Genomic DNA, 55,920 nt, shown 5'->3' on the forward strand with positions numbered 1-55,920 from the left:
ATGGTCACCACGATGACCGCCGGCACCGTGGTGATCATGTGGCTCGGTGAGCTCGTCACCGACCGCGGCATCGGCAACGGCATGTCGATCCTGATGTTCGTCTCCATCGCGGCCGGCTTCCCCGGCTCGCTGTGGGCGATCAAGGTCTCCGGCACGATCGCCGACGGCTGGGTGGAGTTCCTCGCGGTCCTCGCGGTCGGCCTGGCGATGGTGGGCCTGGTGGTCTTCGTCGAGCAGGCGCAACGGCGCATCCCCGTGCAGTACGCGAAGCGCATGATCGGGCGCCGCTCCTACGGCGGCACCTCGACGTACATCCCGCTCAAGGTGAACCAGGCCGGTGTCATCCCGGTCATCTTCGCCTCGTCGCTGCTGTACATCCCGGCGCTGATCGTGCAGTTCTCGGGCTCGACCTCGGGCTGGGCGCAATGGATCAGCCGCAACTTCACCAAGGGCGACCACCCGGTGTACATGGCGGCCTACTTCCTGCTGATCGTCTTCTTCGCCTTCTTCTACGTCGCGATCTCGTTCAACCCCGAAGAAGTCGCCGATAATATGAAGAAGTATGGTGGGTTCATCCCGGGCATCCGCGCCGGCCGACCCACCGCCGAATACCTGAGTTACGTGCTGAACCGCATCACGTGGCCAGGCGCGCTGTACCTGGGCCTCATCGCTCTCGTGCCGACGGTCGCGATCGCGATCTTCAACGGCAGCAACGGCAACTTCCCGCTCGGCGGTACCAGCATCCTGATCATCGTGGGTGTCGGTCTGGAGACGGTGAAGCAGATCGAGAGCCAGCTACAGCAGCGTAACTACGAAGGGTTCCTCCGCTGATGCGTATCGTCCTGGTCGGGCCGCCCGGCGCGGGCAAGGGGACGCAGGCCGCGTACCTCGCCAAGAACCTGTCGATCCCGCACATCTCCACGGGCGACCTGTTCCGCGCCAACATCAGCCAGGGCACAGAGCTGGGCAAGCAGGCGAAGGCGTACATGGACGCGGGGGACCTGGTCCCCGACGAGGTCACCATCGGTATGGCGGAGGACCGGCTCAACCAGTCCGACGCCGCCGGGGGCTTCCTGCTCGACGGATTCCCGCGCAACGTCGGCCAGGCCCAGGCGCTGGACGCCTACCTGGCCTCGCACGGCATCGCGCTCGACGGGGTCCTCGACCTGGAGGTCCCCGAGGACGAGGTCGTCAAGCGGATCGCGGGCCGCCGGGTGTGCCGCAACGACAGCGCGCACGTCTTCCACGTCGAGTACAACCAGCCGCAGGCGGCCGGCGTGTGCGACGACTGCGGCGGTGAGCTGTACCAGCGTCCCGACGACGCCGAGGACAAGGTGCGCAACCGCCTCGACGTGTACCACCGCGAGACCGAGCCGATCATCGACTACTACAAGCAGCAGGGCCTGGTGCAGACGATCCCGGCCCTCGGCAAGGTGGCCGAGGTCACCCAGCGCGCGATGGACGCACTCAGGCGCGACGCCGCCTGACGCACGGCAGTACGACAGCACGGCATACGGCCGTGGTGCCCCCGGGGGCACCACGGCCGTATCGTTGAACGGGCACAGGGTGCCCCGTACCCGCAGACCGCAAGTGAGGAAGGCGTCAGCCGCATGGTGGAGATCAAGACCCCGGAGCAGATCGCCACGATGAGGCGGGCCGGTCTTGTCGTCGCGGCTATCCACGAGGCGACCCGTGCGGCGGCCGTGCCCGGTGCCACGACCAAGGACCTGGACGAGATCGCCGCCAAGGTCATCGCCGACCACGGCGCCAAGCCGAACTTCCTCGGCTACGGCGGCTTCCCCGGCAACATCTGCACCTCGGTCAACGACGTGGTCGTCCACGGCATCCCCGACCGCAAGACCGTGCTCAAGGACGGCGACATCATCGCCATCGACGCCGGCGCCATCGTGGAGGGCTGGCACGGCGACGCCGCCTTCACCTGCCTGGTCGGCACCGGCCACGCGCCCGAGCTGGCCGAGCTGAGCCGGGTCACCGAGGAGTCCATGTGGGCCGGCATCGCCGCCTTCCGCAAGGGCAACCGGCTGGAGGACATCTCCCGGGCCGTCGAGGGCTACATCCGCCGCCAGCCGCGCCCCGCCTCGGGCAAGTACGGCATCGTCGAGGAGTACGGCGGCCACGGCATCGGCACCGAGATGCACATGGACCCGCACCTGCTGAACTACGTCACCAAGAAGCGCGGCCGCGGCATCAAGCTCATCCCCGGGGTGTGCCTGGCGATCGAACCGATGGTCACCCTCGGCTCCCCGCACACCCACGTCATGGACGACGAGTGGACGGTCAAGTCCGACGACGGCTCCTGGTCCTCGCACTGGGAGCACACCATCGCGCTGACCGAGGACGGCCCGCTGGTGCTCACCGCCCCGGACGGCGGCCGCGCCAAGCTCGCCGAATTCGGCATCACGACCGCCCCCGACCCGGCAGCGTAACGATCATGAGGCGTGGGCATAACCAGTGGATTCGTCTTTCCGGGGGCCGTGTCGTAGACTGACACGTCGGCTCTCGCGTGTCTTCCGGCATGCCCAGAGTCGATCAAGGTAGCCGATCCCGAAAGCAGGACATGGCCAAAAAGCAAGGCGCCATCGAAATCGAGGGCACCGTGATCGAGTCTCTGCCGAACGCCATGTTCAAGGTGGAGCTGCAGAACGGTCACAAGGTCCTCGCGCACATCAGCGGCAAGATGCGGATGCACTACATCCGTATCCTTCCGGATGACCGGGTCGTCGTGGAGCTGTCTCCCTACGACCTGACGCGCGGACGGATCGTCTACCGATACAAGTAGATCTCAAGACCCGGAGAACCTGACATCCCATGAAGGTCAAGCCGAGCGTCAAGAAGATCTGCGACAAGTGCAAGGTGATCCGCCGCCACGGCCGGGTCATGGTCATCTGCGACAACCTGCGCCACAAGCAGCGCCAGGGCTGACGCACGACCTGCACCTTCTGCACCGCCGCAGAGATTCGCGCGACGCACACACGTACATACGCAGCGCCCGTCCCCTGAACGAAGGGGGCGACACCCCCGGCGGAGGCCGGGGACCCGTCCGGTACCTGACACGGCCGCCGGGAACCGGCACTGCGGAAGACCTCCGACATCACCAGGAGCCACACACATGGCACGCCTTTCAGGCGTTGACCTCCCGCGCGAAAAGCGCGTGGAGATCGCCCTCACCTATGTCTTCGGCATCGGGCGCTCGCGCGCCCAGGACATCCTGAAGAACACCGGTGTGAACCCCGACGTCCGCGTGCGCGACCTTCCCGAGGAAGACCTCGTCAAGATCGCCAAGTGGGTCGACGACAACTACACGACCGAGGGTGACCTCCGTCGTTCGGTGCAGGCCGACATCCGCCGCAAGGTCGAGATCGGCTGCTACCAGGGTCTGCGTCACCGTCGGGGCCTGCCCGTCCACGGGCAGCGCACGCACACCAACGCCCGCACCCGCAAGGGCCCGCGTCGCGCCATCGCCGGCAAGAAGAAGCCGGGCAAGAAGTAGTCCTCAGCAGGACCCACACCAGCGGTCTTCGCCAAAGGACCGACCACCTCCACCGGGAGAACGTGACACATGCCTCCTAAGGGCCGTCAGGGCGCAGCCAAGAAGGTGCGCCGCAAGGAAAAGAAGAACGTCGCTCACGGGCACGCCCACATCAAGAGCACGTTCAACAACACGATCGTCTCGATCACCGACCCCTCGGGCAACGTGATCTCCTGGGCCTCCGCCGGCCACGTCGGCTTCAAGGGCTCGCGCAAGTCCACCCCCTTCGCCGCGCAGATGGCCGCCGAGTCGGCCGCCCGTCGCGCGCAGGAGCACGGCATGCGCAAGGTCGACGTCTTCGTGAAGGGTCCCGGCTCCGGCCGCGAGACCGCGATCCGCTCCCTCCAGGCCACCGGCCTTGAGGTCGGGTCGATCCAGGACGTCACCCCGACCCCGCACAACGGCTGCCGCCCGCCGAAGCGCCGCCGCGTCTGACCAGCTGAAACAGGAGAAACGAGACAATGGCGCGTTATACCGGGGCCGACTGCAAGCGATGCCGTCGGGAGAAGCAGAAGCTCTTCCTCAAGGGAGCTAAGTGCGAGAGCGCGAAGTGCCCGATCGAGATCCGTCCTTACCCCCCGGGTGAGCACGGACGCGGGCGCACCAAGGACAGCGAGTACCTGCTTCAGCTGCGTGAGAAGCAGAAGTGCGCGCGTATCTACGGTGTCCTCGAGAAGCAGTTCGTGAACTACTACAAGGAAGCGAACCAGAAGACCGGCAAGACCGGTGAGAACCTTCTGCGCATCCTTGAGACCCGCCTCGACAACGTGGTGTACCGGGCCGGCTTCGCCAAGTCCCGCGACCACGCCCGTCAGCTGGTCCGTCACGGACACATCACCGTCAACGGCCGCAAGAACGACATCCCGTCGGCTCGCGTGTCCGTGAACGACATCGTCGAGGTCCGCGAGTCGTCCCGCACCCTGACCCCCTTCCAGGTGGCGCAGGGCGAGGCCGGCGACAAGACCGTGCCGGCGTGGCTCGAGGCCAACGCGGGCAAGCTGCGCATCCTCGTGCACAGCCTGCCCGAGCGCCAGGTGATCGACACCCAGGTGCAGGAGCAGCTGATCGTCGAGCTCTACTCCAAGTAGCAGCTCGCGGTTACGGGCGGTACGGCCGCCGTCACACGACGGTTTCGCCGTGCCGCCCGTACCCTCGTAGTACAGGGGGCGTCAAATAGCGGGCGCCCACGACAGAAGGACCCAAGAAAATGCTGATTGCTCAGCGTCCCTCGTTGACCGAAGAGGTCGTCGACGAATTCCGCTCCCGGTTCGTGATCGAGCCGCTGGAGCCGGGCTTCGGCTACACCCTCGGCAACTCCCTGCGCCGTACGCTCCTCTCCTCGATCCCGGGTGCCGCGGTCACCTCGATCCGGGTCGACGGTGTCCTGCACGAGTTCACCACCGTGCCGGGCGTCAAGGAGGACGTGACCGACGTCATCCTCAACATCAAGCAGCTGGTCGTCTCCTCGGAGCACGACGAGCCGGTCGTGATGTACCTGCGCAAGCAGGGTCCGGGTGTCGTCACCGCCGCCGACATCGCGCCGCCGGCCGGTGTCGAGGTGCACAACCCCGACCTGGTCCTGGCCACGCTCAACGCCAAGGGCAAGCTGGAGATGGAGCTGACCGTCGAGCGCGGTCGCGGCTACGTCTCCGCGGTGCAGAACAAGCAGCAGGGCCAGGAGATCGGCCGCATCCCGGTCGACTCCATCTACAGCCCGGTGCTCAAGGTCACCTACAAGGTCGAGGCGACCCGTGTCGAGCAGCGCACCGACTTCGACAAGCTGATCGTCGACGTCGAGACCAAGCAGGCCATGCGGCCGCGTGACGCCATGGCGTCGGCCGGCAAGACCCTGGTCGAGCTGTTCGGCCTGGCCCGCGAGCTGAACGTCGACGCCGAGGGCATCGACATGGGCCCGTCCCCGACGGACGCCGCCCTGGCCGCGGACCTGGCGCTGCCGATCGAGGAGCTGGAACTGACCGTCCGCTCCTACAACTGCCTCAAGCGCGAGGGCATCCACTCCGTGGGCGAACTCGTCGCACGCTCCGAGGCGGACCTGCTCGACATCCGCAACTTCGGTGCGAAGTCGATCGACGAGGTCAAGGCGAAGCTGGCCGGCATGGGCCTGGCCCTCAAGGACAGCCCGCCCGGATTCGACCCGACCGCCGCCGCCGACGCCTTCGGCGCCGACGACGACGTCGACGCCGGTTTCGTCGAGACCGAGCAGTACTGATCGCTTCCGGCGGTTCGCCGGTCGCTGCGGTTCCCCCGCGCCGAGGGGTGCCCCTCAGGGGCGCGGGGAACTGCGCGACCAGCCCACCACCTGGGCGCGGGTCGTCACCGGCCCGAAGGGGCTGTTGCTGTCGCATCCGGACCACCGGCCGGTGGCTGGTTGCGCGCGCAGTTCCCCGCGCCCCTCTATGGCGCCCTCTGGGCGCCACTGCAAGCCTCCCGAGGCGCAGCCTCGGGACCCCACGAGCTGGCAGCCGCCAGTTCGCACTGACATCGGTACCTGACACGGCCGGTGCAGCGTAGAAGGAGAACCACCATGCCTCAGCCCGCCAAGGGTGCCCGTCTGGGCGGCAGCGCCGCGCACGAGAAGCTGCTCCTCGCGAACCTCGCGAAGGCGCTTTTCGAGCACGGCCGCATCACCACCACCGAGGCCAAGGCGCGCCGGCTGCGCCCGGTCGCGGAGCGCCTGATCACCAAGGCGAAGAAGGGCGACATCCACAACCGTCGCCAGGTGCTGCAGACCATCACGGACAAGAGCGTCGTCCACACGCTCTTCACCGAGATCGGCCCGCGGTACGAGAACCGCCCGGGTGGCTACACCCGCATCACCAAGGTCGGTCCCCGTCGCGGCGACAACGCGCCGATGGCGGTCATCGAGCTGGTCGAGGCCCTGACCGTGCAGCAGTCCGCTGTCGGTGAGGCCGAGGCCGCCACGAAGCGTTCCGCGAAGGACGCTGCGGGTGACGAGGCCCTGGCCGACATCAAGAAGGACGAGGCCGCCGAGGCTGCCGCGGCCGACGAGTCGGACGAGGCCAAGGACGCCTGAGGCGTTCGACAGGTTCTGCGGGCGGACCCGTACCCCCTGGGGGTACGGGTCCGTTCCGTTCCCCACGGTGAGGAGCTACGCGTGAGCGACGATGCGGCACCCGGTTTCGTACGGGTCCGGCTGGACCTGGCCTACGACGGGGCCGACTTCTCCGGCTGGGCCAAGCAGCGCACCAGGCGCACGGTGCAGGGCGAGCTGGAGTCGGCGATCGCCACGGTGCTGCGGCTGCCGGAGCCGGTCGAGCTGACCGTCGCAGGCCGCACCGACGCCGGCGTCCACGCGCGCGGTCAGGTCGCCCACGTCGACCTCCCGGAGGACGTGTGGGCCGTCGAGCGCGACAAGCTGCGCAGGCGGCTGGCGGGGCGGCTGCCCTGGGACGTCAGGGTCTTCGGCGTCCGCGAGGCGCCCTCCGGCTTCAACGCGCGCTTCTCCGCGATCTGGCGGCGGTACGCCTACCGGGTCGGCGACCACCCCGGCGGGGTCGACCCGCTGCTGCGCGGGCACGTGCTCTGGCACGACCGGCCCGTCGACGTCGACGCCATGAACGCCGCCGCCGAGTTGCTGCTCGGGGAGCACGACTTCGCCGCGTACTGCAAGAAGCGGGAGGGCGCGACGACCATCCGCACGCTGCTGGACGTGCGCTGGGAGCGGCAGGGCGACGGCGTGGCCGTCGCCACGGTGCGGGCCGACGCCTTCTGCCACAACATGGTGCGGGCGCTGGTCGGCGCGATGATCCTGGTCGGTGACGGGCACCGCCCGGTGGCCTTCCCCGCGGAAGTCCTGGCCGGACGGGTTCGGCACTCCGCGGTGAACGTCGTCCGCCCGCACGGCCTCACGCTGGAGGAGGTCGGCTACCCCGCGGACGCGCTCCTCGCGGCCCGTAGCCGCGAAGCCCGCAACCTCCGCACTTTGCCTGGCGGCGCCTGCTGAGAGGGTGCCCCTTGCGCTGGGGGTTCGCCTTTCCCCCGGCGGTGGGCTGCGCGCGCAGTTCCGCCCCCAGAGCCGCCGGAAAAACTCTCGCCCTCCGCGCAGAGGGCAAGCCCCTGCCAGGGGCGAACCTCGTGCGTTGGAGGACGCAGGCCAAAGGGGCGCGGGGAACTGCGCGCGCAGCCACGACGCACCGGAAGGTGCGCGCCCTCGGCGAGGGGCAATCACCAGGGGGCGCTGGGGGTACCCCCAGGCGAAGCTCTGGGGGCGGAACTGCGCGACAAGCCACGATGCAGCCGCAGGCAAGGGACGCACCGCATGGGGCGATCACCCGGGGGACGCGGGGGCACCCCGCGGGGTCACTGCTGGCGGGACGGGTCCGCCGCGGCCGCGTCCTTGCCGCGTTGGACGATGCGGCTGAAGGCGAAGTCGGACGCGTCGTTGGCCGCCTGCTTGCCCACCGTGTCGTTGGCCGCGAGCGTCTTGCCGTTCTTGAAGCCGGAGATCGCGAAGTAGGCGTACCGGCCGACCGCGTTCGAGGTCATCTGGCAGCGCACGGCGTGGCAGAAGTCGGCGACGCCGCCGCCGTTGAGCGGGGCCAGGTACTGGGAGACGCCCGCGACCTTCTTCGCGCGGGTGTTGTCGGGGAAGACGGCGACGCCGACGGTCACCGCGAGCCCGCCCTGCGTGTACGTCGCGCGGATCAGCTTCTGGCATCCGTTGGCGGCGAGGGCCGTCGCGACGGCCTTCCGCGCGTTCTTCGCGCAGGACGCCGTGACGTCGCTCCCGGTCTTGACGTAGGTGCGGCCCTCCCAGACGAACTGCTTGCCGGGGAAGAGGGACTGCGGGGTGAGCGGCGCCTTGTCCTTGGCGGCGGTGTTCAGGTAGTCCAGCGGGTTGGCCGGCGGGGGCGGGGCGACCGAGGAGAAGGTCGGCAGGGGCGGCAGCGTCGGCTGGTTCTTGCTGGCGGTGGCCGAGGAGGACGGTCCCGCGACCGGCTTGTCGTCGCTCTTGCCTGACATGACGACGGCGGTGGCGACACCGCCGGCTATCACCGCGACGGCGACGATCCCGCCGGTGAGCATCAGCACGCGGCGCCGCCGCGCTCCGCTGACCTCCTGCTGCTCGGCGAGCGCGCCCCAGTCCGGTGTCGACGCCTCCGGCTCCGGCGTCTGCGTGCGGGGAGCGGGCCGCGGGGCGCTGCCGCCCGCGAACGGCACGTGCCCGCCGGCTTGCTGCTGGGCGGGCTGCGGCGGCTGCTGCCGGGGCGCCTGCTGCCGGGGCTGCTGGGCGTGCTGGGGGCCGGGCCGGCCCCCGTGCTGCTGCTGGGCCGGGGGCTGCGGCTGCTGCGGGTACGGCGGCTGCTGGGCGGGCTGCGGTGCCTGCTGCTGGGGGCCGGGCTGGGCCGCGTGGGGCTGCGGCGGCTGCTGCTGGGCCGGGGGCTGCTGCTGGGGCGCGTACGCCTGCTGCTGGGCCGCGTGGGGCTGCGGCTGGGGCTGCTGCTGGGCCGGGGGCTGCTGCTGCTGCGGGTAGGGCGGCTGCTGGGCGGGCTGCGGTGCCTGCTGCTGGGGGCCGGGCTGGGCCGCGTGGGGCTGCTGCTGGGACCAGTTCTGGGCCGGGATGATCTGGGTCGCCGGGTCCTGCGCGGGCTGGTCCAGGGCCGGCTGCTGCGGCTCCTGGGGCGACCAGGGCTGACCCGGCTGCGGCTGGGGGGCCGCCTGCGCGGCCGCGTCGGCCTGGGCGGACCAGGCCGGGCCGGGCTCGGGTGCCTGCGGGGGCGGTGACGGCCGGCGGAACTGCCGGCGCGGGTCCGCGTCCCGCTCGGACTGCGGGCGGGAGGGGATGACGCGTCCCTCCAGCACTTCGCGCTCGCCGGCGGCGTCGGCGTTCCTGCGCGGTTCCTGCGGCGGCTGCTGCCCGGGGCCATCAGTCATGTCGCGCATCATATTGCCGGTCCGGCCAAGGGCCTACCGCGGGCCGTTGCGGGTGCGGCCCGCAAGGCCGTTCGGGCAAAAACGGGTTGGGCACGGTCGGACGGCACGGGAGAATTCAGGCCATGGGACATGTGGAAGCAGCGCACCTGGAGTACTACCTGCCGGACGGGCGGGCGCTGCTAGGCGACGTCTCGTTCCGTGTCGGCGACGGCGCGGCCGTGGCGCTGGTCGGGCCGAACGGCGCCGGCAAGACCACGCTGATGCGGCTGATCGCCGGCGAGATCACCCCGCACGGCGGCGGCGTCACCGTCAGCGGCGGCCTCGGCGTGATGCGGCAGTTCATCGGCAGCGTCCGGGACGACAGGACCGTACGCGACCTGCTGGTCTCGGTGGCGCACCCGCGGATCAGGGCGGCCGCCGAGGCGGTGGACGCGGCCGAGCTGGCGATCATGGCGCAGGACGACGAGCCGGCGCAGATGGCGTACGCGCACGCGCTCGGCGACTGGGCCGAGGCGCGCGGCTACGAGGCCGAGACGCTGTGGGACATGTGCACGATGGCCGCGCTGGGCGTCCCGTACGAGCGGGCGCAGTGGCGCGAGGTCAAGACGCTGTCCGGCGGCGAGCAGAAGCGGTTGGTGCTCGAAGCGCTGCTGCGCGGCCCCGACGAGGTGCTGCTGCTCGACGAGCCGGACAACTACCTGGACGTCCCCGGCAAGCGCTGGCTGGAGGAGCAGATCGCCGCCACCAGGAAGACCGTGCTGTTCGTCAGCCACGACCGCGAGCTGCTGTCGCGCACCGCGGAGAAGATCGTCAGCGTCGAGACCGGCCCGGCGGGGGCGACCGCCTGGGTCCACGGCGGCGGCTTCGACACCTTCCACGCGGCCCGCAAGGAGCGCTTCGCCCGCTTCGAGGAGCTGCGCCGCCGCTGGGAGGAGGAGCACGCCAAGCTCAAGGCGATGGTGCTGCGGCTGCGGCAGCAGGCGGCGAACAGCCCCGACATGGCGTCGCGCTACCACGCGGCCCAGACCCGGCTGAAGCGCTTCGAGGACGCGGGCAGCCCGCAGGAGCCGCCGCGCGAGCAGGACATCAAGATGCGGCTCAAGGGCGGCAGGACCGGCATGCGGGCGGTGACCTGCGAGAAGCTGGAGCTGACCGGCCTGATGAAGCCCTTCGACCTGGAGGTCTTCTACGGCGAGCGGGTCGCGGTGCTCGGCTCCAACGGCTCGGGCAAGTCGCACTTCCTGCGGCTGCTGGCGGGCGACGAAAGCGTGGCGCACACCGGCACGTACCGGCTGGGCGCCCGCGTCGTACCCGGGCACTTCGCGCAGACCCACGCGCACCCGGAGCTGCGCGGCCGCCCGCTGGTGGACATCCTGTGGACCGAGCACTCACGGGACCGCGGCCGCGCGATGTCGGTGCTGCGGCGCTACGAGCTGGAGCGGCAGGGCGACCAGCCCTTCGACAAGCTGTCCGGCGGGCAGCAGGCCCGCTTCCAGATCCTGCTGATGGAGCTGGAGGGCACCACCGCGCTGCTGCTGGACGAGCCGACGGACAACCTGGACCTGGAGAGCGCGGAGGCGCTGCAGGAGGGCCTGGAGTCGTACGAGGGCACGGTGCTCGCGGTGACCCACGACCGCTGGTTCGCCCGCACCTTCGACCGCTATCTCGTCTTCGGCGCGGACGGCACCGTGCGGGAGTCGCCCACCCCGGTGTGGGACGAGGCGCGAGTGGCCCGCGACCGGTAGCGCGACCGGTAGCACAGCGCCCCGCGGGAGGCGTTTTGACCCGGCCGGGGGCGCCCGGGTATTCTCATGGTTCGTTATGCGTATTGGCTTGCTCTATCTCACGTGAGGGGCCCTTACGCCGGTCCACCGGGCCGATGACCAGCGGCAGGCAGACGGGTTGCGTCCCCGTGTGCCTCCAAGGCTGTCGTGATCGTCCGGGTGGCCTTGTCAGGACCCTTCCCCACCGCCCTCGCGGCGGGTCAGGGGAAACCACTACTGAGAAGAAGCGAAGGCTACGACCGTGCGTACGTTCAGCCCCAAGCCCGGCGATGTCCAGCGCCAGTGGCACGTCATCGACGCGCAGGACGTTGTCCTGGGCCGTCTGGCCACTCAGGCCGCCACCCTCCTGCGGGGCAAGCACAAGCCCATCTACGCGCCCCACGTGGACACCGGCGACTTCGTCATCATCATCAACGCCGACAAGGTCCACCTCTCGGGTAACAAGCGCACCCAGAAGATGGCCTACCGCCACTCCGGTTACCCGGGCGGTCTGCGTTCCGTGCGCTACGACGAGCTGCTGGAGAAGAGCCCCGAGAAGGCCGTCGAGAAGGCCGTCAAGGGCATGCTCCCCAAGAACACCCTGGGCCGTCAGATGCTCTCCAAGCTGAAGGTCTACTCGGGCGACCAGCACCCGCACGCTGCGCAGCAGCCGGTGCCGTTCGAGATCACCCAGGTCGCGCAGTAGTTCCGGCCACCAGCTACCAGAAAGAACCTGAGGAGAATCGTGGCTGAGACCACTGCCGAGACCGTCATCGAGGGCGACGAGTCCTACGAGGAGATCACCACCTTCGAGTCCGATGCCGTCGAGGGGGAGTACACCTCCGAGTCGCTCGCCTCGCGCTTCGGCGACCCGCAGCCGGCTGCCGGCACCGGCCGCCGCAAGCAGTCCATCGCCCGCGTCCGGATCGTCCCGGGCAGCGGCAAGTGGAAGATCAACGGCCGCACCCTTGAGGGCTACTTCCCGAACAAGGTGCACCAGCAGGAAGTCAACGAGCCCTTCAAGGTGCTCGAACTCGACAACCGCTACGACGTCATCGCCCGCATCAGCGGCGGCGGCATCTCGGGCCAGGCCGGTGCGCTGCGCCTCGGTGTCGCCCGTGCGCTCAACGAGGCGGACGTGGACAACAACCGCGGCCCGCTGAAGAAGGCCGGCTTCCTGACCCGTGACGACCGCGCGGTCGAGCGGAAGAAGGCCGGTCTGAAGAAGGCCCGCAAGGCGCCGCAGTTCAGCAAGCGCTAATCGCGACCGGCACACCGCTGCCCTCGCTTTTGCCGTTGCACAACGCCCCGGAGGCACACCATTGCCTCCGGGGCGTTCGCATGTGGCGCCGTGGTCGTATATCTGTGGTGATACGACTGGTACAACCAATGACAGGGCGCCAAGCGTCAAGCACCAAGCAGGTGCGCTCCGGCCCCCGTGCACGCGCACGCGGCGCCGGGGGCGCCCCCGGGCGAAGCCCCGGGGGCGGCCGGCGCCTGCGTATCTGAGTACGGCCGGGGACGGCCGGGAGACGGCAGAGCCGCCGTATCGCATCGGAGGACACACAGTGGGACGACTCTTCGGTACCGACGGGGTGCGTGGCATCGCCAACGCGGACCTCACCGCCGAGCTGGCGCTCGGCCTGTCGGTCGCGGCGGCGCACGTGCTCGCGGAGGCGGGCACCTTCGCAGGGCACCGGCCGGTCGCGGTGGTGGGGCGCGATCCGCGCGCCTCGGGCGAGTTCCTTGAGGCCGCCGTCGTGGCAGGCCTCGCGAGCGCGGGCGTGGACGTCCTGCGGGTCGGTGTGCTGCCCACCCCGGCGGTGGCGTATCTCACCGGCGCGCTGGGCGCCGACCTCGGCGTGATGCTGTCCGCGAGCCACAACGCGATGCCGGACAACGGCGTCAAGTTCCTGGCCCGCGGCGGCCACAAGCTCGACGACGACCTTGAGGACCGGATCGAGAAGGTCTACGAGGAGCACCGCACCGGCGCCCCCTGGGTGCGCCCCACCGGCGCGGGCGTCGGCCGGGTCAAGGACTACGACGAGGGCTTCGACCAGTACGTCGCCCACCTGATCGGCGTGCTGCCCAACCGCCTCGACGGGCTCAAGGTCGTCCTGGACGAGGCGCACGGCGCCGCGTCCCGCGTGTCGCCCGAGGCCTTCTCGCGCGCCGGAGCCGAGGTCGTCACCATCGGCGCCCGCCCCGACGGCCTGAACATCAACGACGGCTGCGGCTCGACCCACCTGGAGCTGCTCAAGGCCGCCGTCATAGAGCACGGCGCCGACTTCGGCATCGCGCACGACGGCGACGCCGACCGCTGCCTGGCCGTGGACGCGGCGGGCGAGGAGGTCGACGGCGACCAGATCCTGGCGATCCTCGCGCTGTCGCTGCGCGAGCGCGGCGAGCTGCGCGGCGACACCGTCGTCGGCACGGTCATGTCCAACCTGGGCTTCAAGCTGGCCATGGAGCGCGAGGGCATCACCCTGGTGCAGACCGCGGTCGGCGACCGCTACGTGCTGGAGTCGATGAAGGAGCACGGCTACGCGCTCGGCGGCGAGCAGTCGGGCCACGTCATCGTGCTCGACCACGCCACCACCGGCGACGGCACCCTGACCGGGCTGCTGCTCGCCGCCCGCGTCTCGTCGACCGGCCGCACGCTGGCCGACCTGGCCGCCGTCATGCAGCGGCTGCCGCAGGTGCTGGTCAACGTGCCCGACGTCGACAAGAGCCGGGCCGCGACCGCGCCCGAGCTGGTCGCGGCCGTCGCGGAGGCCGAGGCGGAGCTGGGCGCGACCGGGCGGGTGCTGCTGCGCCCCTCCGGCACCGAGCCGCTGGTCCGCGTCATGGTGGAGGCCGCCGACATCGACCACGCCAGGGCGGTGGCGGGCCGCCTCGCCGACGTGGTGAAGTCCACGCTGGGCTGAACCGCCCGTAGGCCCTTGCGCCCTTGCGCCTTCACGCCGCCGGCACCCTGCGGCGCTGCACCGCCCACAGCCACTTCTGGGCGAGCAGCGTCAGGGTGCCGGCGCAGACGATTCCGCCAAGGTTGATCAGCAGCTGGAGGCTGGAGCCCCAGGCCTCGTGCCAGCTGGAGTACGCGATGGCCAGCGCGGCGTTCGCGGCGGCCGGCACCGTCGTCACCGAGATCGCCACGCCGACCAGCGCGCCGGACTTCGACGAGGTCAGCGACAGCATCCCGGCGATGCCGGCGAGGAAGGCCACCACGAAGGAGTCCCAGGTCGGCTGCCAGATGAACTGCGTCGCCGGATGGGGCGCGTCGAAGCGCGCCTGCGTGAACAGCCCCAGACCGCTCATCACGAAGGCGAAGCCGCCGGTGAGCAGCATCGCCGCGGGGAAGCCCACCGCCAGCGCGATCGCCGAACGCGCCACCAGCCGGCCGCTGCGGCGCACCAGGCCCGTGCAGACGCCCGCCAGCGGCCCGAACTCCGGGCCGACGACCATCGCGCCGACGATCAGGATCGAGCTGTCCAGCATCACCCCGTAGGACGCCAGCATCGTGGCCACCGTCAGGAACGACAGGTAGGTGATGGTGAAGGTGGACTCCTCGTGGGTCGCCTCGACGAGCGACTCCCACACCACCGCGTCCGCGCTCTCGCCCGGGGCCTCGCGCTCGGCCCTGGCGGCACTCCGCGACAGCGTCACGTCGATGTTCTCGACCGTGATCGCCCCGGTCTTCTCGATGCCCAGCGCCCGCAGCGCCGCCAGCAGCGGGTCGGCGGCCTCCCGGGCCACGTCACACGTCAGCAGGTCGCCCAGCGGGTCGTAGGCGGCGCCCCTGACCACCGTGAGGTGCGTCGCGCCGACGGTCGCCGACACCAGGGTCGCGACCTCCTCCGTGCGGTCGGCCGGCACGATCATTCGCAGGTGCAGCACGAGGGGGTCCTCCACGGCTCGGGCGGCACATCCCGGTGCCTTGCGTCGGCGTCACAGTTTGCGCAGCGACAGCCGCTGCACCTTGTGGTCCTGGCTCTTGCGCAGGACGAGAGTGGCCCGGCTGCGGGTCGGCAGCACATTCTCCTGGAGATTGGGCCGGTTGACGGTCTGCCACATCAGCCGTGCGTAGTCCATCGCCTCGTCCTCGGCCACCCGAGTGTATTTCGTGAAGTACGAGTCGGGGTTCTGGAAGGCGGTCTCCCGCAGCTTGCGGAACCGCCCGAGATACCACTGCTCGATGTCCTCGGTACGGGCGTCGACGTAGACGCTGAAGTCGAAGTAGTCGGCCAGCCCGATCCTGGTGCGGCCGTCCTGCCCGGGCAGCGCGGGCTGCAGCACGTTCAGTCCCTCGACGATGAGGATGTCGGGCCTGCGGACGGTCAGCTGCTCGCCGGGCACGATGTCGTAGAACAGGTGCGAGTAGACCGGGGCGGTCACCTCCGCCTTGCCGGACTTCACGTCGGCCACGAAGCGGGTCAGCGCGCGGCGGTCGTAGGACTCGGGGAAGCCCTTGCGCGCCATCAGGCCGCGCCGCTGCAACTCGGCGTTGGGCATCAGGAAGCCGTCGGTGGTGACCAGCTCGACCCGCGGGTGCTCGGGCCAGCGGGCCAGCAGCGCCTGGAGCAGGCGGGCGGTGGTGGACTTGCCCACCGCCACGCTGCCGGCCACCCCTATGACGAACGGCGTGCCCGGCTGCGGGCCGCCCGCCGTGCCCGCCAGGAAGGTGTTCAGCGCGCCGCGCAGGCCGCTGTGGGCGGCCACGTACAGATTCAGCAGCCGGGAGAGCGGAAGGTAGACCTCCACGACCTCGTCCAGGTCGATGACGTCGCCCAGGCCGCGCAGCTTCTCGACCTCCTCCGCGGTCAGCGGCAGCGGCGTCCGCTCCCGCAGGGCGCTCCACTCTGCCCTGGTCAGATCAACGAATGGGCTCGCAGGCGCGGAGGGCAAGGTCGTCACGCCTCGCATCCTCCCAGGCGCCCCGCGGTGACCCGCGGCCGGTGGGTCCCGCGGGTGGCCGTTCTTCGACGCACCGGAACTGCGGCGCCCGCAGCAAGGGGCAGGACCTGCGCACGAATAGGGTGGGCGCATGCACACGTGGGCGCAGGGCGCGAAGTGATCGTCGGGGTCGGCATCGACGTCGCCGAGATCGACCGCTTCGCCGCGGCCCTGGAGCGCACCCCAGGCCTCGCGGAGCGCCTGTTCACCCCCGCGGAACTGTCGCTGCCCTCCGGCGCCCCGCGCGGCCTCGCCTCGCTCGCGGCACGCTTCGCCGCCAAGGAGGCGCTGGCCAAGTCCCTGGGCGCCCCGGCCGGGCTGAGCTGGCTCGACGCCGAGGTCACCACGGAGCCGTCGGGGCGCCCCCGGCTGACCGTCACCGGCACGGTCGCCGCCCGCGCCGCGGAACTGGGCGTCCGCAGCTGGCACCTGTCCCTCAGCCACGACGCGGGCGTCGCCTCCGCGGTGGTCATCGCGGAGGGTTGAGCCCGGGCCGGGGTGCCGGGGCGGCAGGCGGTACGTATCGTCGGGTGCAGGGCCGACGGGAGGGTTCGCGATGAGGTACGCGCATACGGTGCAGGCCGTACGGGACGCGGAGGGCGCGCTGATGGCGCGGCTGCCGGAGGGCGCGCTGATGCAGCGGGCCGCCGCCGGGCTCGCGGTGGTCGGTGCGGAAGTCCTCGGGCGGGTGTACGGCGCCAGGGTCGCCGTGCTCGCCGGCAGCGGCAGCAACGGCGGCGACGCCCTCTACGCCGGCGCGCGGCTCGCCCGCCGGGGCGCCGCGGTCACCGCGGTGCTGCTGGCGCCGGAAAAGGCGCACACCGCCGGGCTCGCGGCGCTGCGGGCCGCGGGCGGCCGGGTCGTGGGCGCCGACGACGGCTACGCGGCCGTCCGCCGCGCCCACCTCGTCTACGACGGCATCGTCGGCATCGGCGGCAAGGGCGGGCTCCGCCCGCAGGCCGCGGACCTGATGCGGGCGGTGTACGACGCGCGGGCCGCGGTCGTCGCCGTCGACCTGCCCAGCGGCGTCGACGCCGACACCGGCGAGGTCGCGGGCGACGCGGTACGGGCCGACGTCACCGTCACCTTCGGCACGTACAAGCCGGGGCTGCTCGTCGACCCGGCCGCCGGGTACGCGGGCGCCCTGCGGCTCATCGACATCGGCCTCGGCGACGACCTCGGCGTACCCCAGGTCGAGGCGCTCCAGCACGCCGACGTCGCGGCGGTGCTGCCCCGGCCCAGCGGCGAGAGCGACAAGTACCGGCGGGGGGTGGTCGGGGTCGTCGCCGGGTCCGACCGCTACCCCGGCGCGGCCGTGCTCGCCGTGTCCGGGGCGATCCGCGGCGGCGCGGGGGCCGTGCGCTACGTCGGCGGCGGCGCGGCCGCGGTGCTCGCCCGCCACCCCGAGACGCTCGTCTCCACCGGGTCGCCGCATGCGGCCGGCCGCGTCCAGGCCTGGGTCGTCGGCCCCGGGCTCGGCGACTCCGCCGCCGCCAGGGCCGCGGTCGCGGAGGTGCTGGCCGCGGACGTGCCCGTGCTCGTCGACGCGGACGGGCTGCGCCTCATGGACCGGGACGCGGTCCTGGCGCGCAGCGCGCCCACCGTGCTCACGCCGCACGCGGGGGAGGCGGCGGCGCTGCTCGGGCGGCCCCGGGAGGCCGTCGAGGCGTCACGCCTCGACGCGGTCCGCGCCCTGTGCGCGGCTTACGGGGCGACGGTTCTCCTCAAGGGCTCCACGACGCTCGTGGCGTCGCCCGCCTCGGAGGCTCCCGTCCGGGTGAACCCCACCGGGACGGCGTGGCTCGCCACCGCGGGCAGCGGCGACATCCTCTCCGGCCTCGCCGGCTCCCTCCTCGCGGCCTCCCTCCTGCCCGTCGAGGCGGCCTCCGTCGCCGCCTACCTCCACGGGCTCGCTGCGCGGCTCACCCCGTCGCCCCTCACCGCTCTCGACGTGGCCGAATCCCTGCCATCCGCGTGGGCCAACACGCTCTAGCCCTCCGGGCGGGTGGGGGGCGGTCGTGCTCGCCCCTTGCGGTGCGTTGCTTGCGTGCGGCTGCGTCGTGATTGCGCGCGCAGTTCCGCCCCCAGCGCCCCTTGAGGCCCTGCCCCTTGCGGCGGGCGGTCGCCTTTCGCACCGTCGTGGCTTGTCGCGCAGTTCCCCGCGCCCCTGGGGTGGGTGCCACCTGCGGTGGCGTTGCATCTTTCCCGCCGTCTCGGCTGGGCGCGCAGTTCCCCGCGCCCCTTTGGGCCTGCGTCCTCCTGCGTACAGCATTCGCCCCTGGCGGGAGCTTGCCCTCTGCAGAGAGGGTGAGCGTTTTCAGGCGGCGCTGGGGGTACCCCCAGGCGAAGCTCTGGGGCGGAACTGCGCGCCCGCCCGAACGGCGGGAAGGAACCGACGCCACCGCAAGGGGCACCCCCTCCAGGGGCGCGGGGAACTGCGCGACAAGCCACGATGGCGGGAAAGATGCGACGCCACCGCAGGGGGCACCCACCCGGGGGCGCGGGGAACTGCGCGACAAGCCACGATGGCGGGAAGGAAGCGACGCCACCGCAAGGGGCACCCCCCTTATTCGGGACCCCTCCGGAGGAGCAGCGTGCGCAACGCCTCAGTGAAAGGGGCGACTTCGACGCCCAGCGTCGAGAAGAAATCCGTGTCGCAGGCCTCCACGGCAGTGACCGCGCGGTTGGCGAGGTCGCGGCCCTCGGGGGTGGGGGAGAGCGCGCGGGCGCGGGCGTCGTGGGGGTGGGGGAGGCGGGTGACGAGCGCGCGGGACTCCAGGGCGCGCAGGACCTGGGAGGTCATCATGGGGTCGGTCGCCGCGTGGTCGGCGAGGCGGCGCTGGGTGACGGGCTCGTCCTCGGCCTGGAGGTAGGTCAGGGACGCGAGCAGCACGAACTGCACGTGGGTGAGGCCGTAGGGCCGCAGGGCCGCGCGCTGGGCGGCCTGCCAGCGGTTGGTGACCTGCCAGAGCAGCAGGCCGGGGCTCTCCTCCGCGGAGCCGAAGCCGGTCGCGAGACTCACGCGGCCTCCGCCGCGTCGCGGAGCCGGTCCAGGTCGCCCTGGAGGCCCGCCGCGATGCCCTTGCCGAGGGCCGCGTTCCACAGCCGGGCGAGCGGGCCGCGGAGCGTGACGGCGACGTCCACCCGGGTGGACCCCTCGTCCGTGCGGGAGACCAGGTGGCGGAAGGTCAGCTTGGCCCCGACGAGCTTGGAGACGTCGGTGAACTCCTCGCCGTCGACCAGTTCGGCCACCACGAAGGGCACCTTGGGCGCGCCCTTGGGCTTGAGCTCGCCCTTGGCGCCGCGGACGAAGGGGCCGTCGAGCCGCACCCACTCGGTGTCGGAGTTCCACTCCGGCCAGGTCGCCATGTCCGCCCAGCGGGCGAAGAAGGCGGCGGGCGACGCGGAGGAGGTGATGTGTGCCGTTCCCAGGGTCATCATGGGTTTTAGTATGCGCGCATACTATCGGGCCGTCAAGGGCAACCATGACCCACGCCTGAGACACTGACCTGGATGAACGACATGACGAGCGGGCGCGGATGGGCGCAGATCGACCTGGGTGCGTTGCGGGCGAACGTCGCGGCGCTGCGGGCCAAGGCGCCCGGCGCGGCCTTCATGGCGGTCGTGAAGGCCGACGCGTACGGGCACGGCATGGTGCCGTGCGCGCGGGCCGCGCTGGAGGGCGGCGCCACCTGGCTGGGCGTGGCCACGCCCGAGGAGGCGCTGGCGCTGCGTGCCGCCGGTGTGGGCGGCCGGGTGCTGTGCTGGCTGTGGACGCCGGGCGGCCCGTGGCGCGAGTGCGTCGAGGCCGACGTCGACGTGACCGTCAGCGCGCACTGGGCGCTGGAGGAGGCGGTGGCCGCGGCACGGGCCGCGGGCCGCACCGCGCGCGTCCAGCTCAAGATCGACGCGGGCCTCGGCCGCAACGGGGTGCAGCCCGCGGACTGGCCCGCGCTGACCGCCGCGGCAAGGGCGGCGGAAAAGGCCGGGCTGATCCGGGTCACCGGCCTGTGGGCGCACTTCTCCTGCGCCGACGAGCCGGGCCACCCCTCGATCGCGCGCGAACTCGGCGTCTTCCGCACGGCACTCGACCAGGCGGCCGCCGCGGGACTCGACCCGGAAGTGCGGCACATTGCCAATTCGCCCGGCACATTGACGCTGCCGGAGTCGCACTTCGACCTGGTGCGTCCCGGCGTGGCCATGTACGGCATCTCCCCGGTGCCGCAGGTCGGCGGCCCCGCCGACTTCGGGCTGCGCCCGGTGATGACGCTGGCCGCGCGGCTGGCGAGCGTCAAGCAGGTGCCGGGCGGCCACGGCGTCAGTTACGGCCACCACTACGTGACGCCTGGTCCGACGACGCTTGCGCTGGTCCCGCTGGGGTACGCAGACGGTGTGCCGCGGCATGCGTCCGGTGCGGGACCGGTCCTGGTGGCCGGGAAGTGGCGGACGGTGGCGGGACGGGTGGCGATGGACCAGTTCGTGGTGGACCTCGGCGGCGACGCCGCGGCCGCGGGCGACGAGGCGCTGCTGTTCGGCCCCGGCGACCGGGGCGAGCCGACCGCCGAGGACTGGGCGCGGGCCTGCGGCACGATCGCGTACGAGATCGTGACCAGGATCGGCGGCCGAGTGCCGCGGGTCTACACGGAGCGTGGCTGAGCGAGTGGGTGACGGGGTGAAGTGGGAGCGGGCCGGGCTGGTCGGGGCCGCGATCGGGGTGGTGGCCGCGGGTGCCGCGGCCGGCGTGGCGATCGAGCGGGCCACCGTCGGGCGCGGTGTACGGCGCAAGGCGCAGCTGGCGCTGGACGCGGCAGGACCCTACGGGAGCCTGCGCGGCCGGCCGGGCACCGCGACCGCGGAGGACGGCACCGAGCTGTACTTCGAGATCGAGGACGCCGCGGCCCCCGAGGCGCCCGAGCCGTCCCGCCGCGGCTGGCTGCGCGGCCGCAGGGGCGGCGCCGCGGCACCGCTGCCGGTGACCGTGGTCTTCTCGCACGGCTACTGCCTCAACCAGGACTCCTGGCACTTCCAGCGGGCCGCCCTGCGCGGCGCGGTCCGCGCGGTCTACTGGGACCAGCGCAGCCACGGCCGCAGCGAGCGCGGCCGCGACCAGGCCGCGGGCGGCCCGGCGACGATCGACCAGCTCGGCCGCGACCTGAAGGCCGTGCTGGACGCGGCCGTGCCCGAGGGTCCCGTGGTGCTGGTCGGGCACTCGATGGGCGGCATGACGGTGATGGCCTTCGCCGACCAGTACCCGGAGTACGTGCGCGAGCGGGTCGCGGGGGTCGGATTCGTCTCGACCTCCTCGGGCAAGCTGGCCGCGGTCACCCTCGGGCTGCCCGCGGTCGGCGCGCGGGCCTTCCGCGCGGTCGCGCCGGGGCTGCTGAAGATCATGGGCAGCCAGGCCGACCTGGTGGAGCGGGCGCGGCGGGCCACCGCGGAGCTGTTCGCCGGGATCATCAAGCGCTACTCCTTCGGCTCCGACGTGGACCCCGCGGTCGGCCGGTTCGCCGAGCGGCTGATCGAGTCGACGCCGATCGACGTGGTCGCCGAGTTCTACCCGGCCTTCACCGAGCACGAGAAGGGCCACGCGCTCGCCGTGCTCGACGGGCTGCCGGCGCTGGTGCTGGCCGGGGACAAGGACCTGCTCACGCCCAGCGCCCACAGCACCGAGATCGCCGAGAAGCTGCCGGAGGCCGAGCTGGTCATCGTGCAGGGCGCGGGGCACCTGGTGATATTCGAGCGCCCCGAGCTGGTGAACTCCGCCCTCGCGCTGCTCATCGCGCACGCCGCCGACTCGGTGCAGGCGCCGGTCGCCGACGGGCTGCGCGAGCTGGCGACGGCGGGCGAGGCGTAGGGCGGGGCTCAGCGCGAGGTGGACGGCGCGGCGGGTCGCGGACGGGCGGGGTGCGGGGGGCGGCGCGTAGGCTTCGCGGTCATGGGCACACCGCACGACCCGTACCCCGCGGGCACGCAGGACCGGCTTCCCCCCGTCGTCCGGATCACCGTACGTACCGCCGAGCGCATGCGTGACCTGGGGCGGCGCATCGCGGCGCTGCTCGCCCCCGGCGACCTCGTGCTGCTCAACGGCGAGCTGGGCGCGGGCAAGACCACCCTGACCCGGGGCCTGGGCGAGGGCCTGGGCGTACGCGGCGCCGTCACCTCGCCGACCTTCGTCATCGCCCGCGTCCACCCCTCGCTGACCGGCGGCCCCGCCCTGGTCCACGTGGACGCCTACCGGCTGGGCGGCGGCCTGGACGAGATGGAGGACCTGGACCTCGACGTGTCGCTGCCGGAGTCGGTGGTGGTCGTCGAGTGGGGCGAGGGCAAGGTCGAGGAGCTGTCCGAGGCCCGCCTGCAGGTCGTCATTGAGCGCACGGTGGGCTCCACGCCCGACGCGGACGACGACGCCCGGCTGGTGACGGTCAGCGGCATCGGCCCGCGCTGGGCCGCCACGGACCTGGCGGCGCTCGACGGCTGAGCGCCGGGGCGGCGCCGGCCGGTCCCGGTGGGCACCGACAGCCTGTCGGGAAGATGTTGCGCCGGGGCGGGTGTCCGTGGTGTCCTGTTTCCAGGACCCTGCTTAGGGCTGCCTAACTTCCACCGCTCGGGGAGGCATCATGTCGGCCCACGACCACCAGGACCCCCAGCCCGCCCCCACCTTCAGCGATCTGCTGGCCGCCGCGGAGGCGGCCCTCCGGATCTCCACGCCGCCGCCCGCCACGCCGCCGCAGTCCGCGGCACCCCGGCCCGCCACGCCCCGGCCTCCCGTCCCCGACAAGGACGCGGCATAGCCCGTTCGGGTGAAATGCGTCGGGCGCGGCAATGTGCCGCGCCCGCAGGGTCGAAACCCGGGTCCGGGACCGGGTCTCAGGGCATCACGTCGATGGCGATGCCGACCGTCGCGAACTGCCACATCGCCGCGGTGTCGGCGCGGGGCGCCCGGATCGCCGCGGTCTGCTTGGCCGGGTCGGGCTTGTCCAGCGAACCGTCGACGGCCGCGCTGAAGCCGATGTTGACCCCGCCGGTCATCGCGAAGAGCACGATGTGCTCGACCTGCTTGCCGTCGCCGCCGGTGCCCGACGCGCGCCGGAAGAACACGTTGTGCAGCCCCTTGCTCGGCTTCACATTGCCGGCGACCACCGGATACGTGCGCACCACCTTGTTGCCGTCGTCCACCAGCCACACCCGCTTCGCGGAGATGCCGTAGACGACGCGCTTGCCTATCCCCGAGTGCAGCGGCAGCGGATACGTCCTCGGCTTCGGCTTGACCGGGGCCGACTGCTTCGGCGGGGTCGCCGAATGCGCCGCCGCCGGGGTCTTCGGTGCCGAGCCCGACGCCTGCGCGGCGAGGACGGCGATCACCACCATCGCCGCCACGGTCAGACCCGAGACGAGGGTGCCGGCCTTGATTGCCACGGGAGTCCTCCGGTCGGGTTGCGCGCTCGCTCCCCGTTGACGGTAGCAGCAGCGGCGACCGCCGCCGCGGCCGTCCGGGTGCTGCCCGTACCCTGGGGGCGTGCTGCTGCTTGCCTTCGACACCGCCACGCCCGCCGTCACCGCCGCCCTGCACGACGGGGAGCGGGTGCTCGCCGAGTCCACGGTGATCGACGCGCGCCGGCACGGCGAACTCCTGGTGCCCGCCGTCGACCGGGTGCTGACATCCGCGGGCCGCGCCCTCGCCGACGTCACCGGCATCGTCGTCGGCGTGGGCCCGGGACCCTATACGGGCCTGCGCGTCGGCCTGGTCACCGCCGCATCCTTCGGCGACGCCCTCGACGTGCCCGTGCACGGCGTGTGCACCCTGGACGGCCTGGCGTGGGCCGCGGGCGAGGCCGGCATCGACGGGCCGTTCACGGTGGCCACCGACGCGCGCCGCAAGGAGGTCTACTGGGCCTGCTACGACGGCCCCGCCGTCCGCGTCACCGAGCCCGCGGTCAACCGCGCCGCCGACCTGCCGCAGGACGTGCTGGCGCTGCCCGCGGTCGGCGCGGGCGCGGCGCTCTACCCCGAGTCCTTCACCGACCGCCGCCCCGAACCCGCCCACCAGTCGGCCGGCTCGCTCGCCGCGCTCGCCGCCCACCGGCTGGCCGCGGGCGAGGCCTTCGCGGCCGCGCTGCCGCTGTACCTGCGCCGCCCCGACGCCCAGGTGCCCGCGGGCTACAAGGCGGTCCTGCCGACGTGAGCGGTGCCGACGACGTCGTCCTGCGCGACCTGCGCTGGTGGGACCTGGACCGGGTGATCGCGCTGGAGGGCGAGCTCTTCCCCGACGACGCCTGGTCCCGCGGCATGTTCTGGTCGGAGATCGCCGACACCAGGCACCCGGCCGCGACGCGTACGTACATTGCCGCGGAGAGGGTCGACGGCCGTATCGTCGGCTACGCGGGGCTCGCCGCGGTGTCGGGCACCGGCGACGTCCAGACCATCGCGGTCGCCCGCGACCACTGGGGCACCGGGCTCGGCGCGCGGCTGCTCAGCGCCCTGCTGCGGGCCGCGACCGCCGCGGAGTGCCACGAGGTGCTGCTCGAAGTACGGGTCGACAACACCCGTGCGCAGCGGCTCTACCAGCGCTTCGGCTTCGAGCCGATCGGCATCCGCAAGCGCTACTACCAGCCGGGCAACGTCGACGCGCTCGTCATGCGCAGCGCCGACCCGGCACAGAACCTGGCTGAGGAATTCCATGGCTGACGAACCCCTGGTGCTCGGTATCGAGACCTCGTGCGACGAGACCGGCGTCGGCATCGTCCGCGGGCACACCCTGCTCGCCGACGCGATCGCCTCCAGCGTGGACGAGCACGCGCGCTACGGCGGCGTCGTTCCCGAGGTCGCCAGCCGCGCCCACCTGGAGGCGATGGTCCCCACCATCCAGCGCGCGCTGAAGCAGGCCGGGGTCAGCGCCCGCGACCTCGACGGCATCGCGGTGACCGCGGGCCCCGGGCTCGCCGGCGCGCTGCTGGTCGGGGTGTCGGCGGCCAAGGCGTACGCGTACGCGCTCGGCAAGCCGCTCTACGGCGTCAACCACCTCGCCTCGCACATCTGCGTCGACCAGCTCGAACACGGCGCCCTGCCGGAGCCGACGATGGCGCTGCTGGTCTCCGGCGGCCACTCCTCGCTGCTGCTGGCCCCCGACATCACCGGTGACGTGCGCCCGCTGGGCGCCACCATCGACGACGCGGCGGGCGAGGCGTTCGACAAGGTCGCCCGGGTGCTCGGCCTCGGCTTCCCCGGCGGCCCCGCGATCGACCGGCACGCCCGCGAGGGCGACCCGGCCGCCATCGCCTTCCCGCGCGGCCTGACCGGCGGCCGCGACCCGCAGTACGACTTCTCCTTCTCCGGCCTGAAGACCGCCGTCGCCCGCTGGGTCGAGGCCCGCCGCAGGGACGGCCAGGACGTGCCGATCGCCGACGTGGCCGCGTCCTTCCAGGAGGCGGTCGTCGACGTGCTGACCCGCAAGGCGATCAGGGCCTGCAAGGACAACGGCGTCGACCACCTGATGATCGGCGGCGGTGTCGCCGCCAACTCCCGGCTGCGCTCCCTCGCTCTGGAGCGCTGCGAGGGCGCCGGAATCCGGTTGCGGGTGCCGCGCCCCGGGCTGTGCACGGACAACGGCGCGATGGTCGCCGCGCTGGGCTCCGAGATGGTGGCCAGGGGCCGGGCCGCCTCCACCTTCGACCTCCCGGCGGACTCGTCGCTGCCGGTCACCGAGGTGTCCGTGCCGGGCCACACGCACGAGCACACCCACGACCACGTGCACGAGGCCGGCAGGGAGAACCTCTACGGATGAGCGTCGCGCTGATGTGGGAGGCCGCCGCCGCCCAGGGCCGCGGCCCCGAACTGCTCGCGTGGGCACGGGAGTCGGCCGCCGCACTGCCCGGCGGCTTCATGCGCCGCGAGTTCCTCACCGCGCCGGGTGACCGCGTCCTCGTACTGACCTGGTGGGACGCCGGATACGACGCCGAGCTGCCGGACCTGCCCGACCCGGCCGCGGACCTGGTGCGGCGCGCGGTGCACCGCTGGCGCTTCTCGTCGGTCGCGGTGGAACCCGCGGGCTGAAAAACCCCTCGTCCAAGGTGAGCGCGCGGCCGCCGCCCCATCCCCCGCGGCCGCGCGTTCGCACCATGACGTAGCAGCACCGACGTAGGGTCCCTCCCCGATGCGCACACCACGCGGAACCGTCCTCCTGCTCCTGGGCCTGCTGCTGACCGCGGGCTGCTCCACGGGCACGCCCACCGGCTCCCCGGCGCCCCGCGGCACCGCCACGGCGTCGTCGCCGCCGTCCCCCGAGTCCTCGCCGACCGACGACCGGGCCGCCGCCTTCCGCAAGTGGGGCCTGCCGCTGCTCCCGCCGCCCCCGGCCCCGCCCGCCGTCAAGCCGATACGCACGGGCAACGGGCAGATACCCGTGGTCAGCGACATACCGACCGACCAGAAGATCGTCTTCCTGACCTTCGACGACGGTGCGGAGAAGGACCCGAAGTTCGTCGCCATGATGCGCGACCTGAAGATCCCGTTCACGATGTTCCTGACCGACGACGTCATCAAGAGCGACTACGGCTTCTTCCGGCCGCTCCAGGCGCTCGGCAACTCGATACAGAACCACACGCTCAGCCACCCCGACCTGCACGGGCGGACGTTGGCGCAGCAGAAGCACGAGATCTGCTTCCAGCAGCAGAAGCTCACGCAGGAGTACGGGACGGCTCCCGGGCTCTTCCGGCCGCCGTACGGCAACTACAACGCCGACACCAAGGCCGCGGTGAAGTCCTGCGGGGGACTGCGGGCGATGATCCTGTGGCGCGAGTCGATGCAGATCAAGAAGGTCCAGTTCCAGCGCCCCGACAAGAAGTTCCACCCGGGCGACATCATCCTGGCCCACTTCCGCGGCCCCACCCAGCTCAAGGGCGAGTCGATGACGGTGATGACGGCCAACCTGCTGCGGCAGGTCGCCTCGCAGGGCTTCACCCTGGCCCGCCTGGACGACTACGTCTGAGGGCGCCCCTGTGTGGGCGCGGGGCGGCCCAGGAGCATCGTGGGGGCGCCCTGGACGCGGGTGAGGAAGACCGTGGCGGAGTGCGGCCCCTGGGGGCGCACGCGGCGCCTGAGGTCCTCGGGGTCCACCGCGGAGCCGCGCTTCTTGACCGTGAGGACGCCGATGCCGCGCTCGCGCACCAGCGCCTTGAGCCGCTTCAGCCCGAAGGGCAGCACATCGGTGATCTCGTACGCCGTCGCGTACGGCGTCGGCCGCAGGCCGTCGGCGGTGACGTACGCGATCGTCGGGTCGACCAGCCCGCCGTCCAGCTCCTCCGCGACCTCGGCGACGAGATGCGCGCGGATGACGGCGCCGTCGGGCTCGTACAGGTAGCGCCCGACCGGCCGCACCTGCGGGTCGGGCAGGCCGCGCCCGACCAGCGTGGCGCCCGACGGGAGCAGGGTCGCGCGGCGGGTGCCGGGGCGCACGCGGTCGCCGCGGCCGTCGAACCACAGCACCGCCTCCTTGACGTCGCCGCCGTCCGAGATCCACTCGGCCTCCGCGGCGGGCGGCACCGCCTCGTGCGGGATGCCCGGCGCGACCTTCACCGCGCCCGGCGAGCCCGCCGCTGCCGCGTCCAGCGCCCACGACAGCGGCGGGGAGTACGCCTCGGGGTCGAAGACGCGGCCCCTGGCGGTGCGGCGGGCCGGGTCCACGAACACGCCGTCCAGGTCCCGCGTGTCGACGTCCTCGACGTCCGCGCAGACGACCCGCAGGCCGTCGGACAGGCCCAGCGCGGCGGCGTTCGCGGCGACCACCGCGCAGGTCAGCGGGTCGCGGTCGACGGCCGTGACCGGCAGGCCGGCCCGCAGCATGGCGACGGCGTCGCCGCCGACGCCGCAGCACAGGTCGGCGACGCCCGACGGCCCGAACGCGGCCAGCCGCTGCGCGCGGTGCGTCGCCACGGAGGTGCGGGTGGACTGCTCCAGGCCGTGCGGCGTGAAGTACATCCGGTGGGCGTCCACCGCGCCGAACTTCGCGACGGCCCGCTGCCGCAGCCGCGCCTGCCCGAGCGCGGCCGCGACGAGCCGCGCGTCATGAGTGCGCCGCAACCGCGTGGCGACCGCCAGGTCGTCCACGGCGTCGTGCTCCCGCAGCCCCGCCAGCAGCGCCTGACCTTCGGCGGTCAGCAGTCCCTCAAGTTCCTCCGGCGTCACCGCCCCATTCTCCCCCGCGGAGGTCGGCGCCCTTCCGCGGGCCGCGGTGGCTTGTGCGGTCACCTTTGCGCAGGGGACAACAACGACCCGCGCGCGGTCGGTGGCTGGTCGCGCAGTTCCGCCCCCAGGGCTTCGCCTGGGGGTACCCCCAGCGCCGCCTGAAAAACGCTCACCCTCTGCGAAAGAGGGCGCCCCCGAGGGGCTCGGCCCCGCCGGAGAGGGCACCCCCGTGGGGGCGGCCGGGGAGGGCCGCGGGGCGGCGGGGACGGCGCGCGGCTGGCACTCCGCTTGACCGAGTGCTAAAGGCGTCCTAGTCTCACTTCTGGCACTCGGCACCGCTGAGTGCCAGACACACAGCGACGGGCAGGTCCGGCACCCGCGACGACGGGCCTACCAGGTCGCCGACCCAGACAGACACTCCCGTGAGCCCTTTGAAGGGGGAGGTCGGATCGTGACGACCGCCAGCACCAAGGTTGCCATCAAGCCGCTTGAGGACCGCATCGTGGTCCAGCCGCTCGACGCCGAGCAGACCACGGCCTCGGGCCTGGTCATTCCGGACACCGCCAAGGAGAAGCCCCAGGAGGGCGTCGTCCTGGCCGTCGGTCCGGGCCGCTTCGAGGACGGCAAGCGCCTGCCGCTCGACGTCGCCGTCGGCGACGTCGTGCTGTACAGCAAGTACGGCGGCACCGAGGTGAAGTACAACGGCGAGGAGTACCTCGTCCTCTCGGCCCGCGACGTTCTCGCGATCGTCGAGAAGTAGTTCCCCGGCTGCACAGCCGTGATCCCGCCCCGGGAGTCCCTGTCCTTGAGGCCGGGACCCGGGGCGGTTTCTTTCGCCGTCCTTACCGTCCGTGACGACGTGATTCGACGAGTAGACGAGGTAGTTCGCAGGCATGGCCAAGATTCTTAAGTTCGACGAGGACGCCCGTCGCGCCCTGGAGCGCGGCGTCAACAAGCTCGCCGACACCGTGAAGGTGACGATCGGCCCCAAGGGCCGCAACGTCGTCATCGACAAGAAGTTCGGCGCCCCGACCATCACCAACGACGGCGTGACCATCGCCCGTGAGGTCGAGCTGGAGGACCCGTACGAGAACCTGGGCGCCCAGCTCGTCAAGGAGGTGGCGACCAAGACCAACGACATCGCGGGTGACGGCACCACCACCGCGACGGTCCTGGCCCAGGCGCTGGTCCGCGAGGGCCTGCGGAACGTGGCGGCCGGCGCGTCCCCCGCCTCGCTCAAGAAGGGCATCGACGCGGCCGTCGCGGCGGTCTCCGAGGAGCTGCTGGCCACCGCCCGCGCCATCGAGGGCAAGGAGGACATCGCCGCGGTCGCCGCGCTGTCCGCCCAGGACAAGCAGGTCGGCGAGCTGATCGCCGAGGCCATGGACAAGGTCGGCAAGGACGGTGTGATCACCGTCGAGGAGTCCAACACCTTCGGCCTGGACCTGGAGTTCACCGAGGGCATGGCCTTCGACAAGGGCTACCTGTCGCCGTACTTCGTGACGGACCAGGAGCGTATGGAGGCCGTCCTCGACGACCCGTACGTGCTGATCCACCAGGGCAAGATCTCCTCGATCCAGGACCTGCTGCCGCTGCTGGAGAAGATCATCCAGGCGGGTGGCTCCAAGCCGCTGCTGATCATCGCCGAGGACGTCGAGGGCGAGGCCCTGTCCACGCTGGTCGTCAACAAGATCCGCGGCACGTTCAACGCCGTCGCGGTCAAGGCGCCCGGCTTCGGCGACCGCCGCAAGGCCATGCTCGGCGACATCGCCACCCTCACCGGTGCGACCGTCATCGCCGAGGAGGTCGGCCTCAAGCTCGACCAGGCCGGTCTCGACCTGCTGGGCACCGCCCGCCGCGCCACCATCACCAAGGACGAGACCACCATCGTCGACGGTGCGGGCGACAAGTCCGAGATCGAGGGCCGCGTCAACCAGATCAAGGCGGAGATCGGCACCACCGACTCCGACTGGGACCGCGAGAAGCTGCAGGAGCGGCTGGCCAAGCTGGCCGGCGGCGTCTGCGTCATCCGCGTCGGCGCGGCCACCGAGGTCGAGCTGAAGGAGAAGAAGCACCGCCTGGAGGACGCGATCTCCGCGACCCGCGCGGCCGTCGAGGAGGGCATCGTCTCCGGCGGTGGCTCGGCCCTCGTGCACGCGGTGAAGGTGCTCGCCGAGAACCTGGGCAAGGTGGGCGACGAGGCCACCGGTGTCGCCGTCGTCCGCCGCGCCGCCGTCGAGCCGCTGCGCTGGATCGCCGAGAACGCCGGCCTGGAGGGCTACGTCATCACCTCCAAGGTCGCCGAGCTCGACAAGGGCCACGGCTTCAACGCCGCCACCGGCGAGTACGGCGACCTGGTCAAGGCCGGCGTCATCGACCCGGTCAAGGTCACCCGCTCCGCGCTGGAGAACGCCGCGTCCATCGCGTCGCTGCTGCTGACCACCGAGACGCTGGTCGTCGAGAAGAAGGAAGAGGAGCCGGAGGCCGCCGCCGGCGGCCACGGTCACTCGCACTGACCCCGCCTTCTCCCGGGTCCCCTGCCGGACCCTGCTCCGGCCGACGCCCGCCGCCCCGCTCAGGGGCGGCGGGCGTCGGCCGTCGCGCGTGAGGTCAGGGCTTGGGGTCGTACTTGCGGCCCGCGCCGGTGGACAGGGCGCCGAACAGGCGCGAGGGGATGTGCCGGGCCAGCCCGACGGCCGTCTTGTACCGGGCGTCGGGCACGCTCACGACCTTCCCCCTGGCCAGGTCGCGGAGCGCCGCGGCCACGACCTTGTCCGCGTCGAGCCAGGCCCAGTCCGGGAGGCGGTCGGCCTTCATCCCGGCCCGCTCGTGGAACTCGGTCCGCACGAAGCCGGGGCACAGCGCGAGGAAGCGGATACCGGAGCCGCGCAGGTCGAGCGCCGCGCCCTCGGTGAAGCGCACGACCCACGCCTTGCTCGCCGCGTACGTGCCGCGCGGCATGAACGCCGCCACCGACGCCACGTTGATCACCGAGCCGCGGCCCCGCTCCCGCATCCCCTCCGCGGCCGCGGCGGTCAGCCGCAGTACCGCCTCGCAGTGCAGCGTGAGCATCCGCAGCTCGTCGGACATCGGCGCTTCCAGGAAGCGGCCCTTGTTGCCGAAGCCGGCGTTGTTGACCAGCACGTCCACCGGCGCCGGGCCGGTGTCCCGCAGCCGGGCCTCGACCGCGGCGATGCCCGCGTCGGTCGAGAGGTCGGCCTGCAGCACCTCGACCCCGACGCCGTAGCGCTCGCGCAGCTCGGCCGCGCCTTCACCGAGCCGTACGCCGTCCCGGGCGACGAGCACCAGGTCGTGCCCGTCGGCCGCCAGCCGTCGCGCGAAGGCCGCGCCGATACCCGCCGTCGCACCCGTGATGAGGGAAGTCGTCATGCGGGCAGCGTATGCGGACCCACGGGTCAGGGACGGGTGCGCGCCAGCCGTGCCCTGACGTCCCGCAGGTCCTCCGCGGGCAGCGCGTCGGCCACCAGCAGCTCCGGCAGCAGCGCGGGCTCGGTGGTCATCGCCCGGAAGGCCAGCTCCACCGTCACCCGGTGCGCCGGGCGGTAGGCGACCTCCACCTCGTCGCCGACGGCCAGCTCGCCCGGCTCGATCACCCGCAGGTACGGGCCGGGCAGCGCGCGGGCGGTGAAGCGCTTGATCCAGCGGTGCTCGTCCAGCCATCCGGCGAAGGTCGCGCACGGGATGCGCGGGCAGGACACCTCCAGCAGCGGCCCGTCCGGCCCGACCCGCCACCGCTCGCCGATCAGCGCGGCGTTGACGTCGTAGCCGGTGGTCGTCAGGTTCTCGCCGAAGCAGCCGTTGGCCAGGCTGCGGTCCAGCTCCTTCTCCCAGCGGTCCAGGTCCTCCCGGGCGTACGCGTAGACCGCCTGGTCGTCGCCGCCGTGGTGCTTGACGTCGTGGACCCGGTCGCCGGCCAGGCCGACCGCCCCCGTGCCCTTCGGCCCGGGCGCCCGCACCGCCACGGGACCCGTGACCGGCCACTTGTCGATGCCCGTCGACGGCAGCCGCTTCCACGGGTTGGGCATCGGACGCCCCACGTTCACGCTGAGCAGCTGCATCGGGTGCTCCGTTCCGGACAGGCCTAGGCCGGTGCCGTGATCAGGTACGGGGTGGTCACGCTCAGCGCCGCGAAGCCGAGCCGCTGCAGGATGGGGCGGCTGTCCTCCGAGGCGTCGACCTGCAGATAGCGATACCCCTGGTCGGCGGCGATACGCGCGCGGTGCGCGACCAAGGCGCGGTAGATGCCCTTGCCGCGCCACTCCTTCACGGTGCCGCCGCCCCACAGGCCGGCGAAGGCCGTACCCGGGATGAGCTCCATCCGCGCCGCGCACACCGGTACGTCTCCGGCCATCGCCATCACGATGCTCACCGTGTCCGCGCTGTGCGCGACCTGGTCGAGCATCCGCGCCCTGAGGCGGTCCGCGCTGCTGCCGAACGCCTGCTCGTGCACGTCCGCGGCCTTGTCGACGCCGGCCGCGTCCGTCACCGGCTCCAGCCGGACGCCGGGCGGCAGGGCCGCGTCCTGGGTGAGCGCCTTGACCTCGTCGATCTCGGCGATCATCAGGGTCTCGGCGGGCTCGGGCTCGAACCCGGCGGCCAGCAGGCGCGCGCCGAGGTCGGCCGGGCGGTCGTGGGAGTACGTCTTCCACTCGAACTCGCGGCCGGCCGCCTCCGGGGCCTCGCGCAGCCACCGCAGCTGGGCCGCGATGGCCGCGTCCGCGGTCGTCTCGTCGAGGTCGGACCACACGACGCCGCACCACTCGTGGGCGCCGGCGCCCACCTGGCGCAGGACGCCGGGGCTCTTGTCGATCCTGGTCGTCGGCGACTCGGGCGGCGCGAGGCGGCGCAGCTGGGTGTCGAAGAGGGTGAGCGCTTCTGCTTGGTCCATCCGCGCATTCCACCACCCGGGCGACGCCGCGCCCAACGGCTTTTCCGCCGGCCTGACCGCGGTATGAGGGTGCCCGGCGCGGGGCCATAATCGGGGGTCGTGGTCCTCGGGGGAGAGGGCCATCACATTTTCCCGGGAGCGACGGAGGGGGCAGCATGCCGTGGTCGAAGGAGTTCGGTCAGGAGAAGCGGGCCGAGGGGGCCATGACCAGGTGGGGTGAGTCGGGCACCTTCTTCGGGAAGCTGCGCGGGCGCGGGATCCCGGTGATCGACCGTTCCTTCGGCGACCAGCGGCTCGCCCGGATGCAGGACGCGGCCCTGCAGGGCGGGGCCGAGCGGTGGGCCGCCGTGCGCGCGCCGCTGGCCGCCGCGCGCGGCCCGGAGGACCTGACGTTCCTGGTCGAGGGCCTGCAGGAGGTCTCCGGGGTGGAGCGGTGGACGGCCGATGTGCTCGCGGAGCACCCGGACGACACCCTCGCGCTGCTGGTCTCGGGGGCACGGCATGCGGGGTGGGCGTGGCAGGCCCGCGGGGAGTCCCTGGCGAGCGGCGTCCCCGCGTCGCAGTGGAATCTCTTCCAGGAGCGGCTGAAGGTCGCGGAGGAGCAGCTGCTGGAGGTCGCCGAGCGCGAGCCGGACTGGGCGGCACCCTGGTATTTCCTGCTGGCCTGCGGGCGCGGCACGCAGGTGGGCCCCGAGGTGGCGGAGAGCCGCTTCGAGGAGGTGTGCCGCCGGGCGCCCGGCCATGTGGCCGCACATTCGCAGCGCCTGCAGCAGCTGTGCAAGAAGTGGGGCGGCTCGCACGAGCAGATGTTCGCCTTCGCCCGCGAGGCCGCCCGCAGGGCGCCGGACGGCAGCGGGCTCGGCCAACTCGTCGCCACGGCGCACCTGGAGGTGTGGGCGGACTCCGGTGGCGGCGAGAACTCCACCGTCCTGCGCGACCCGGCGGTGGTCCGCGAACTGCACGCGGCGGCCGCCCTGTCGGTGCACCACCCGGCCTTCGTACGGGAGCGGGACTGGGCGGTCGGGGTGAACACGTTCGCGATGGCCTTCGCCCTTGCCGGCGAGGACGCCGCCGCCCGGGTGATGTTCCGCTCGGTGGGCAAGCGCGTCACCAGGACGCCCTGGCGGTATCTCAACGCTCAGTCCCCGGTGGCGCCCTTCCTGCTGTGGCGGGACCGCGTCGGCGGGTGAGGTCCGCGCGCTATCCCGCGGCTGCGGCCAGCGCGAGCTCGACGTCGGCCACCGTCGACTGGAAGTGCGGTGCGAAGCGCAGGTTGCCCGCGCGGGAGGAGAAGGCCACGCCGGCCTCGCGGAGGCGGGCCTCGACGGACGCGGGCACGCCGGGGACGGCGACGATCGCCGAGGCCCCGGGGACGGGCTCGTAGCCGAGCGCGGCGAAGCCCTCCCGCAGCCGGTCGCCCAGCGCCACGTCGTGGGCGTGGATGGCGTCGACGCCCAGCTCCTCGATGACCGCCAGGGACGCCGCCGCTCCCACGTAGGCGAGATACGCGGGGCGCGCGTCGAAGCGCCTGGCGCCGGGTGCGAGGTCGGCGACGGGGCCGTAGCACGACGCCCAGGGGTCGTCCGCCCCGTACCAGCCGGTGAAGGCGGGCGAGAGGGTGGACTCGGCGCCCGGCCGCACGGTGAGGAAGCACGCGCCGTGCGGCGAGACCAGCCACTTGTAGCCGTGGCAGACGACGTAGTCGTACGCCGTGGCGTCCAGCGGGAGCCAGCCGATGGCCTGGGTGGCGTCCACCAGGACGCGCGCCCCGTGCGCCTCGGCCGCGGCGCGGATCGCCGGGAGGTCCGCGACCCGCCCGTCCGCGGACTGCGCGGCGCTGACCGCGACCAGCGCGGTCCCCGGCCGGACGGCGTCGGCGACGTCCTGCAGCGGGACGAGCCGCAGCCGCAGGTCGGGCCGGGCGGCGAAGGGGTGGACCAGGGAGCTGAAGTCCCCCTCGTAGGCGACGACCTCGGCCCCCGCGGGGAGCGCCGCGGCGATCAGGCCGACGCTGCCGGCGACGGTACTGGCCAGGGCGACCTGGGAGAGCGGCGACCCGGTGATGCGGGCGAAGGAGGCGCGGGCGGCGGCGACCGCGGTCTCGTAGCCGTCGGTGTCGGGGCGGCCGGCGGCCCAGGCGTCCAGAGCGCGGCGCAGTGCGGTGAGGGTGCGGGCCGGGGCGAGGCCGTGGGTGGCGGTGTTGAGGTGGCCGGGCGCGAGGTCGGGGTACTCGGCGGCCCGCAGGTCGCTGAAGGCGGTGGCGGGATCGGCTGATGTGTGGACGCTCATGGATTTCAGCCTGGTCCCCGTCCGGGGCAAAGTCCATTGCCGATTTGTGGGGGTCATGCCTAAGCAATGCTTATGGTGGAGGGGTGATCGAAGCACGGCATCTGCGGGTGCTGCGGGCGGTGGCGCGGGGCGGCTCCTTCTCGGCCGCGGCCCGGGCGCTGGGCTGCACGCAGCCGGCGGTCAGCCAGCAGATGAAGGCGCTTGAGGCGTCGGCCGGCACCCCGCTGCTGGTGCGCGGGCCGCGCGAGATGCGGCTGACGCAGGCCGGTGAGGCGCTGGTGCGGCACGCCGACGGGATCCTGGCCGGGCTGGCGGCGGCCGAGGAGGAGGTCGCCGCGATCGCCGGGCTGCGGGCCGGGCGGGTGCGGCTGGCGTCGTTCCCCTCGGGGACGTCGACGCTGGTGCCGGGGGCGTTCGCGGAGATGCGGGAGCGGCACCCGGGCACGGAGGTCTCGCTGGTGGAGGCCGAGCCGCCGGACTCGGTGGACATGCTGCGGGCCGGGGACTGCGACATCACCCTGGCCTTCCGCTACCCGGACCTGCCGACGCCTGCCGAGGAGTCCTGGGACGACCTGGTGGTGCGCCCGCTGCTCGCCGACCGGCTGGTCGGCGTGGTGCCGCGGCGGCACCCGCTGGCCGGCGGTTCCGCGGCGGTGGACCTGGCGGCGCTGGCGGAGGAGCGGTGGATCGCCGGCTGCCCGCGCTGCCGGCGGCATCTGGTGGAGATGTGCGAGCGGGAGGGCTTCACGCCCCGGATCGACCTCGCCACTGACGACTACCCGGCGGTGACGGGGCTGGTCGCCGCGGGTCTGGGGGTGGCTGTGCTGCCGCGGCTGGCGCTGGAGTCGCTGCGTTCACGGGGCGTCGCGACGGTGGCGCTGCGGCCTGCCGTCCATCGCGAGGTCGTGGCGCTGACACTGCCCGACCTCGCTCACGTCCCCGCGGTCGACATGATGCTGGCCCGGCTGACCCGGGCGGCCCTGGGCAGGGCGTGACACCCTGTGCAGAATCGATTCTTCAGGCTGACTCGACCGGCATCCGGTGCCGGGAGCGGCCCATCATCTCCTCGCGCTCGTCCTCGGTGAGCCCGCCCCAGACGCCGTACGGCTCGCGTACCGCCAGGGCGTGGGTGGCGCACTCGGCCCGGACGGGGCAGCGCATGCACACCTCCTTGGCCGCGGCCTCCCGCGCGCTGCGGGCCGCGCCGCGTTCGCCCTCGGGGTGGAAGAACAGCGAGCTGTCGACGCCTCGGCAGGCGGCCACCAGCTGCCAGTCCCAGAGATCGGCGTTCGGGCCGGGAAGGCGGGAGAAGTCTGCCATTGCTGATCCCCTCGACGGGTGCGTGGCGGCCAAGACGACCTCGGTGTCTCCGACCGTACATCTACTGTCGTAGTAGATGTAAATATGACTCATCGCCAATCTAGCGGCGATTAGCCCACGCATCAGAAAAGAGCGACCAAAGGGTGCAAAGTCTCCCATAGTCTTCGTTAACACCCGTTCAGCAGATTCTGTACCACCGCTCTGGGCTGCGCAGTTTCGGCGGCTGGGTGGGAAATCCGCCGGCTCACCCGTTCTGACCTGCGGCGTGACTGATTCGTAGGTGCATGATCACGTAGAGTGCCGATGGTGGCCACCAAACTTCGTAACTCTTTCGGGTGAGGGTCGTTGAGTGTGGCGGAAGCGGTTGGCGGCCCAAGCGGTCCCACAGGATTCGGGCATCTGCCCGATGCCGTCAGCCCCAACGGTGAAGACTTCGTACAGCCTGGAGGCACAACGTGACGCGGTTCAGCTGCGGAGGGCGGTCATGACTTCTGTCCTCGTCTGCGACGACTCCCCGCTCGCCCGAGAGGCCCTGCGCCGCGCGGTGGCGACCGTGCCCGGCGTCGAGCGCGTAACCACCGCGGCCAACGGCGAGGAAGTGCTCCGCCGCTGGGGGGCCGACCGGTCCGACCTGATCCTGATGGACGTCAGGATGCCCGGCCTCGGCGGTGTCGAGACCGTGCGGCGGCTGCTGTCCGCCGACCCCGGTGCCCGCATCATCATGCTCACCGTCGCCGAGGACCTGGACGGCGTCGCCCTCGCGGTCGCCGCCGGCGCCCGCGGCTACCTGCACAAGGACGCCTCGCGCGCCGAACTGCGGGCCACCGTCACCCAGGCGCTCGCCGACCCGACCTGGCGGCTCGCGCCGCGCCGGCTGCGGTCCGCCGAGATGGGCGCGGCGCCCACCCTGACCGCCCGGGAGATCCAGGTGCTGGAGGGCATGAGCCACGGACGGTCCAACGCGGAGATCGGCCGTGAGCTGTTCCTGTCGGAGGACACCGTCAAGACCCACGCGCGGCGGCTGTTCAAGAAGCTCGGCGCCTCCGACCGGGCACACGCGGTCGCCCTCGGCTTCCGCTGGGGCCTGGTGCGCTGACCGCGCCGCGCCGTACGCCGTGCGGCGAAGTTCCCCACGAGTCCTCGGTTTCCCGGGGGAGGACGCATGCTTGATGTATGGACTTCCTCGGGGATCGGCGGGGGCTTCACATGGTGGACCGGAAAACGGAGACGACAGTGGCAGCCGCGGACGCCGACGCGGCGTCGGCCACGGCGGCTGATAACGCTTCGGTGCAGAAGTACGGCCGCGATGCGGCGGAAGCTCCCGCGGCGAGGCACCATGGGTGGATGCGCGACGACGACACTCCGGCCATCGGTGCCCTCGTTCGTCGCGCCGTCGACGGCGACCAGCGTGCGACGCACGACCTGCTGGCCCACGTCCACCCGCTGGCCGAGCGCTACTGCCGCACCCGGCTGTCCCGGCTGCCGGGCGACGCGCGGCACTTCGTGGACGACCTCGCCCAGGAGGTCTGCCTGGCGGTGCTGTGCGCACTGCCGCGCTACCGCGACCTGGGGCGGCCCTTCGAGGCCTTCGTGGTCTCCATCGCCGCCCACAAGGTCGCCGACCTCCAGCGGGCCGCGATGCGCCACCCCGGCAGCACCGCCGTACCCTCCGACGAGATGCCGGAGAAGCCCGACGACTCGCTCGGTCCCGAGGAGCGCGCGCTGCTCAACAGCGACGCCGCCTGGGCCAAGGAACTGCTCGACCGGCTGCCGGGGCATCTGCGCGAGCTGGTGCTGCTGCGGGTCGCGGTCGGGCTGAGCGCCGAGGAGACCGGCCAGGTGCTCGGCATGTCGCCGGGGGCCGTACGGGTCGCGCAGCACCGCGCGCTCAGCCGGCTGCGGGCCATCGCGGAGGAGTCGGCCGCCGCCCACCCGGCGAGCGCGGGCGGCCTCAGCGCCTAGTACGGGCACGGGTCCCACCTGGGCGGTCAGGGAATACCGGCGCAGCCACTACCATTGAACAACTCGCCGGGCAAGACCATTCGGGAAGGTGTCATGTCTCTGAACGCCGACGGAGTAGCCGACAAATTCGCTGCGCTCGGGCTGACCTACGACGATGTGCTGCTGCTGCCGGGCGCGTCCGAGGTCCTGCCCAACGAGGTGGACACCTCGTCCCTCATCTCGCGCAATGTCAAGGTCAACATCCCGCTGCTGTCCGCCGCGATGGACAAGGTCACCGAGGCCAGGATGGCCATCGCCATGGCCCGGCAGGGCGGCGTCGGCGTACTGCACCGCAACCTGTCGATCGAGGACCAGGTCAACCAGGTGGACCTGGTCAAGCGGTCCGAGTCCGGCATGGTCACCGACCCGATCACCGTCCGCCCCGACGCCACGCTCGGCGACGCGGACGCGCTGTGCGCGAAGTTCCGGATCAGCGGCGTGCCGGTCACCGACGGGAACGGCAAGCTGCTCGGCATCGTCACCAACCGCGACATGGCCTTCGAGTCCGACCGCTCCCGCCAGGTCCGCGAGGTCATGACGCCGATGCCGCTGGTCACCGGCAAGGTCGGCATCTCCGGTGTGGACGCGATGGCGCTGCTGCGCCGCCACAAGATCGAGAAGCTGCCGCTGGTCGACGAGGACGGCCGGCTGCGCGGCCTGATCACCGTCAAGGACTTCGTCAAGGCCGAGCAGTACCCGAACGCGGCCAAGGACTCCGAGGGCCGGCTCGTCGTCGGTGCCGCGGTGGGCGCGGGACCCGAGGCCATGGACCGCGCGCAGGCGCTGGTCGGCGCCGGCGTGGACTTCCTGGTCGTCGACACCTCGCACGGCCACAACAGCAACGCGCTCAACTGGATGGCCAAGATCAAGGCCAGCGTCGGCGTGGACCTGGTCGGCGGCAACGTCGCCACCCGCGACGGCGCCCGCGCGCTGATCGACGCCGGCGTGGACGGCGTCAAGGTCGGCGTCGGCCCCGGCTCCATCTGCACCACCCGGGTCGTCGCCGGCATCGGCGTCCCCCAGGTCACCGCGATCTACGAGGCCGCGCAGGCCTGTATCGACGCGGGCGTCCCGGTCATCGGCGACGGCGGCCTGCAGTACTCCGGCGACATCGGCAAGGCGCTGGCCGCGGGCGCGAGCAGCGTCATGCTCGGCAGCCTGCTGGCCGGCTGCGAGGAGTCCCCCGGCGAGCTGCTCTTCATCAACGGCAAGCAGTTCAAGTCCTACCGCGGCATGGGCTCGCTCGGCGCGATGCAGTCCCGCGGGCAGGGCCGCTCGTACTCCAAGGACCGCTACTTCCAGGGCGAGGTCTCCTCCGACGACAAGCTCGTGCCCGAGGGGATCGAGGGGCAGGTCCCCTACCGCGGCCCGCTGGCCGCGGTCCTCCACCAGCTCGTCGGCGGCCTGCGCCAGACGATGGGCTACGTCGGTGCGGCCAGGGTCTCCGAGATGGAGTCGAAGGGCCGCTTCGTCCGCATCACCGCGGCGGGCCTCAAGGAGTCCCACCCCCACGACATCCAGATGACCGTCGAGGCCCCGAACTACCACGGCTAGCCCTCCGGGCCGGACTTACGCAGGGCGGCGCCCTGCAGAGGCGCAGTTCCCCGCGCCTTTGCAGGGCGCCGCCCTACGCATGGGCACGGCGCGGGTACGGGATACTGGGGCCGCAGGCCACAGAGAGAGGCACGAGACGTGACAGAGATCGAGATCGGTCGGGGCAAGCGAGGCCGCAGGGCGTACTCGTTCGACGACATCGCCGTGGTGCCGAGCCGCCGCACCCGGGACCCGAAAGAAGTCTCGATCGCCTGGCAGATCGACGCCTACCGGTTCGAGCTGCCCTTCCTGGCCGCGCCGATGGACTCGGTCGTGTCGCCGGAGACGGCGATCCGGATCGGCAACCTCGGCGGCCTCGGGGTGCTGAACCTCGAAGGGCTCTGGACCCGGTACGACGACCCGGAGTCGCTGCTCGCGGAGATCGCGGAGCTGGACGACCTGCGGGCGACCGCGCGGCTCCAGGAGATCTACCAGGCGCCGATCCGCGAGGAGCTGATCGGGCAGCGCATCAAGGAGGTGCGGGACGCCGGGGTCGTGACGGCCGCCGCGCTGTCGCCGCAGCGCACCGCGCAGTTCTCCAAGGCCGTGGTGGACGCCGGGGTCGACCTGTTCGTGATCCGCGGCACCACGGTGTCGGCCGAGCACGTCAGCGGGTCGCACGAGCCGCTGAACCTCAAGCAGTTCATCTACGAGCTGGACGTGCCGGTCATCGTCGGCGGCTGCGCCACGTACACGGCGGCGCTGCACCTGATGCGTACCGGTGCGGCCGGCGTGCTGGTCGGCTTCGGCGGCGGGGCCGCGCACACCACCCGCAACGTGCTGGGCATCCAGGTGCCGATGGCCACCGCGGTGGCCGACGTGGCCGCGGCCCGCAGGGACTACATGGACGAGTCCGGCGGCCGCTACGTGCACGTCATCGCGGACGGCGGCTTCGGCGCCAGCGGCGACCTGCCCAAGGCGGTCGCGTGCGGGGCCGACGCGGTGATGATGGGCTCCCCGCTGGCCCGCGCCACCGACGCGCCCGGCCGCGGATTCCACTGGGGCATGGAGGCCGTCAACCCCGAACTGCCGCGCGGCAAGCGGATGAACCTGGGAACGGCCGGCACGACCGAGGAGATCCTGCTCGGCCCGTCGCACGCCCCCGACGGCTCGATGAACTTCTTCGGCGCGCTGCGCCGCTCGATGGCCACCACCGGCTACTCCGACCTGAAGGAGTTCCAGCGGGTCGAGGTCACGGTCTCGCCGACCCACCACAGCTGAGCACCGGTACGGACAGCAGGAGGGGCGGCCCCGATCACGGGGCCGCCCCTCCTTGCCGTCGGCGATGGTGTCAGCCGGCGACGCGCTTGGTGATCACGAAGCCTTCCAGGCCGGCGATGGCGAAGAAGAAGTAGTCCTTGCCGTCCATCGCGTCCTTCCAGGTGTCCTGGAGCACGCTGAAGTGCTGGGTGAACAGCGACATCACGCCGGGCGCCCCGGGAATGTCGCTGATCAGCAGGGCGATGCCGAACAGCTGGCCCAGGTAGACGCCGAGCAGTGCCAGCGGGATGCCGATGAACGGCAGCGAGGGGTTGCGGCCGCCGACCTTGGCGAGCGCGAAGCCGACGATGGCGCCGACGGCGATGGCGGCGTAGCCGATCTCGTGCTTGGTGCCCTTGATGAGCAGGCCGTAGATCACGGCGGCGACCAGTGCGGCGGCGATGCCCGCGACGACACCGAGACCCGGGTTGCCGGCCGGCGCGGCCCCGATGGGGGCCGGCGGGGCGTAGGCGCCGGCGTTGAAGCCGCCGGGCGCGGCGCCGCCCTGCTGCGGGTTCACGTACGGGGAGGGCGCGTACGGCTGCTGCGGCGCGGCGGGCTGCTGCGGCTGCTGCGGCGGCTGCGGCGGCTGCTGGGCGTACGGATTCTGGCCGCCCGGCTGCTGCGGCGGGTAGTTGGAGCTGCTCATGACTGTTCCCCCGGGGACGGAAGCGGTGTGAGGTCCGCAGGGCAGGTGACGCGTGATGACGCGAGCATGCCTCGTTGCGAACGGTGACGCCGAAATCTAGCAGGGGGGAGTGACAATCGGACAAGAGGATTGATCCCGTCGTTACAGGACCCGCACGTCCCCCGCCCCATCAGGACGATTGTGGCTCTGCGGTCACAGTCGGGGCGGTCACAGCCGGGCGGCGGCTCCGGCCGGGGTGGCTCCCCGCGTGTCCAGCAGGAGTTGGGCCTTGACCGCCAGGCCCTGGAGGTCGTACGTGCGGTGGTGCTGCAGCAGCAGCGTCAGGTCGGCCTCCGCCGCGGCCTCCCACAGCGAGTCGGCGCGCGGGACCGGGCGGTCCGTCACCCGCCACTGGGGTACGTAGGGGTCGTGGTAGCACAGCTGGGCGCCGAGTTCGAGCAGCCGGCTGCCGATCTCCCGTGCGGGGGCGCCCTGTTGGTCGGCGAGATCGGCCTTGTAGGTCACGCCGAGCAGCAGCACCCGGGCGCCGCGCAGCGACTTGCCGTGCTCGTTGAGCAGTGCCGCGGCCCGCTGGACGACGTAGCGCGGCATGCGGGAGTTGACCTCCGCGGCGAGTTCGACCATCCGCAGCGGGTGGCCGGGCAGCCGGGGGTGCGCGGGCGGGGTGAAGTGCGGTGCCGCGTTGGGGTCCAGGGGTGCGGCGGGGCCGCCGACGCCGGGTCCCGGGCGGAAGGCCTGGAAGCCGAAGGGCTTGGTCTCGGCGCACCTGATGACGTCCCACAGGTCGACGCCCAGGTTGTGGCAGAAGACCGCCATCTCGTTGGCGAAGGCGATGTTGACGTGCCGGTAGTTGGTCTCCAGCAGCTTGACCGCCTCGGCCTCGCGGGTGCCGCGGGCGCGCACGATGCGCTCGGTGAAGCGGCCGTAGAAGGCGGCGGCGGCCTCGGTGCACGCGGGTGTGCAGCCGCCGACCACCTTGGGGGTGTTGGCGAGCTGGAAGTCGCGGTTGCCGGGGTCGAGGCGGCCGGGGGAGTAGGCGAGGTGGAAGTCGCGGCCGGCCCGCAGGCCGTGCGACTCCAGCAGCGGCCGCAGGTAGCCCTCGGTGGTGCCGGGGTAGACGGCGGACTCCAGGACGACGGTGGTGTGCGGCCGCAGGTGTGCGGCAAGCGCCCGGGCGGCGGCGGCGACCGCGGACAGGTCCAGCGCGTGGTCCTCGCCGGGCGGGGTGGGCGCGCAGATCACCGCGGTGCGCACCCGGCCGAGCACGGCGGGGTCAGCGGTGGCGCGGAAGCCGCAGGCCAGCATCCTGCGCAGCTCGGCGGCCGCCAGCGAGCCCGGGGGGACGCGCCCGGCGTTGATGTCGGCGACGGTGGCGGGATCGGGGTCGTAGCCGATGACGCCGACGCCCGCGGCGGTCGCCGCCTGGGCGAGGGGGAGTCCTGTGCTGCCGAGTCCGAGTACGGCGAGGTCTGCGGGCATGGGGTTGTCCTCCCTGGCGACCACCACGAATGGGCTCACACATGGCTTCAAAACAGGCTAACCAGACAAATGACTGATATGACCACACGCCGCGCCGTACGGGCCGTCCGGACCAGGTCGGCCGGCTGCTCTGGCAGCGCGCCGTGGTGCCGGTCACTATCGAAGGAGGACGACTCCGGCCGGATCGGGGCAGGTACCCGGCGGAGCCCTGGCACAACCGACCCAGAGCCCGATCTGCACAGGCAGGCACGGAGGTACGGATGCGTACGACCACACTCGGACCGGCCCAGCGCACGGCGGCCCTCACCCGGATGGCGGAGAAGGAGCTGGACATCCTGGTGGTGGGCGGCGGTGTCGTCGGCGCCGGGACCGCACTGGACGCCGCCACCCGCGGACTGTCGACCGGGCTCGTCGAGGCCCGCGACTGGGCCGCGGGCACGTCGAGCCGATCGAGCAAGCTGATCCACGGCGGGCTGCGCTATCTGGAGATGCTGGACTTCCCGCTGGTCCGCGAGGCGCTCAAGGAGCGCGGGCTGCTGCTGGGGCGGATCGCCCCGCACCTGGTGCGCCCGGTGCCGTTCCTCTACCCGCTCCAGCACAAGGGCTGGGAGCGGCTGTACGCGGGTTCCGGCGTGGCCCTCTACGACGCGATGTCGGTGTCGTCCGGGCACGGCCGCGGGCTGCCGCTGCACCGCCACCTCAGCCGCAAGCACGCGCTGCGGATCGCCCCGGCGCTGCGCAAGGACGCCCTGGTGGGCGCGCTGCAGTACTACGACGCCGGGGTCGACGACGCGCGCTTCGTCGCGACCCTGATACGTACCGCCGCCTCCTACGGTGCGCACGTCGCCAACCAGGTCCGGGTGACCGGCTTCCTCCGCGAGGGGGAGCGCGTCGTCGGCGCCCGGGTGCACGACACCGAGGCGGGCGGCGAGTACGACGTCCGCGCCAAGCAGGTGGTCAACGCGACCGGGGTGTGGACCGACGACACCCAGTCGCTGATCGCCGAGCGGGGGCAGTTCCACGTCCGCGCGTCCAAGGGCGTCCACCTGGTGGTCCCCAAGGACCGCATCCACTCCAACACCGGCCTGATCCTGCGCACCGAGAAGAGCGTGCTCTTCGTCATCCCGTGGGGCCGGCACTGGATCGTCGGCACCACCGACACCGACTGGGACCTGGACAAGGCGCACCCGGCGGCCTCCAGCGCCGACATCGACTACGTGCTCGACCACGTCAACTCGGTGCTGGCCACCCCGCTGACCAGGGACGACGTCCAGGGCGTCTACGCCGGGCTGCGCCCGCTGCTGGCCGGCGAGTCCGACGCGACCAGCAAGCTGTCCCGCGAGCACACGGTGGCCCACCCGGTGCCGGGGCTCGTCGTGGTCGCGGGCGGGAAGTACACGACGTACCGGGTGATGGCCAAGGACGCCGTCGACGAGGCCGTGCACGGCCTGGACCACCGGGTCGCGCCGTGCTGCACCGAGGACGTGCCGCTGTCCGGGGCCGAGGGCTACCAGGCGGAGTGGAACGCCCGGGCCAGGACCGCCGCCCGCACCGGCGTGCACGTCGCCCGCATCGAGCACCTGCTCCAGCGCTACGGCACCCTGACGGAAGAGGTGCTCGACCTGATCGCCGGCGACCCGTCGCTGGCCGATCCGCTGACCGGCGCGGACGACTACCTGCGGGCCGAGGTCGTCTATGCGGCGGCGTACGAGGGCGCCCGCCACCTGGACGACGTGCTGGCCCGCAGGACGCGCATCTCCATCGAGACCTTCGACCGCGGCACCCGCTGCGCCCGCGAGGCCGCGGAGCTGATGGCACCCGTGCTCGGCTGGGACGCGCACCAGATCGACAAGGAGGTGGAGTACTACGAGAAGCGGGTGGAAGCCGAGCGCGAATCGCAGCTCCAGCCCGATGATCTGACCGCGGATGCCGCCCGGTTGGGGGCGCCCGATATCGTGCCTCTCTAGGCGCACGGCGTCTGGACGCGGACGGGGTGTGCGGAACGGCTCTCCGGGAACGCGTGATCGGGGGACAGACGGAGGAACTGGACATGGTGGGACCCGCGGACGAGGGACGCTTGGTCGCGGGCCGCTACCGGCTGATGGAGCGCATCGGCCGCGGCGGCATGGGCACGGTGTGGCGGGCCGAGGACGAACTCCTCGACCGCCAGGTCGCGGTGAAGAAACTGCACCCGCCGCAGCCGCACCTGGCCGAGGAGGAGGTGGCCACGCTCTTCGAGCGCACCCGCCGCGAGGCCCGCGCCGCCGCCAGGATCAGCCACCCCAACGTCATCGTCGTCCACGACGTGGTGGACGACGCGGGACTGCCGTCCATCGTCATGGAGTACGTCCCCTCGGTCACCCTCGGCGAACTGCTCAAGGAGCGCGGCGCCCTGCCGCCGCCCGAGGCCGCCAGGATCGGCCGCGGCATGATCGCCGCACTGCGGGCCGCGCACCGGGCCGGCGTGCTGCACCGCGACGTCAAGCCCGGCAACGTGCTGCTCGGCGACGGAGGGCGGGTCGTCCTCACCGACTTCGGCATCGCCCAGGCCTCCGGCACCTCCACCCTGACCCGTACCGGCGAGCTGATCGGCTCCATCGACTTCCTGTCGCCCGAGCGCATCCGCGGCGCCATCCCGGGTCCCGAGGCCGACCTGTGGGCGCTGGGCGCCACGCTCTACCAGGCCGTCGAGGGCAAGTCGCCCTTCCGCCGCCCGACCGCGATCGAGACGGCGTACGCCATCGCCGAGGAGCCGGTCGTGCCGGCGCCGAACGCCGGGGCGCTGACCCGGGTGATCGCCGGGCTGCTCGCCAAGGAGCCCGCCGAGCGGCTGTCGGCGGAAGCGGCCGAGCAGATGCTGCGAATACCCGCGGGCGAGCAGGACACCGCGCAGGTCGACCAGGCCGGCTTCACGCAGCGGCTCCCGGCGTCCGGGAAGCCGCCCGGCCAGCACCAGCACCCGCACGGCCAGCACGCCCAGCACCCGCACGAACCGCAGCACGCCCAGGACACCCGGCCGACCCAGCACGGCGGCTCGCCCCGCCGGCGCCCCGGCCGCTGGATAGCCGCCGCCATGGCCGTGGCCGTGGCGGCCGGCGGCGTCGCCTTCGCGGTGGACCGGGCCAACCGCTCCGACGCGGCCGGCGGGAGCGGCGTCAGCACCACCGGCGCACCCACCGGCACCTCGACGCCGCCGACCACCCCGCCCACCACGGAGCCGACGACCCCCACCCCCGCCCCCACCACGTACGAGCCGCCGCCGGTGCCCGACGGCTACCACCTGGAGAGCCGGCCCGACCACGGCTACAGCGTCCCGGTCCCCGACCACTGGAAGAAGAAGGTCACGGACAACGGCGACCAGATCAGTTACGTCGACCCCACCAAGAAGGTCGGCCTCAAGATCAGCGCCCTGGACTTCGGCAGCCCCGACCCGTACCAGCACTGGCTCGACCTGGAGCCGCAGACCCGCAGCCAGGTCGAGGACTACCACCGCGAGCGGATGACGCGCACCAAGACCGACTGGGGCCAGGACGCCGCCCTGTGGGAGTTCACCTTCAAGGGCACCAGCGCCACCTTCCGAGCCGCCGACCTCGGCTTCGGCAAGGAGGGCGGCCGCGAGTACGCGATCTACCTGTCCGCGCCGAAATCCCAATGGGACACCTACGAGCCGGTGTTCATGGCTGCCGTCGCCGGTTTCCGGGCAGACGGACTGACGTAGGCCGCCCGGTCGCCGCATTCGCGTCTCCGTGCCCCGTTCGGGGATGATGGGGACTCACACCGCAGGACTGCAGAGGGAACCCATGAGCGAGGACGAAGGTACCGACGGACGCGTGCTCGCCGACCGGTACCGCCTCGACGGCGTACTGGGCAAGGGCGGCATGGGTACGGTCTGGCGCGCGGTCGACGAGACCCTGGGCCGCAACGTCGCCGTCAAGGAACTGCGCTTCCCCGGCAACGTGGACGAGGAGGAGAAGCGCCGCCTGGTCACGCGCACCCTGCGCGAGGCCAAGGCGACCGCCAGAATCCGCAACACCGGCGCCATCACCGTCTACGACGTCGTCAAGGAGGACGACCGGCCGTGGATCGTGATGGAGCTGATCGAGGGCAGGTCGCTGTCCGACGCCATCCGCGAGGACGGTCCGCTGACCCCCAAGCGGGCGGCGGAGGTCGGCCTGGTGATCCTCGACGTGCTGGCCGCCGCGCACCGCGAGGGCATCCTGCACCGCGACGTCAAACCGTCCAACGTGCTGATCGCCGACGACTCGCGGGTCGTGCTCGGCGACTTCGGGATCGCGCAGATCGACGGCGATCCCTCGGTCACCTCCACCGGCATGCTGGTCGGCGCACCCTCGTACATCTCGCCCGAGCGCGCCCGCGGCCAGAAGCCGGGACCGCCCGCCGACCTGTGGTCGCTGGGCGCGCTGCTCTTCGCCTCCGTCGAGGGCCGGCCGCCGTACGACAAGGGCTCGGCGATCGCCACCCTGACCGCGGTGATGACCGAGCCCATCGGGCCGATGCCCAACGCCGGGCCGCTCGGCGCGGTCATCACCGGGCTGCTGGCCAAGGACCCCGAACAGCGCCTCGACGAGCCCGCCGCCCGCGCGCTGCTCGAAGACGTCGCCAACGCCCCCGAGCGCCCGGTGGCGCCGCCCGCACCCAGCGGCGAGACCAGGACGACCCTGCTGCCCCTCGACCCCCAGCCCACCCCGACCGACGCCCCGCCCGCCGCCCGGCGGTCCGCCGCCGAGCAGCTCAGGGTGCGCGAGGCGCTGCGCTCCGTGCGCAAGGCCAAGGTGACGCCCGCGCCCGAGCCCGGCGTCGCGCCCGACGCGCCGGTGCCGGCCCGCGCCTCGATCACCGACGTCGTGCCGCGCCGCACCCTGGTCATCGCCGCCGTCGCGGTCGTGCTGGCCCTGCTGGGCACGCTGATAGGAGTCGCGCTCGCGCACTCCGGCGGCGACAAGGGCGACAGCAAGAATCCCGGTGCGACGAACAGCACCGGGAAGACGAGCGGCAGCCGCCCCCCGTCCTCGGCGCCGACCTCCGCGACCGCCACGCCCGCCGCGGGCGACGACGCCGAGCAGGGTGACGACAACGCGGACGGCGGCAAGGACGGCGGCGGCAAGGGCAAGGGCAAGGGCAAGGACGACCTCGGCGGGCAGGGGGTCGCGCCGCAGGGGTACAAGCTGTTCCAGGGAGCGGGCAATGCCCTCGTGGCCCTCCCGGCCGGCTGGCGGCAGATGCCCGCAGGCCGGAACCACTACCACTCGGGCGTGCTCTTCAGCGGTCCCGCCGGCGCGGAGCTGCTGGTCGACTTCACCCCGACGCCCGGCCCCAGCGCGCTGGCCCAGTGGCAGCACGACTCCGAGACGGTCGGTCCCGGCATGAACGGCTACCAGCAGATCGGCGTCAACAAGGTCGGCTACCGCACGTACGACGCCGCGGACTGGGAGTACAAGCGAACGATTTCGGGTACGCAAATGCGTGTCCAGAACCGCGGCATGGTGACGGACGCCCACCACGGCTACGCACTGCTGATCACCTTCCCTGCCACCGCATGGAACAGCGACACCGACCGCCACATCCGTGAGGTCGTCTTCAGCACCTTCAAACCGGCCAAGTGAGCGCACCGCAGCACGTATCGTGAAGGGACGCGGACTGTACGCATCCGGAACCGCCCGGACGTGACCGGTTCGTACCGAAGGCAGAGCGGGCCAGGGAGGGGGCGCCGTGGACGAATACGCAGGGCGGGTGCTCGCCGACCGCTACCGGCTGCCCAGGCCGCCCGCGGACGAGTACGAACTCGTCGAGACCCGCGCCTTCGACACGTACAGCGGCCAGGAGGTCCTGGTCCGCCAGGTGCTGCTGCCCGAGGTGGTCGCCGCGGAGTTCGCCGACGACGGCGACCCCGACGGCCTGGACGAGAGCTCCCGCCGCGCTCTGGAGGCCGCCCGCGCGGCCGCCGCGATCCCCGACCACCCGCGCCTGGTGCAGGTCTTCGACATCTTCGTCGAGGACGGCAGCCTGTGGATCGCGAGCGAACTGGTGTCCGGTCGGCCGCTCGCCGCGTTACTCGCCGAAGCCCCCATCGACGCCTACCGCGCCGCCGAGGTCGCCTCCGACGTCCTCACCGCGCTGCGCGCGCTGCACGCCAACGGCTGGACCCACCGCAACGTCACCGCGGGCACCGTGCTGGTCTGCGACGACGGTCGCGCCATGCTCGGCGGCCTGGCGGCCGGTGCGGCGCAGGAAGCCCTCTGCGGCTACGACCCGCTGCCCGAGCAGGTCGGTGCCGTCGTCGCGGAAGGGGCCGCGGAAGGCGCGGCCGAGGGCGGGCGGCGGGACCCCGCGGCCTGGCACGGCCCGCGGTCCGCGCTCGAACAGGAGCGGGCCCGGCAGAACCGCATCACCGTCGTCGGCGCCGTCACCGAGCGCTGGGCGCCGGAGCAGGCCCACCCGGTGCACGAGAACTGGCAGTTGTCGCCGCCGGTCGGCCCGCCCGCCGACCTGTGGGCGCTCGGCTCGCTGCTCTTCCGCAGCGTCCAGGGCCACCCGCCGTATCCGGAGGAGAACGCCGCCGAGCTGGTGCAGCTGGTGTGCGCCGAGCCGCCGGCCTTCGCCGAGGAGTGCGGGCCGCTGCGGCCCGTCGTCGAGTCGCTGCTCCGGCCCGACCCCGAAGAGCGGCCCGAGGCCGAGGAGCTGGGCGGCTGGCTGCGCTCGCTGATCCGCTCGGCGCCCGAACCCGAGATCGGCGCGCACACCGTCCAGGTGCCCACCGACCCTGCCCGGCTCCCGGTCAAGCGCCGCAAGGGCGAGCTGGTCAGGCGCCGCCGCCGCGAGGCCGCCGACCCCGCCGGGCTCCAGCACCGCAGGCACGCCCGCGGCAAGCAGGCCAAGGCCACCAAGGCCAAGCGGGAGCGGGTCGGGCGCAGCGAGGTCCGCCAGGAGCACTTCCAGCACGAGCAGGTCGTCTCCTCCCGCCGCCCCGCCGCCGACGGCACCGCGGCCGCCCCGCGCCGGCTCGGCGCCCGGCTGCTGGTGCTGGTCCTCGCGGTGCTGGTCGCGCTCGTGGTCTTCGCGGTGCTGCTGCTGCCGCACCGCGGCGACTCCGCCGACGGCGGCAACGGGGACCGTACGGTGCCGGCGGACATCGGCTCAGGCTCCGGCGGCGGCAAGAAGAAGACGCCCACGGCCTCGCCCTCCGCCACCGCGGCGCCGACGCACAGCGCGACGAAGGAGCCCACGAAGGCCCCGACGTCGGCCGCCCCGACCACCGAGGCGCCGGCCGCGCCGCCGCCCGACCTCGGGACGGACTTCGCGCTGCGCACCGACCCTGAGGGCTTCACCGTCGCCGTCCACACCGGTTGGCAGCGCGCCGCCAAGAACGGCAAGGGGCAGGTGCGTTACACCGGCAGCGACCTCACGATGACCGTCGTGCCCGGCCGCGACAAGGCGACCGGCGACAGTGACGATCCGCTGGCCTACCAGCTGGTCGAGCCGGAACTCGCCGACTTCCGCGCTTCGTCGTGGTCCTCGGCGGCGGGGCTGCAGGCCGTCACGGTGCAGGGGCACCAGGCCGCAGAGGGCGAGTACACCTGGCGGAACGCCGACCAGCAGTCCGTGTACGGCCGCAATCTCGCGATCCAGATCGGCGGCCGGTACCACGTGGTCCTCATCTACGGTCCCGATTCCCAGCGGGCCGCTGTGCAGCGCGCGTTCGACAAGGTCGTCGAGACCTACACCACGTCCTGACCCGCGGGTGTCCCCCCCGGGGCGGCGTCCCTCCGTGCGGGGGAATCGGCGCACCGCCCCGGAGGGGTACGGCATGATGGGGGGTATGGCGAGCGACGGGGGTCGGGGCGCCGCGGCACCGCGGAACGTGCTCGCGGGGCGGTACCGCCTTACCGCACAGGTGGGCCGGGGCGGCATGGGCACCGTGTGGGCGGCGACGGACGAGCTGCTCCACCGGCAGGTGGCCGTCAAGGAGTTGCACCCGGAGTCGGGCCGCCAGCACGACAGGGCGCTGCGCGAGGCCCGGAGCGTGGCGCGCATCCGGCACCCGCATGTCGTCGTCGTGTACGACGTCGTCGAGGAGGACGACCGCCCCTGGATCGTCATGGAGCTGGTCGACGGCCGCTCCCTGGCCGACATCCTGCGCGAGGACGGCCCGTTGGCCCCGCGCGAGGCCGCCAGGATCTGTGCGGCGGTCGCGGGCGCGCTGCTCGCCGCGCACGCGCACGGCATCCAGCACCGCGACGTCAAGCCCGCGAACGTCCTGGTCGACCGGGCCACCGGCCGCGTCGTCCTCACCGACTTCGGCATCGCCCGTATCCCGGGCAGCGCCACGATAAGCGAGACCGGCGCCTTCGTCGGCTCGCCCGAGTACACCGCGCCCGAGCGGATGTCGGGCGGCCGGGCCGCGGGTCCCGAGTCCGACCTGTGGTCGCTGGGCGCGCTGCTGTGCGCGGCCGTCGACGGCCACTCGCCCTTCCACCGGGAGTCGCTCGGCGAGATCGTGCACGCCGTCGCGTTCGCCGACATCACGCCGCCGACGGCGGTCGGCCCGCTGCTGCCGGTGGTGCGGGGGCTGCTGGAGCGGGACCCGGCCCGCCGGATGGCCGCGGCGGAGGTGCAGACCGTGCTGGTCGCGTACGCGGAGACCGGCGTCGAGCCGCCCACCCCTGACGCGCCCACGCCGGAGCTCGTGGTGGCGGAGCCGCCCGCCGCGCCGCCGCCCGCCGTGCCGCCGCCGCGCGGCCGCAGGCGCCGGGTGCTGGCCGGTCTCGCGGTGGCCGTCCTGATCGCGATGGTCGCGGGCGGCACCGCGGCGCTCGTGGTCAGCAGGAACGGCAGTGGCAGCGGTGCGGCCGCACCACCGCACCCGACGACGACCGCGCCCCCGACGTCCACGCCCACCACGCGGCGCCCGAGCCCGACGCCCACCACCCCGGTGCTGCCGGCCGGCTTCCGTACCCTCACCGACAAGCGCGGCTTCTCCGTCGCGCTCCCGGCGGGCTACGTGCGGGAGGAGACCGCGCCGCGGGTGTACTACTGGTCGCCCGACCGCAGCTTCCGCTTCGGCGAACGGGCCCAGGACCCCGACCCCGGCGGCCCGTACGCCGTGATGCACGCGCAGCACGTCGCGGCCCAGCACCCGCACGGGCCGTACGCCGGCTACCGCGACGGCGTCATCACCCGGACCACCCAGCACGGCGCGGAGGCCGCGCTGTGGGAGTTCACCTACGACGGTTTCGCCACCGGCGGCGGCGCCCGCCGCACCTTCGACCTGTGCTGGACGCAGGACGGCCGGATGTACGACGTGTGGGTGTCGGGCCCGGTCACCCAGGTCGAGCGCACCCGCGCGATCTTCGACACGGTACGGGCGACGTTCGCGCCCTGAGCGCACCGCCGATTCCTTTCCCGCCGCCGCGGGGTCCTCTACCGGACGGCCCCGACCGGCGGGGCCGGCGGTGACGGGAGCGGGACCGATGGACGCGATGGAATTGCCGCAGGGCCACGTCGGGCTGCTGGAGACGGACGCCGCACGGCGGCTGCTCGGCTCGAAGGAGCTGGCGCGCGTGGCGTACACGGCGGCGGACGGGACTCCGCGGGTCTTCCCGATGCTCTTCCACTGGACGGGCGATGAGGTCGTCCTGTCCACCTTCGCCGGCGCCCGCAAGATCACGGCGCTGCGGGCGAGGCCCGACGTGGCGATCACCATCGACGTGGCGGGTGCGCCGCCGCAGGCCCTGCTCATCCGCGGCCGGGCCGAGGTCACCGACGTGGCCGGGATCGTCCCCGAGTACCGGCTGGCGCAGTACCGCTACGGCACCCCCGAGCAGGCCGCCGCCGCGCTCGCGTCCGTCAGCCACCCCGGCACGCGGATGGCCAGGATCGCGGTCCGCCCCACGTGGGTGGGCCTGCTGGACTTCACCACCCGGCTTCCCGGGGGTACGACGGCGGCGGAGTTCGCGCGGCGCGGCCGCGCCTGAGCGGCGCTGCGGGGCGCTGCGCCCGCAGCCGGGAAACCGCGCCGGCGGCCTGCCCCGCCAGGGGTGGGCTACCGCCGGTTACGCCGTGGGTGGCCTGGGGAGGAGTGAATATGCCAGCCGATGGTGGCGGAATCTGCGCGGCGCCGGAGAAAACGGCTACTCATGGGTAGTCACGCCGTGCGAGGCGTCGTAACCTCACCGGCATGACGGATTCCCCGGAGCTGGCAGAAGCGACCGCACCCCCGGAAGGGAACCCGGCCGCGCCGGGCGGCGCGCGCGGGCCGCAGGACGTCGTCACCCCGGACCTGGTCGCGCGGCTGACGCGCGGGCTGCCGGGGGAGACGAGGACCGTGAGCCACACCCCGCTGACCGGCGAGCGCCTCGCCGAGTACCCCGAGGCCTCGCCCGAGGACGTCGCGGAGGCCTTCCGCAAGGCCCGCGCGGCCCAGCGGGAATGGGCGGCGACGCCGGCCCGCAGACGCGCCGCGGTGCTGCTCCGCTTCCACGACCTGGTCCTGGAGCGCCAGGCCGAGGTCCTCGACCTCATCCAGGTCGAGACGGGCAAGGCCAGGCTGCACGCCCACGAGGAGGTGCAGGTCGTCGCGATGGCGGCACGGCACTACGGGCGCAAGGCGCCGGCGTATCTGGGGCCGAAGCGCCACCAGGGCGCGATCCCGACCCTCACCCGCACGGTGGAGCTGCGCCAGCCCCGCGGGGTCGTCGGGCAGATCGCCCCCTGGAACTACCCCTTCGAGCTGTCGGTGGGCGACGCGCTGCCCGCCCTGGTCGCCGGCAACGCCGTCGTGATGAAGCCGGACACCGAGACCGCGCTGACCGCCCTGTGGGCGCGCGAGCAGCTGGTCGAGGCGGGCCTGCCGGAGGGCGTGTGGCAGATCGTGATCGGCGACGGGCCGGTCGTCGGCCCCGCCGTGGTCGACCACGCCGACTACGTGTCCTTCACCGGCTCGACCCGTACCGGCCGCGAGGTGGCGCAGCGCGCCGCCGCCCGGCTGATCGGGGCGAGCCTGGAGCTGGGCGGCAAGAACGCCCTGCTGGTGCTGCGCGACGCCGACCTCGACAAGGCCGCCGACGGCGCGGTCCGCGCCTGCTTCGCCTCCGCGGGCCAACTGTGCATCTCCATCGAGCGGCTGTTCGTGGACGAGTCGGTCGCCGACGCCTTCCTCGACAGGTTCGCGGCCAGGACCAAGGCGCTCAAGCTCGGCACGGCGCTGGCGTACGGCGCGGGCATGGGCTCGCTCGTGGGCAGGCGGCAGCTGGACGTGGTGACCCGGCATGTGGACGAGGCCCGCGAGAAGGGCGCCACGGTGCTGGCGGGCGGCCGGGCGCGGCCTGACATCGGCCCCTACGTCTACGAGCCGACCATCCTGGACGGCGTCGAGGCCCCGATGGCGGTCTGCACCGAGGAGACCTTCGGCCCGGTCGTCTCGGTCTACCGCTTCCGCGACGAGGAGGAGGCCGTCGAGCGCGCCAACTCCACCGACTACGGCCTCAACTCCAGCGTGTGGACCAAGGACACCCGCCGCGGCGCACGGATCGCGGCCCGGCTGCGCTCGGGCACCGTCAACGTCAACGAGGCCTACGCGGCCGCGTACGGCAGCGTGCGCGCGCCGATGGGCGGCATGAAGGACTCGGGGCTGGGCCGAAGGCACGGCTCCGAGGGGATCCTGAAGTTCACCGAGGCCCAGACCGTCGCCACCCAGCGGCTGCTGCCCATGGCGCCCTCCTTCGGTATGGACGACGAGAAGTACGCGGCCTTCCTGAGCCGTTCGCTGCGGTTGATGAAGACGCTCCGGATGCGCTGAGGAGGCACCTGTGGCACAGCAAGAGGGCGGGGAGGAAGGCCGGGGCGGGAGCGGGGAGGACGGCTACGACTACGACGTCGTCGTCATCGGCTCCGGATTCGGCGGCGCCGTCTCGGCGCTGCGGCTGACCGAGAAGGGCTACCGGGTCGGCGTGCTGGAGGCGGGCCGCCGCTTCGCCCGCGACGAACTGCCCAAGAACTCCTGGGACTTCCGCAACTACCTGTGGGCGCCCGCGCTCGGCCT

At 72.7% G+C, this 55,920-nt stretch carries 56 protein-coding genes (2 of these 56 only partly in view); 42 read left to right on the forward strand and 14 right to left on the reverse strand.

Features of this window, described 5'->3' with window-relative positions; all coding sequences use genetic code 11:
* The 11 genes from secY to truA all read left to right on the forward strand — a co-directional run.
* Positions 1–831, forward strand: partial view of a preprotein translocase subunit SecY gene (gene secY / locus NFU81_RS04490; RefSeq protein WP_251485177.1) — the 3' portion only. Its footprint begins 486 nt before the window's first position; the window shows 831 of its 1,317 coding nt (coding positions 487–1,317); its start codon lies beyond the left edge, outside the window; the stop codon is at positions 829–831.
* On the forward strand, positions 831–1,487 hold the full coding sequence (locus NFU81_RS04495) for an adenylate kinase (RefSeq protein WP_251485178.1): 657 nt from the start codon (positions 831–833) through the stop codon (positions 1,485–1,487). Before secY ends, NFU81_RS04495 begins: the two co-directional genes overlap by 1 nt.
* Before the next feature lie 123 nt (positions 1,488–1,610).
* Positions 1,611–2,447 carry a type I methionyl aminopeptidase gene (map, locus tag NFU81_RS04500; protein ID WP_251485179.1) on the forward strand — a complete coding sequence of 279 codons (837 nt, stop codon included), beginning with the start codon at positions 1,611–1,613 and terminating at the stop codon, positions 2,445–2,447.
* 131 nt (positions 2,448–2,578) lie between these two features.
* A complete protein-coding gene (gene infA / locus NFU81_RS04505; RefSeq protein ID WP_003956442.1) occupies positions 2,579–2,800 on the forward strand; it encodes a translation initiation factor IF-1 in 222 nt (73 codons plus the stop codon).
* A gap of 29 nt (positions 2,801–2,829) precedes the next feature.
* A complete protein-coding gene (gene rpmJ / locus NFU81_RS04510) occupies positions 2,830–2,943 on the forward strand; it encodes a 50S ribosomal protein L36 (protein WP_003956441.1) in 114 nt (37 codons plus the stop codon).
* Positions 2,944–3,130: 187 nt separating this feature from the next.
* Entirely contained in the window at positions 3,131–3,511 is a 381-nt protein-coding gene (rpsM, locus tag NFU81_RS04515) for a 30S ribosomal protein S13 (protein ID WP_251485180.1), read from the forward strand.
* A 69-nt stretch (positions 3,512–3,580) separates the two neighbouring features.
* Complete coding sequence (gene rpsK, locus NFU81_RS04520; protein ID WP_003956432.1) at positions 3,581–3,985, forward strand: 30S ribosomal protein S11; 405 nt, start codon at positions 3,581–3,583, stop codon at positions 3,983–3,985.
* A gap of 26 nt (positions 3,986–4,011) precedes the next feature.
* On the forward strand, positions 4,012–4,638 hold the full coding sequence (gene rpsD / locus NFU81_RS04525) for a 30S ribosomal protein S4 (protein ID WP_251485182.1): 627 nt from the start codon (positions 4,012–4,014) through the stop codon (positions 4,636–4,638).
* Positions 4,639–4,757: 119 nt separating this feature from the next.
* Positions 4,758–5,780 (forward strand): DNA-directed RNA polymerase subunit alpha, encoded by a 1,023-nt coding sequence (locus NFU81_RS04530; RefSeq protein ID WP_033177813.1) that lies wholly within the window; start codon positions 4,758–4,760, stop codon positions 5,778–5,780.
* A gap of 315 nt (positions 5,781–6,095) precedes the next feature.
* Positions 6,096–6,605: a 50S ribosomal protein L17 gene (gene rplQ / locus NFU81_RS04535; protein WP_251485185.1), complete on the forward strand. Its 510-nt coding sequence runs from the start codon at positions 6,096–6,098 to the stop codon at positions 6,603–6,605.
* Positions 6,606–6,686: 81 nt separating this feature from the next.
* Positions 6,687–7,535 carry a tRNA pseudouridine(38-40) synthase TruA gene (truA, locus tag NFU81_RS04540; protein ID WP_251485187.1) on the forward strand — a complete coding sequence of 283 codons (849 nt, stop codon included), beginning with the start codon at positions 6,687–6,689 and terminating at the stop codon, positions 7,533–7,535.
* A gap of 356 nt (positions 7,536–7,891) precedes the next feature.
* Here the strand turns inward: truA and NFU81_RS04545 are convergent, their stop codons facing one another.
* On the reverse strand, positions 7,892–9,466 hold the full coding sequence (locus NFU81_RS04545; protein WP_251485189.1) for a hypothetical protein: 1,575 nt from the start codon (positions 9,464–9,466) through the stop codon (positions 7,892–7,894).
* Between the two features lie 122 nt (positions 9,467–9,588).
* Here NFU81_RS04545 and NFU81_RS04550 point away from each other — a divergent pair, with 122 nt between their 5' ends.
* From NFU81_RS04550 to glmM, 4 genes are all read left to right on the forward strand, one after another.
* Positions 9,589–11,211, forward strand: a complete 1,623-nt coding sequence (locus NFU81_RS04550; protein ID WP_251485191.1) for an ABC-F family ATP-binding cassette domain-containing protein — start codon at positions 9,589–9,591, stop codon at positions 11,209–11,211.
* Positions 11,212–11,491: 280 nt separating this feature from the next.
* A complete protein-coding gene (gene rplM, locus NFU81_RS04555) occupies positions 11,492–11,935 on the forward strand; it encodes a 50S ribosomal protein L13 (RefSeq protein WP_251485194.1) in 444 nt (147 codons plus the stop codon).
* A 39-nt stretch (positions 11,936–11,974) separates the two neighbouring features.
* Positions 11,975–12,490 carry a 30S ribosomal protein S9 gene (gene rpsI / locus NFU81_RS04560; RefSeq protein WP_251485197.1) on the forward strand — a complete coding sequence of 172 codons (516 nt, stop codon included), beginning with the start codon at positions 11,975–11,977 and terminating at the stop codon, positions 12,488–12,490.
* A gap of 307 nt (positions 12,491–12,797) precedes the next feature.
* The gene (gene glmM, locus NFU81_RS04565) at positions 12,798–14,156 is read left to right on the forward strand and encodes a phosphoglucosamine mutase (RefSeq protein ID WP_251485200.1); all 1,359 of its coding nucleotides are present in this window, start codon (positions 12,798–12,800) and stop codon (positions 14,154–14,156) included.
* Positions 14,157–14,187: 31 nt separating this feature from the next.
* Here glmM and NFU81_RS04570 read toward each other — a convergent pair whose 3' ends face one another.
* Both NFU81_RS04570 and coaA read right to left on the reverse strand, forming a co-directional pair.
* A complete protein-coding gene (locus tag NFU81_RS04570; RefSeq protein ID WP_251485204.1) occupies positions 14,188–15,126 on the reverse strand; it encodes a DUF389 domain-containing protein in 939 nt (312 codons plus the stop codon).
* Positions 15,127–15,177: 51 nt separating this feature from the next.
* Positions 15,178–16,152, reverse strand: a complete 975-nt coding sequence (coaA, locus tag NFU81_RS04575) for a type I pantothenate kinase (protein ID WP_422665144.1) — start codon at positions 16,150–16,152, stop codon at positions 15,178–15,180.
* Between the two features lie 147 nt (positions 16,153–16,299).
* On the opposite strand from coaA, the gene NFU81_RS04580 reads away from it, so the two are divergent.
* Both NFU81_RS04580 and NFU81_RS04585 read left to right on the forward strand, forming a co-directional pair.
* Positions 16,300–16,668, forward strand: coding sequence for a holo-ACP synthase (locus NFU81_RS04580; protein ID WP_251485329.1), 369 nt, complete (start codon positions 16,300–16,302; stop codon positions 16,666–16,668).
* A gap of 70 nt (positions 16,669–16,738) precedes the next feature.
* Positions 16,739–18,175: an NAD(P)H-hydrate dehydratase gene (locus NFU81_RS04585; RefSeq protein ID WP_251485209.1), complete on the forward strand. Its 1,437-nt coding sequence runs from the start codon at positions 16,739–16,741 to the stop codon at positions 18,173–18,175.
* Positions 18,176–18,748: 573 nt separating this feature from the next.
* On the opposite strand, the gene NFU81_RS04590 is transcribed toward NFU81_RS04585, so the two are convergent.
* Positions 18,749–19,204 (reverse strand): MarR family winged helix-turn-helix transcriptional regulator, encoded by a 456-nt coding sequence (locus NFU81_RS04590; RefSeq protein ID WP_251485211.1) that lies wholly within the window; start codon positions 19,202–19,204, stop codon positions 18,749–18,751.
* Positions 19,201–19,623, reverse strand: a complete 423-nt coding sequence (locus tag NFU81_RS04595; RefSeq protein ID WP_251485213.1) for an SRPBCC family protein — start codon at positions 19,621–19,623, stop codon at positions 19,201–19,203. The genes NFU81_RS04590 and NFU81_RS04595 overlap by 4 nt, the downstream gene beginning before the upstream one ends.
* A gap of 72 nt (positions 19,624–19,695) precedes the next feature.
* Between NFU81_RS04595 and alr the strand changes: the two genes are divergently transcribed.
* From alr to NFU81_RS04615, 4 genes are all read left to right on the forward strand, one after another.
* Positions 19,696–20,838, forward strand: coding sequence for an alanine racemase (gene alr / locus NFU81_RS04600; RefSeq protein WP_251485215.1), 1,143 nt, complete (start codon positions 19,696–19,698; stop codon positions 20,836–20,838).
* Positions 20,831–22,036, forward strand: coding sequence for an alpha/beta fold hydrolase (locus NFU81_RS04605; RefSeq protein WP_251485217.1), 1,206 nt, complete (start codon positions 20,831–20,833; stop codon positions 22,034–22,036). The genes alr and NFU81_RS04605 overlap by 8 nt, the downstream gene beginning before the upstream one ends.
* Before the next feature lie 81 nt (positions 22,037–22,117).
* Positions 22,118–22,660, forward strand: coding sequence for a tRNA (adenosine(37)-N6)-threonylcarbamoyltransferase complex ATPase subunit type 1 TsaE (gene tsaE, locus NFU81_RS04610; RefSeq protein WP_251485219.1), 543 nt, complete (start codon positions 22,118–22,120; stop codon positions 22,658–22,660).
* 139 nt (positions 22,661–22,799) lie between these two features.
* The gene (locus NFU81_RS04615) at positions 22,800–22,973 is read left to right on the forward strand and encodes a hypothetical protein (RefSeq protein WP_251485222.1); all 174 of its coding nucleotides are present in this window, start codon (positions 22,800–22,802) and stop codon (positions 22,971–22,973) included.
* A 76-nt stretch (positions 22,974–23,049) separates the two neighbouring features.
* Here the strand turns inward: NFU81_RS04615 and NFU81_RS04620 are convergent, their stop codons facing one another.
* A complete protein-coding gene (locus NFU81_RS04620; protein WP_251485224.1) occupies positions 23,050–23,598 on the reverse strand; it encodes a hypothetical protein in 549 nt (182 codons plus the stop codon).
* Between the two features lie 100 nt (positions 23,599–23,698).
* Between NFU81_RS04620 and tsaB the strand changes: the two genes are divergently transcribed.
* The 5 genes from tsaB (at position 23,699) to NFU81_RS04645 (ending at position 27,166) form a co-directional block, all read left to right on the forward strand.
* Positions 23,699–24,364, forward strand: coding sequence for a tRNA (adenosine(37)-N6)-threonylcarbamoyltransferase complex dimerization subunit type 1 TsaB (gene tsaB / locus NFU81_RS04625; protein WP_251485226.1), 666 nt, complete (start codon positions 23,699–23,701; stop codon positions 24,362–24,364).
* Entirely contained in the window at positions 24,361–24,867 is a 507-nt protein-coding gene (gene rimI, locus NFU81_RS04630; RefSeq protein ID WP_251485228.1) for a ribosomal protein S18-alanine N-acetyltransferase, read from the forward strand. Before tsaB ends, rimI begins: the two co-directional genes overlap by 4 nt.
* Positions 24,860–25,963 (forward strand): tRNA (adenosine(37)-N6)-threonylcarbamoyltransferase complex transferase subunit TsaD, encoded by a 1,104-nt coding sequence (tsaD, locus tag NFU81_RS04635; protein WP_251485230.1) that lies wholly within the window; start codon positions 24,860–24,862, stop codon positions 25,961–25,963. The genes rimI and tsaD overlap by 8 nt, the downstream gene beginning before the upstream one ends.
* A complete protein-coding gene (locus NFU81_RS04640) occupies positions 25,960–26,232 on the forward strand; it encodes a hypothetical protein (protein WP_251485232.1) in 273 nt (90 codons plus the stop codon). The genes tsaD and NFU81_RS04640 overlap by 4 nt, the downstream gene beginning before the upstream one ends.
* Positions 26,233–26,332: 100 nt before the next feature.
* Positions 26,333–27,166, forward strand: coding sequence for a polysaccharide deacetylase family protein (locus NFU81_RS04645; RefSeq protein ID WP_251485234.1), 834 nt, complete (start codon positions 26,333–26,335; stop codon positions 27,164–27,166).
* Here the strand turns inward: NFU81_RS04645 and NFU81_RS04650 are convergent.
* Entirely contained in the window at positions 27,157–28,362 is a 1,206-nt protein-coding gene (locus NFU81_RS04650) for a THUMP-like domain-containing protein (RefSeq protein WP_251485237.1), read from the reverse strand. The genes NFU81_RS04645 and NFU81_RS04650 overlap by 10 nt on opposite strands.
* 451 nt (positions 28,363–28,813) lie before the next feature.
* On the opposite strand from NFU81_RS04650, the gene groES reads away from it, so the two are divergent.
* Positions 28,814–29,122: a co-chaperone GroES gene (gene groES, locus NFU81_RS04655; RefSeq protein ID WP_251485240.1), complete on the forward strand. Its 309-nt coding sequence runs from the start codon at positions 28,814–28,816 to the stop codon at positions 29,120–29,122.
* A 133-nt stretch (positions 29,123–29,255) separates the two neighbouring features.
* Positions 29,256–30,878, forward strand: a complete 1,623-nt coding sequence (gene groL / locus NFU81_RS04660) for a chaperonin GroEL (protein ID WP_251485242.1) — start codon at positions 29,256–29,258, stop codon at positions 30,876–30,878.
* A 94-nt stretch (positions 30,879–30,972) separates the two neighbouring features.
* Here groL and NFU81_RS04665 read toward each other — a convergent pair whose 3' ends face one another.
* The 3 genes from NFU81_RS04665 to NFU81_RS04675 are packed head-to-tail and all read right to left on the reverse strand — an operon-like array spanning position 30,973 to position 33,271.
* Complete coding sequence (locus NFU81_RS04665) at positions 30,973–31,752, reverse strand: SDR family NAD(P)-dependent oxidoreductase (protein WP_251485245.1); 780 nt, start codon at positions 31,750–31,752, stop codon at positions 30,973–30,975.
* 26 nt (positions 31,753–31,778) lie between these two features.
* Positions 31,779–32,441 (reverse strand): MOSC domain-containing protein, encoded by a 663-nt coding sequence (locus NFU81_RS04670; protein WP_251485248.1) that lies wholly within the window; start codon positions 32,439–32,441, stop codon positions 31,779–31,781.
* A gap of 23 nt (positions 32,442–32,464) precedes the next feature.
* Entirely contained in the window at positions 32,465–33,271 is an 807-nt protein-coding gene (locus NFU81_RS04675) for a GNAT family N-acetyltransferase (RefSeq protein ID WP_251485251.1), read from the reverse strand.
* A 155-nt stretch (positions 33,272–33,426) separates the two neighbouring features.
* Between NFU81_RS04675 and NFU81_RS04680 the strand changes: the two genes are divergently transcribed.
* Positions 33,427–34,461: a hypothetical protein gene (locus NFU81_RS04680; RefSeq protein ID WP_251485253.1), complete on the forward strand. Its 1,035-nt coding sequence runs from the start codon at positions 33,427–33,429 to the stop codon at positions 34,459–34,461.
* Positions 34,462–34,471: 10 nt separating this feature from the next.
* Here NFU81_RS04680 and NFU81_RS04685 read toward each other — a convergent pair whose 3' ends face one another.
* Positions 34,472–35,560 (reverse strand): aminotransferase class V-fold PLP-dependent enzyme, encoded by a 1,089-nt coding sequence (locus NFU81_RS04685; protein WP_251485255.1) that lies wholly within the window; start codon positions 35,558–35,560, stop codon positions 34,472–34,474.
* An 83-nt stretch (positions 35,561–35,643) separates the two neighbouring features.
* Here NFU81_RS04685 and NFU81_RS04690 point away from each other — a divergent pair, with 83 nt between their 5' ends.
* Positions 35,644–36,555 (forward strand): LysR family transcriptional regulator, encoded by a 912-nt coding sequence (locus tag NFU81_RS04690; protein WP_251485258.1) that lies wholly within the window; start codon positions 35,644–35,646, stop codon positions 36,553–36,555.
* 22 nt (positions 36,556–36,577) lie between these two features.
* Here the strand turns inward: NFU81_RS04690 and NFU81_RS04695 are convergent, their stop codons facing one another.
* A complete protein-coding gene (locus tag NFU81_RS04695; protein ID WP_205044530.1) occupies positions 36,578–36,880 on the reverse strand; it encodes a WhiB family transcriptional regulator in 303 nt (100 codons plus the stop codon).
* A gap of 484 nt (positions 36,881–37,364) precedes the next feature.
* Between NFU81_RS04695 and NFU81_RS04700 the strand changes: the two genes are divergently transcribed.
* From NFU81_RS04700 to NFU81_RS04715, 4 genes are all read left to right on the forward strand, one after another.
* The gene (locus tag NFU81_RS04700; RefSeq protein ID WP_003948568.1) at positions 37,365–37,976 is read left to right on the forward strand and encodes a response regulator transcription factor; all 612 of its coding nucleotides are present in this window, start codon (positions 37,365–37,367) and stop codon (positions 37,974–37,976) included.
* 248 nt (positions 37,977–38,224) lie between these two features.
* A complete protein-coding gene (locus tag NFU81_RS04705; protein WP_073493360.1) occupies positions 38,225–38,842 on the forward strand; it encodes a sigma-70 family RNA polymerase sigma factor in 618 nt (205 codons plus the stop codon).
* A gap of 93 nt (positions 38,843–38,935) precedes the next feature.
* Positions 38,936–40,435, forward strand: a complete 1,500-nt coding sequence (gene guaB, locus NFU81_RS04710) for an IMP dehydrogenase (RefSeq protein ID WP_251485260.1) — start codon at positions 38,936–38,938, stop codon at positions 40,433–40,435.
* Positions 40,436–40,573: 138 nt separating this feature from the next.
* Positions 40,574–41,695 (forward strand): GuaB3 family IMP dehydrogenase-related protein, encoded by a 1,122-nt coding sequence (locus NFU81_RS04715; RefSeq protein ID WP_251485261.1) that lies wholly within the window; start codon positions 40,574–40,576, stop codon positions 41,693–41,695.
* Positions 41,696–41,765: 70 nt separating this feature from the next.
* Here NFU81_RS04715 and NFU81_RS04720 read toward each other — a convergent pair whose 3' ends face one another.
* Together NFU81_RS04720 and NFU81_RS04725 are read right to left on the reverse strand one after the other, a co-directional pair.
* Positions 41,766–42,383, reverse strand: a complete 618-nt coding sequence (locus tag NFU81_RS04720) for a hypothetical protein (RefSeq protein ID WP_251485262.1) — start codon at positions 42,381–42,383, stop codon at positions 41,766–41,768.
* Positions 42,384–42,590: 207 nt separating this feature from the next.
* The gene (locus NFU81_RS04725; protein WP_251485263.1) at positions 42,591–43,862 is read right to left on the reverse strand and encodes a nucleotide sugar dehydrogenase; all 1,272 of its coding nucleotides are present in this window, start codon (positions 43,860–43,862) and stop codon (positions 42,591–42,593) included.
* Positions 43,863–44,122: 260 nt separating this feature from the next.
* Here NFU81_RS04725 and NFU81_RS04730 point away from each other — a divergent pair, with 260 nt between their 5' ends.
* From NFU81_RS04730 to NFU81_RS04765, 8 genes are all read left to right on the forward strand, one after another.
* Positions 44,123–45,829, forward strand: a complete 1,707-nt coding sequence (locus NFU81_RS04730; RefSeq protein ID WP_251485264.1) for a glycerol-3-phosphate dehydrogenase/oxidase — start codon at positions 44,123–44,125, stop codon at positions 45,827–45,829.
* An 83-nt stretch (positions 45,830–45,912) separates the two neighbouring features.
* Complete coding sequence (locus NFU81_RS04735; RefSeq protein WP_251485265.1) at positions 45,913–47,580, forward strand: serine/threonine-protein kinase; 1,668 nt, start codon at positions 45,913–45,915, stop codon at positions 47,578–47,580.
* Between the two features lie 82 nt (positions 47,581–47,662).
* A complete protein-coding gene (locus NFU81_RS04740; RefSeq protein WP_251485266.1) occupies positions 47,663–49,486 on the forward strand; it encodes a serine/threonine-protein kinase in 1,824 nt (607 codons plus the stop codon).
* Between the two features lie 106 nt (positions 49,487–49,592).
* Positions 49,593–51,614: a serine/threonine protein kinase gene (locus NFU81_RS04745; RefSeq protein WP_251485267.1), complete on the forward strand. Its 2,022-nt coding sequence runs from the start codon at positions 49,593–49,595 to the stop codon at positions 51,612–51,614.
* A gap of 85 nt (positions 51,615–51,699) precedes the next feature.
* Positions 51,700–53,262 (forward strand): serine/threonine-protein kinase, encoded by a 1,563-nt coding sequence (locus NFU81_RS04750; protein WP_251485268.1) that lies wholly within the window; start codon positions 51,700–51,702, stop codon positions 53,260–53,262.
* Positions 53,263–53,350: 88 nt separating this feature from the next.
* Entirely contained in the window at positions 53,351–53,854 is a 504-nt protein-coding gene (locus NFU81_RS04755) for a pyridoxamine 5'-phosphate oxidase family protein (protein ID WP_251485270.1), read from the forward strand.
* Positions 53,855–54,057: 203 nt separating this feature from the next.
* Positions 54,058–55,677, forward strand: coding sequence for a succinic semialdehyde dehydrogenase (locus NFU81_RS04760; RefSeq protein ID WP_251485271.1), 1,620 nt, complete (start codon positions 54,058–54,060; stop codon positions 55,675–55,677).
* 10 nt (positions 55,678–55,687) lie between these two features.
* On the forward strand, positions 55,688–55,920 hold the beginning of the coding sequence (locus tag NFU81_RS04765; RefSeq protein ID WP_251485273.1) for a GMC family oxidoreductase N-terminal domain-containing protein. 1,600 nt of this gene lie beyond the right edge of the window; the window shows 233 of its 1,833 coding nt (coding positions 1–233); the start codon lies at positions 55,688–55,690; its stop codon lies off the right edge, out of view.

It is taken from the genome of Actinacidiphila cocklensis, from assembly GCF_907177275.1.
Taxonomy (GTDB): Bacteria; Actinomycetota; Actinomycetes; order Streptomycetales; family Streptomycetaceae; genus Actinacidiphila; species Actinacidiphila cocklensis.

What these genes read in the sequence shown, in the direction of transcription:
- NFU81_RS04495 (WP_251485178.1), top strand. Translation starts at nt 831, where the DNA reads ATGCGTATCGTCCTGGTCGGGCCGCCCGGCGCGGGCAAGGGGACGCAG.
- map (WP_251485179.1), top strand. Translation starts at nt 1,611, where the DNA reads ATGGTGGAGATCAAGACCCCGGAGCAGATCGCCACGATGAGGCGGGCC.
- infA (WP_003956442.1), top strand. Translation starts at nt 2,579, where the DNA reads ATGGCCAAAAAGCAAGGCGCCATCGAAATCGAGGGCACCGTGATCGAG.
- rpmJ (WP_003956441.1), top strand. Translation starts at nt 2,830, where the DNA reads ATGAAGGTCAAGCCGAGCGTCAAGAAGATCTGCGACAAGTGCAAGGTG.
- rpsM (WP_251485180.1), top strand. Translation starts at nt 3,131, where the DNA reads ATGGCACGCCTTTCAGGCGTTGACCTCCCGCGCGAAAAGCGCGTGGAG.
- rpsK (WP_003956432.1), top strand. Translation starts at nt 3,581, where the DNA reads ATGCCTCCTAAGGGCCGTCAGGGCGCAGCCAAGAAGGTGCGCCGCAAG.
- rpsD (WP_251485182.1), top strand. Translation starts at nt 4,012, where the DNA reads ATGGCGCGTTATACCGGGGCCGACTGCAAGCGATGCCGTCGGGAGAAG.
- NFU81_RS04530 (WP_033177813.1), top strand. Translation starts at nt 4,758, where the DNA reads ATGCTGATTGCTCAGCGTCCCTCGTTGACCGAAGAGGTCGTCGACGAA.
- rplQ (WP_251485185.1), top strand. Translation starts at nt 6,096, where the DNA reads ATGCCTCAGCCCGCCAAGGGTGCCCGTCTGGGCGGCAGCGCCGCGCAC.
- NFU81_RS04545 (WP_251485189.1), bottom strand. Translation starts at nt 9,466, where the DNA reads ATGACTGATGGCCCCGGGCAGCAGCCGCCGCAGGAACCGCGCAGGAAC.
- NFU81_RS04550 (WP_251485191.1), top strand. Translation starts at nt 9,589, where the DNA reads ATGGGACATGTGGAAGCAGCGCACCTGGAGTACTACCTGCCGGACGGG.
- coaA (WP_422665144.1), bottom strand. Translation starts at nt 16,152, where the DNA reads ATGCGAGGCGTGACGACCTTGCCCTCCGCGCCTGCGAGCCCATTCGTT.
- NFU81_RS04585 (WP_251485209.1), top strand. Translation starts at nt 16,739, where the DNA reads ATGAGGTACGCGCATACGGTGCAGGCCGTACGGGACGCGGAGGGCGCG.
- NFU81_RS04595 (WP_251485213.1), bottom strand. Translation starts at nt 19,623, where the DNA reads ATGATGACCCTGGGAACGGCACACATCACCTCCTCCGCGTCGCCCGCC.
- alr (WP_251485215.1), top strand. Translation starts at nt 19,696, where the DNA reads ATGAACGACATGACGAGCGGGCGCGGATGGGCGCAGATCGACCTGGGT.
- tsaE (WP_251485219.1), top strand. Translation starts at nt 22,118, where the DNA reads ATGGGCACACCGCACGACCCGTACCCCGCGGGCACGCAGGACCGGCTT.
- NFU81_RS04615 (WP_251485222.1), top strand. Translation starts at nt 22,800, where the DNA reads ATGTCGGCCCACGACCACCAGGACCCCCAGCCCGCCCCCACCTTCAGC.
- tsaD (WP_251485230.1), top strand. Translation starts at nt 24,860, where the DNA reads ATGGCTGACGAACCCCTGGTGCTCGGTATCGAGACCTCGTGCGACGAG.
- NFU81_RS04640 (WP_251485232.1), top strand. Translation starts at nt 25,960, where the DNA reads ATGAGCGTCGCGCTGATGTGGGAGGCCGCCGCCGCCCAGGGCCGCGGC.
- NFU81_RS04645 (WP_251485234.1), top strand. Translation starts at nt 26,333, where the DNA reads ATGCGCACACCACGCGGAACCGTCCTCCTGCTCCTGGGCCTGCTGCTG.
- groL (WP_251485242.1), top strand. Translation starts at nt 29,256, where the DNA reads ATGGCCAAGATTCTTAAGTTCGACGAGGACGCCCGTCGCGCCCTGGAG.
- NFU81_RS04665 (WP_251485245.1), bottom strand. Translation starts at nt 31,752, where the DNA reads ATGACGACTTCCCTCATCACGGGTGCGACGGCGGGTATCGGCGCGGCC.
- NFU81_RS04670 (WP_251485248.1), bottom strand. Translation starts at nt 32,441, where the DNA reads ATGCAGCTGCTCAGCGTGAACGTGGGGCGTCCGATGCCCAACCCGTGG.
- NFU81_RS04675 (WP_251485251.1), bottom strand. Translation starts at nt 33,271, where the DNA reads ATGGACCAAGCAGAAGCGCTCACCCTCTTCGACACCCAGCTGCGCCGC.
- NFU81_RS04680 (WP_251485253.1), top strand. Translation starts at nt 33,427, where the DNA reads ATGCCGTGGTCGAAGGAGTTCGGTCAGGAGAAGCGGGCCGAGGGGGCC.
- NFU81_RS04685 (WP_251485255.1), bottom strand. Translation starts at nt 35,560, where the DNA reads ATGAGCGTCCACACATCAGCCGATCCCGCCACCGCCTTCAGCGACCTG.
- NFU81_RS04695 (WP_205044530.1), bottom strand. Translation starts at nt 36,880, where the DNA reads ATGGCAGACTTCTCCCGCCTTCCCGGCCCGAACGCCGATCTCTGGGAC.
- NFU81_RS04700 (WP_003948568.1), top strand. Translation starts at nt 37,365, where the DNA reads ATGACTTCTGTCCTCGTCTGCGACGACTCCCCGCTCGCCCGAGAGGCC.
- NFU81_RS04705 (WP_073493360.1), top strand. Translation starts at nt 38,225, where the DNA reads ATGCGCGACGACGACACTCCGGCCATCGGTGCCCTCGTTCGTCGCGCC.
- guaB (WP_251485260.1), top strand. Translation starts at nt 38,936, where the DNA reads ATGTCTCTGAACGCCGACGGAGTAGCCGACAAATTCGCTGCGCTCGGG.
- NFU81_RS04720 (WP_251485262.1), bottom strand. Translation starts at nt 42,383, where the DNA reads ATGAGCAGCTCCAACTACCCGCCGCAGCAGCCGGGCGGCCAGAATCCG.
- NFU81_RS04725 (WP_251485263.1), bottom strand. Translation starts at nt 43,862, where the DNA reads ATGCCCGCAGACCTCGCCGTACTCGGACTCGGCAGCACAGGACTCCCC.
- NFU81_RS04730 (WP_251485264.1), top strand. Translation starts at nt 44,123, where the DNA reads ATGCGTACGACCACACTCGGACCGGCCCAGCGCACGGCGGCCCTCACC.
- NFU81_RS04735 (WP_251485265.1), top strand. Translation starts at nt 45,913, where the DNA reads ATGGTGGGACCCGCGGACGAGGGACGCTTGGTCGCGGGCCGCTACCGG.
- NFU81_RS04740 (WP_251485266.1), top strand. Translation starts at nt 47,663, where the DNA reads ATGAGCGAGGACGAAGGTACCGACGGACGCGTGCTCGCCGACCGGTAC.
- NFU81_RS04750 (WP_251485268.1), top strand. Translation starts at nt 51,700, where the DNA reads ATGGCGAGCGACGGGGGTCGGGGCGCCGCGGCACCGCGGAACGTGCTC.
- NFU81_RS04755 (WP_251485270.1), top strand. Translation starts at nt 53,351, where the DNA reads ATGGACGCGATGGAATTGCCGCAGGGCCACGTCGGGCTGCTGGAGACG.
- NFU81_RS04760 (WP_251485271.1), top strand. Translation starts at nt 54,058, where the DNA reads ATGACGGATTCCCCGGAGCTGGCAGAAGCGACCGCACCCCCGGAAGGG.